Source organism: Streptomyces sp. NPDC093586, assembly GCF_044764905.1.
Classification (GTDB): domain Bacteria; phylum Actinomycetota; class Actinomycetes; order Streptomycetales; family Streptomycetaceae; genus Streptomyces.
In genome coordinates this window covers 67,313-108,864 of record NZ_JBIWJA010000026.1, presented here as the reverse complement: position 1 = coordinate 108,864, position 41,552 = coordinate 67,313, and the positions used below count along the sequence as shown (strand labels likewise).

Annotated in this window: 34 protein-coding genes and 2 pseudogenes; 7 read left to right on the top strand and 29 right to left on the bottom strand. The window is 71.5% G+C overall.

Annotated elements, in window-relative coordinates:
- Positions 1-163 (bottom strand): annotated as a pseudogene (locus ACIRFH_RS25090) (methylmalonyl-CoA carboxyltransferase); the annotation flags it as partial.
- Between the two features lie 491 nt (positions 164-654).
- On the opposite strand from ACIRFH_RS25090, the gene ACIRFH_RS25085 reads away from it, so the two are divergent.
- Complete coding sequence (locus tag ACIRFH_RS25085) at positions 655-1,260, top strand: YceI family protein (RefSeq protein WP_403524866.1); 606 nt, start codon at positions 655-657, stop codon at positions 1,258-1,260.
- 44 nt (positions 1,261-1,304) lie between these two features.
- Here ACIRFH_RS25085 and ACIRFH_RS25080 read toward each other — a convergent pair whose 3' ends face one another.
- From ACIRFH_RS25080 to ACIRFH_RS25030, 11 genes are all read right to left on the bottom strand, one after another.
- A complete protein-coding gene (locus tag ACIRFH_RS25080; protein ID WP_403524863.1) occupies positions 1,305-2,666 on the bottom strand; it encodes a hypothetical protein in 1,362 nt (453 codons plus the stop codon).
- Between the two features lie 72 nt (positions 2,667-2,738).
- On the bottom strand, positions 2,739-4,343 hold the full coding sequence (gene cimA / locus ACIRFH_RS25075) for a citramalate synthase (RefSeq protein ID WP_403524860.1): 1,605 nt from the start codon (positions 4,341-4,343) through the stop codon (positions 2,739-2,741).
- A gap of 309 nt (positions 4,344-4,652) precedes the next feature.
- Entirely contained in the window at positions 4,653-5,267 is a 615-nt protein-coding gene (locus ACIRFH_RS25070; RefSeq protein ID WP_403524857.1) for a TetR/AcrR family transcriptional regulator, read from the bottom strand.
- A gap of 11 nt (positions 5,268-5,278) precedes the next feature.
- Positions 5,279-6,298, bottom strand: coding sequence for an agmatine/peptidylarginine deiminase (locus ACIRFH_RS25065; protein WP_403524855.1), 1,020 nt, complete (start codon positions 6,296-6,298; stop codon positions 5,279-5,281).
- Positions 6,299-6,351: 53 nt separating this feature from the next.
- The gene (locus tag ACIRFH_RS25060; RefSeq protein WP_403524852.1) at positions 6,352-8,064 is read right to left on the bottom strand and encodes an urease subunit alpha; all 1,713 of its coding nucleotides are present in this window, start codon (positions 8,062-8,064) and stop codon (positions 6,352-6,354) included.
- A complete protein-coding gene (ureA, locus tag ACIRFH_RS25055; protein WP_403524849.1) occupies positions 8,061-8,780 on the bottom strand; it encodes an urease subunit gamma in 720 nt (239 codons plus the stop codon). Before ureA ends, ACIRFH_RS25060 begins: the two co-directional genes overlap by 4 nt.
- Positions 8,781-9,003: 223 nt before the next feature.
- Positions 9,004-10,092 (bottom strand): branched-chain amino acid aminotransferase, encoded by a 1,089-nt coding sequence (locus tag ACIRFH_RS25050; RefSeq protein WP_403524847.1) that lies wholly within the window; start codon positions 10,090-10,092, stop codon positions 9,004-9,006.
- Between the two features lie 261 nt (positions 10,093-10,353).
- Positions 10,354-11,406, bottom strand: coding sequence for a 3-isopropylmalate dehydrogenase (locus ACIRFH_RS25045; RefSeq protein ID WP_403524845.1), 1,053 nt, complete (start codon positions 11,404-11,406; stop codon positions 10,354-10,356).
- Positions 11,407-11,495: 89 nt separating this feature from the next.
- Positions 11,496-11,627, bottom strand: a complete 132-nt coding sequence (locus tag ACIRFH_RS25040) for a hypothetical protein (protein WP_302898735.1) — start codon at positions 11,625-11,627, stop codon at positions 11,496-11,498.
- Between the two features lie 306 nt (positions 11,628-11,933).
- Positions 11,934-13,574 (bottom strand): L-glutamate gamma-semialdehyde dehydrogenase, encoded by a 1,641-nt coding sequence (pruA, locus tag ACIRFH_RS25035; RefSeq protein WP_403524842.1) that lies wholly within the window; start codon positions 13,572-13,574, stop codon positions 11,934-11,936.
- Positions 13,575-13,813: 239 nt separating this feature from the next.
- Positions 13,814-14,740 carry a proline dehydrogenase family protein gene (locus ACIRFH_RS25030; protein WP_403524838.1) on the bottom strand — a complete coding sequence of 309 codons (927 nt, stop codon included), beginning with the start codon at positions 14,738-14,740 and terminating at the stop codon, positions 13,814-13,816.
- A gap of 165 nt (positions 14,741-14,905) precedes the next feature.
- Here ACIRFH_RS25030 and ACIRFH_RS25025 point away from each other — a divergent pair, with 165 nt between their 5' ends.
- Positions 14,906-16,162, top strand: coding sequence for a PucR family transcriptional regulator (locus ACIRFH_RS25025; RefSeq protein ID WP_403524835.1), 1,257 nt, complete (start codon positions 14,906-14,908; stop codon positions 16,160-16,162).
- Here the strand turns inward: ACIRFH_RS25025 and ACIRFH_RS25020 are convergent.
- Positions 16,143-16,733, bottom strand: a complete 591-nt coding sequence (locus ACIRFH_RS25020; RefSeq protein WP_403524832.1) for a TetR/AcrR family transcriptional regulator — start codon at positions 16,731-16,733, stop codon at positions 16,143-16,145. The genes ACIRFH_RS25025 and ACIRFH_RS25020 overlap by 20 nt on opposite strands.
- 66 nt (positions 16,734-16,799) lie before the next feature.
- Between ACIRFH_RS25020 and ACIRFH_RS25015 the strand changes: the two genes are divergently transcribed.
- Positions 16,800-18,362, top strand: a complete 1,563-nt coding sequence (locus ACIRFH_RS25015; RefSeq protein WP_403524829.1) for an MFS transporter — start codon at positions 16,800-16,802, stop codon at positions 18,360-18,362.
- Positions 18,363-18,382: 20 nt separating this feature from the next.
- Here the strand turns inward: ACIRFH_RS25015 and serA are convergent, their stop codons facing one another.
- The 6 genes from serA to ACIRFH_RS24985 all read right to left on the bottom strand — a co-directional run bounded on the left by serA (position 18,383) and on the right by ACIRFH_RS24985 (position 28,624).
- Entirely contained in the window at positions 18,383-19,972 is a 1,590-nt protein-coding gene (gene serA, locus ACIRFH_RS25010; protein WP_403524826.1) for a phosphoglycerate dehydrogenase, read from the bottom strand.
- Between the two features lie 427 nt (positions 19,973-20,399).
- Positions 20,400-21,398 (bottom strand): ketol-acid reductoisomerase, encoded by a 999-nt coding sequence (gene ilvC, locus ACIRFH_RS25005; protein WP_356556014.1) that lies wholly within the window; start codon positions 21,396-21,398, stop codon positions 20,400-20,402.
- Positions 21,399-21,516: 118 nt separating this feature from the next.
- Positions 21,517-22,041: an acetolactate synthase small subunit gene (gene ilvN / locus ACIRFH_RS25000; protein ID WP_055421816.1), complete on the bottom strand. Its 525-nt coding sequence runs from the start codon at positions 22,039-22,041 to the stop codon at positions 21,517-21,519.
- A gap of 32 nt (positions 22,042-22,073) precedes the next feature.
- Positions 22,074-23,918, bottom strand: a complete 1,845-nt coding sequence (locus ACIRFH_RS24995) for an acetolactate synthase large subunit (RefSeq protein ID WP_403524823.1) — start codon at positions 23,916-23,918, stop codon at positions 22,074-22,076.
- A gap of 243 nt (positions 23,919-24,161) precedes the next feature.
- Positions 24,162-27,257, bottom strand: a complete 3,096-nt coding sequence (locus ACIRFH_RS24990) for a putative bifunctional diguanylate cyclase/phosphodiesterase (protein ID WP_403524820.1) — start codon at positions 27,255-27,257, stop codon at positions 24,162-24,164.
- 425 nt (positions 27,258-27,682) lie between these two features.
- Positions 27,683-28,624: a 2-hydroxyacid dehydrogenase gene (locus tag ACIRFH_RS24985; protein ID WP_403524817.1), complete on the bottom strand. Its 942-nt coding sequence runs from the start codon at positions 28,622-28,624 to the stop codon at positions 27,683-27,685.
- Between the two features lie 75 nt (positions 28,625-28,699).
- Between ACIRFH_RS24985 and ACIRFH_RS24980 the strand changes: the two genes are divergently transcribed.
- Both ACIRFH_RS24980 and ACIRFH_RS24975 read left to right on the top strand, forming a co-directional pair.
- Positions 28,700-29,698, top strand: a complete 999-nt coding sequence (locus tag ACIRFH_RS24980) for an aldo/keto reductase (RefSeq protein WP_403524814.1) — start codon at positions 28,700-28,702, stop codon at positions 29,696-29,698.
- Between the two features lie 110 nt (positions 29,699-29,808).
- Positions 29,809-30,954, top strand: coding sequence for a PQQ-dependent sugar dehydrogenase (locus ACIRFH_RS24975; RefSeq protein ID WP_403524812.1), 1,146 nt, complete (start codon positions 29,809-29,811; stop codon positions 30,952-30,954).
- 13 nt (positions 30,955-30,967) lie between these two features.
- Here ACIRFH_RS24975 and ACIRFH_RS24970 read toward each other — a convergent pair whose 3' ends face one another.
- The 4 genes from ACIRFH_RS24970 to ACIRFH_RS24955 all read right to left on the bottom strand — a co-directional run bounded on the left by ACIRFH_RS24970 (position 30,968) and on the right by ACIRFH_RS24955 (position 34,894).
- A complete protein-coding gene (locus ACIRFH_RS24970) occupies positions 30,968-31,183 on the bottom strand; it encodes a DUF6191 domain-containing protein (RefSeq protein WP_403524809.1) in 216 nt (71 codons plus the stop codon).
- Positions 31,184-31,465: 282 nt separating this feature from the next.
- Positions 31,466-32,059 carry a hypothetical protein gene (locus ACIRFH_RS24965; protein WP_403524806.1) on the bottom strand — a complete coding sequence of 198 codons (594 nt, stop codon included), beginning with the start codon at positions 32,057-32,059 and terminating at the stop codon, positions 31,466-31,468.
- Positions 32,060-32,094: 35 nt separating this feature from the next.
- Entirely contained in the window at positions 32,095-32,670 is a 576-nt protein-coding gene (locus tag ACIRFH_RS24960) for a GNAT family N-acetyltransferase (RefSeq protein WP_403524803.1), read from the bottom strand.
- The gene (locus ACIRFH_RS24955) at positions 32,648-34,894 is read right to left on the bottom strand and encodes an MMPL family transporter (protein WP_403524800.1); all 2,247 of its coding nucleotides are present in this window, start codon (positions 34,892-34,894) and stop codon (positions 32,648-32,650) included. Before ACIRFH_RS24955 ends, ACIRFH_RS24960 begins: the two co-directional genes overlap by 23 nt.
- A 250-nt stretch (positions 34,895-35,144) precedes the next feature.
- On the opposite strand from ACIRFH_RS24955, the gene ACIRFH_RS24950 reads away from it, so the two are divergent.
- Positions 35,145-35,912, top strand: coding sequence for an SAM-dependent methyltransferase (locus ACIRFH_RS24950; RefSeq protein WP_403524797.1), 768 nt, complete (start codon positions 35,145-35,147; stop codon positions 35,910-35,912).
- A 145-nt stretch (positions 35,913-36,057) separates the two neighbouring features.
- On the opposite strand, the gene gatB is transcribed toward ACIRFH_RS24950, so the two are convergent.
- The 6 genes from gatB to ACIRFH_RS24920 all read right to left on the bottom strand — a co-directional run bounded on the left by gatB (position 36,058) and on the right by ACIRFH_RS24920 (position 40,620).
- On the bottom strand, positions 36,058-37,569 hold the full coding sequence (gatB, locus tag ACIRFH_RS24945) for an Asp-tRNA(Asn)/Glu-tRNA(Gln) amidotransferase subunit GatB (protein ID WP_403524794.1): 1,512 nt from the start codon (positions 37,567-37,569) through the stop codon (positions 36,058-36,060).
- Positions 37,570-37,584: 15 nt separating this feature from the next.
- Positions 37,585-37,824, bottom strand: a complete 240-nt coding sequence (locus ACIRFH_RS24940; protein WP_403524791.1) for a hypothetical protein — start codon at positions 37,822-37,824, stop codon at positions 37,585-37,587.
- The gene (gene gatA, locus ACIRFH_RS24935) at positions 37,821-39,314 is read right to left on the bottom strand and encodes an Asp-tRNA(Asn)/Glu-tRNA(Gln) amidotransferase subunit GatA (RefSeq protein WP_403524788.1); all 1,494 of its coding nucleotides are present in this window, start codon (positions 39,312-39,314) and stop codon (positions 37,821-37,823) included. Before gatA ends, ACIRFH_RS24940 begins: the two co-directional genes overlap by 4 nt.
- Before the next feature lie 5 nt (positions 39,315-39,319).
- Positions 39,320-39,616, bottom strand: a complete 297-nt coding sequence (gene gatC / locus ACIRFH_RS24930; protein ID WP_371214669.1) for an Asp-tRNA(Asn)/Glu-tRNA(Gln) amidotransferase subunit GatC — start codon at positions 39,614-39,616, stop codon at positions 39,320-39,322.
- 81 nt (positions 39,617-39,697) lie between these two features.
- Positions 39,698-40,216: a cupin domain-containing protein gene (locus ACIRFH_RS24925; protein ID WP_403524785.1), complete on the bottom strand. Its 519-nt coding sequence runs from the start codon at positions 40,214-40,216 to the stop codon at positions 39,698-39,700.
- A gap of 32 nt (positions 40,217-40,248) precedes the next feature.
- Positions 40,249-40,620 (bottom strand): DUF4267 domain-containing protein, encoded by a 372-nt coding sequence (locus ACIRFH_RS24920; protein WP_403524782.1) that lies wholly within the window; start codon positions 40,618-40,620, stop codon positions 40,249-40,251.
- An 85-nt stretch (positions 40,621-40,705) separates the two neighbouring features.
- Between ACIRFH_RS24920 and ACIRFH_RS24915 the strand changes: the two are divergent.
- Positions 40,706-41,287: pseudogene (locus ACIRFH_RS24915) on the top strand (TetR/AcrR family transcriptional regulator); the annotation flags it as partial.
- Between the last annotated feature and the right edge of the window lie 265 nt (positions 41,288-41,552).

Below are 41,552 nucleotides of genomic sequence, written 5' to 3'. Positions count from 1 at the left end.
GCAGCTCGATCCGCTCCCGCGCCGTCAGCTTGCCCTTGGCGTGCTGCGCCGCCGTAGCCTTCTCGCCCGGCCCGGCCAGCGCCCGGGCACGGATCTCGTGCAGTTCGGCCACTCGCCCGCGCGCGTCCGTCGGCTCACCCGGCGCCTCATCCAAAACGGTCATGTAGCGACTCTACGAAGGAGACCGAGGAAAGCGAGCCGTCGACTCCGTACAGTCTCCGGCGTGTTTTCCTGGTACCCCTGAACAGAACCTCGACGGCATGCAGCCGTTTCGACTGCTCAGGGCCCCTGAGCCTTGTAGGGGTCGCACAAAGCCGTCAGCTGAGAGCCACCTCACATTCGCGGGTGGCGCATACCACCTCTGGAGTGACACGGAGACGCAGTCGGCGGCCCGCGGCGACGATCCCGACCGTCTCGTCGGCCCTCACGTCACCCCGCGCCGGGTGACTCCAGGCGATCTCCAGGGGCGCGCCCGCGCACGGTGGCTCGCTCACGCAGAGCGTAACGATACGGCCCCTGTGGCGGCCGGCGGCGGGCCGCACGGGGAGATCCTTCCGAGAAACATCGCGGATGATGTTGAACATTGAACAGAATGGGTCTACGGTCGCCCCTGTTGGGATGATTGAACATTCAACGAAAACCAAGGAGAACGTCATGCGCCTCTTCGGCAACAAGTCCGCCGCCCCGGCCGCTGCCACCCCCGCCCCCGTCGACCCCCGTCTCGCGGCCCTCACCGGCGACTACGTGATCGACCCGTCGCACACCACGATCGGTTTCGTCGCCCGGCACGCCATGGTCACCAACGTCAAGGGCAAGTTCCTCGACTTCACCGGCACGCTGCACCTGGACGGCTCCTCCCCGGCCGACTCCACGGCGACCCTCGACATCGCGATGGACAGCATCGACACCGGGTCCGCCGACCGCGACGGCCACCTCAAGAGCGCGGACTTCTTCAGGACCGACGAGTTCCCCACGATGACCTTCCGCTCCACCGGGGCGGAGGCCCTCGGCGGCGACGACTACCGCATCACCGGCGACCTGACGATCCTCGGCACCACCAAGCCGATCACCATCGACCTGGAGTTCAACGGCGCCGCCAAGGACCCCTTCGGCAACGAGCGCGTCGGCTTCGAGGGCAAGGCGGAGATCCTGCGCTCCGAGTGGGGACTGACCTGGAACGCGGCCCTGGAGACGGGCGGCGTGCTGGTGTCCGACAAGGTCAAGCTGAACTTCGACATCTCGGCGATCAAGCAGGCGTGAGACCTCCGGCCGCCCTCGGCGCGTTTCCCGGTGCCGCCCGCTCCTCAGAAGCCCCCGCCGAAGTCCCCTCCGCTGTTCCCGCCACCGAAGTCGCCGCCTCCGCCGAAGTCCCCGCCCCCGAAACCGCCGCCGAAGTCGCCGGGGTCGAAGTCGCCGCCGGACACGTCACCCCCGTCGTCACCGCCGAAGTCGCCGTACCCGGCGCCGTAGTCGGCCGCGTAGGCGGGGGTGGCCATCAGGCTGCCCAGCACCGTGCCGACCAGCAGGCCGGGCAGGATGCCGCCGCCGAAGTAGCCGCCCGCCCAGGGACCGTAGGCCGGGCCCGCGTCCCAGTACGGGCGGCGGCCGTACTCGGTGTCCACCTCGCGGACCATGGGGTCCCGGCCGTCGGACAGACGGGCGCGGTCGGCCGCGCAGACCGGCACCTCTCGGGTGGCGCCGCCCGGCGGGGTCCAGGTGACGTCGGCGACGGACGGGCCGTGGCGCGGGTCGAAGAAGCAGGGCGGGCGGCGCTCGGGCAGCGGCCGGCCCTCACGGCGGGCGGCGAGCTGCGCGAGGGAGAAGCGGCCGTCCTCCAGAGCCTCGGTGACGGCACGGACGTCCTCCGGCCGGCGGGCGTCCGCCATGTACGTCTTCGCCTGTTCGTAGGCGTCCAGCGCGCGTTCGTAGTCGGCGCGCATCGCGTCGTCCGCGCCGGGCTCGGCGGGGTGGAAGTCCAGTCGGTCGAGTTCCTCGCCGAACGCCGTGATGTCCTCGTCGACCACCACCCGCAGCCGCTCCAGCGCCACCCGCTGCTCCTCCTCGCGGCGGTGCCGGTTGCGCCGCACCAGTGCGTAGGCGCCCGCGCCGCCCACCACCACGACCGCACCGGCGCCGATCAGGGCGCCCGTCGGGACGGCGGAACCGCCCGGCTCCCAGGACGAGGGCGCGGAGCCCCGCACGCTGCGCAGCGCGTCGTCGACGAAGTCGTTCAGCTGGGCCTTGGGGTCGCCGGCGCCCTGCACGGCCGTGACCAGGTTGCGCACCCCCTGACGGCTCAGCACGCTGCTGTCGGCTCGCGCGTCGAAGCGGTCGCCGAGGCGGATGCCGTACAGGCCGGTGACGCCGGTCTCCGTACGGAGGTTCCGGAAGAGATCCCGCGTCGGGTAGTCCGCCGGCAGGACGGCCACGAAGACCGGTTCGTCCGCGCTCTCGATCTTGTCGGCGAGCGCGTCGGCGTCCGCCTTCGACAGCAGGTCCGAGGCGGCCGGGTCGACGTACACGGGACTCTCGCGCAGGGCCGCGCCGATCTCGGACACGTCCGTGGCCGCGTGGGCGCCGGGCGCGCCGGCCATCAGCACCGCCAGGGCGGCGACGACCGGCACGACCAGCAGGCGTATGAGGACTTGCGCACGAGAGCCCGTCATACGTTCGAAAGTACCCGAATCACCACCAATGAGACATCGGTGAGACATCGGTGAGGAGAGGGGAACGCCCGCTCACCGGGCCGGTGCGACCCCCGCGCGCAGCAGGCCGTACGTGTACGCGTCCTCCAGCGCCTGCCAGGATGCGGCGATGACGTTCTCCGCGACGCCGACCGTGGACCACTCGCCCGCCCCGTCGGACGTGGAGATGAGGACCCGGGTCGTGGACTGGGTGCCGTGCACGCCCTCCAGGATGCGGACCTTGTAGTCGACCAGGTCGAGCTTGGCCAGCTCTGGATAGATCTTCTCCAGGGCGACCCGCAGCGCGCGGTCCAGGGCGTTGACCGGGCCGTTGCCCTCGGCCGTGGCGACGATGCGCTCGCCCTTGGCCCAGAGTTTGACGGTGGCCTCGTTGGCGTGGGTGCCGTCGGGGCGGTCCTCGACGATCGCACGCCAGGACTCGACCTCGAAGTACCGCAGCCGCTCGCCGCCGGTCTCCGCGCGCAGCAGGAGTTCGAAGCTCGCGTCGGCGGCCTCGTACGTGTACCCCTGCCGTTCGCGTTCCTTGACGCGTTCGACGACGCGGCCGACCAGTTCCCGGTCGCCGCCGAGGTCGATGCCGAGTTCCTGGGCCTTGAGTTCGATGGAAGCGCGGCCGGCCATGTCGGAGACCAGCATGCGCATGGTGTTGCCGACCAGCCCGGGGTCGATGTGCTGGTACAGGTCCGGGTCGACCTTGATCGCGGAGGCGTGCAGGCCGGCCTTGTGCGCGAAGGCGGAGACGCCGACGTAGGGCTGGTGGGTGGAGGGGGTGAGGTTGACGACCTCGGCGATGGCGTGGGAGATCCGCGTCATCTCGCGCAGCCGGCCCTCGGGCAGCACCTTCTTGCCGTACTTCAGTTCCAGGGCGGCGACGACGGGGAACAGGTTGGCGTTGCCGACGCGTTCGCCGTAGCCGTTGGCCGTGCACTGGACGTGGGTCGCGCCCGCGTCGACCGCGGCGAGGGTGTTGGCGACCGCGCACCCGGTGTCGTCCTGGGCGTGGATGCCGAGCCGGGCGCCGGTGTCGGCCAGCACCGTGGCGACCACGGCCTGGATCTGCGCCGGGAGCATGCCGCCGTTGGTGTCGCACAGGACGACCACGTCGGCGCCCGCCTCGGCGGCGGCGCGGACGACGGCCTTCGCGTACTCGGGGTCGGCGCGGTAGCCGTCGAAGAAGTGCTCGCAGTCGACGAAGACCCGGCGGCCCCGGGCCCTCAGGTGCGAGACCGTGTCCGCGACCATGGCCAGGTTCTCGTCGAGCGTGGTGCGCAGCGCCAGCTCCACGTGCCGGTCGTGGGACTTGGCGACCAGCGTGATCACCTCGGCACCGGACTCCAGCAGCGCTCTGACCTGCGGGTCCTCGGCGGCGGTCGTGCCGGCGCGGCGGGTGGCGCCGAAGGCGACCAGCTGGGCGTGCCGGAAGTCGATCTCCTGCCGGGCGCGGGCGAAGAACTCGGTGTCGCGCGGGTTCGCCCCGGGCCAGCCGCCCTCGATGAAGCCCACCCCGAAGTCGTCCAGGTGCCGTGCGATGGCCAGCTTGTCCGCGACCGTGAGGTTGATGCCCTCACGCTGCGCACCGTCGCGCAGGGTGGTGTCGAAGACGTGGAACGAATCGTCGAGTTCGCTGGTTGCGGTCATGATCTGAAGGCTCCTGTAGGGGATCTCGGTCAACCGGAATGACCGGCTCCACCGTCCATCTATGATCCCTCGCGCTCTCTTCCCGGCTGGGGGTGGGCCAGGAAAACGAAAAACCCCTCGCGGGTGCGAGAGGTCTGCGCGCGGGTCGAGGACGACGGTGTCCACCCGTACCTGGTCGTACGTGGTGGTCACTGCGGACCGGCGCGCCTGCTGCCAATAATCATGGCGAACGAGAGCACGGGGGAAGTCTGGCACAGCCTGTCCCCCTTCTCACCGTGCGTCTCAGAATGCGAGCGGACCGCGTCCGCGTCAGTGCTCCGCGTAGAGGCTTTCGGTGAGGAACTCCCCCACGTGGCCGAGGACCTGTGCCCGGTCCGTCCCGCGCAGCCCGATCGCCACGTGGATGGCGAAGCCGTCGAGGAGGGCGCGCAGGCGGGTCGCGAAACGGTCGGGGTCGACGGGGCGGAACTCGCCGCGCGAGACGCCCTCGGCGAGCAGCGCGACGAGGTCGCGGTGCCAGGCGCCCTCGATGGCGGCCTGCCGGTCGCGGGCGTCGGATTCGACGGCAGCGCCCTGCGAGCGGTTCCACACCTCCAGCCACAGCGTCCAGTGCGGGTCGCGGTGGCCGGCGGGCACGTACAGGTCGACGTAGGCGCCGAGGCGTTCGCGGGCCGTGCCGGTGCGGATGAGCAGACGGGCGCGCTCCGCGCCGAGGCGGCCCTCGCTCCACTCCAGGGTGCGCAGCAGCAGTTCGTCCTTGGAGTGGAAGTAGTAGAGGAGGTGACCGCTGCTCATGCCGACCTCGCGGCCGAGCGCCGCCATGGTGAGCTTCTCCAGACCGCGTTCGGCGATCATCTCCATGGCGGCGGCGAGGACCTCCTCGCGCGGCGGTGCGTTCCTGCGCGCTCTGGCCGCACCGGTCATCCCCGGCTCCTCTAGATCCTCGGCTGCTGCTGGGTGATGCAGTGGATGCCTCCACCGTTCGCGAAGATCGTACGGGCGTCCACCAGCGTCACCGTGCGCTCGGGGAACAGCCGCCGGAAGATGCCCGCGGCGACCTCGTCGTTCGGGTCGTCGAAGGCGCACAGGACGACGCCGCCGTTGCAGAGGTAGTGGTTGATGTACGAGTAGTCGACCCAGTCGCCCTCCTCGTCCTTCAGGACGGTCGGGGCGGGGACCTCGACGACCTCCAGGGGGCGGCCCTTGGCGTCGGTCTGGCCGCGCAGGATCTCCAGGTACGTCTGCGAGCGGGCGTGGTCCGGGTGGGCGGGGTCGCGCTGGCTGTGCACGACGACGGTGCCCGGGCGCGCGAAGGCCGCGACGATGTCGACGTGGCCCTGCGTGCCGTACGTGCCGTAGTCGGCGGCCAGGCCGTGCGGGAGCCAGATCGCCTTGGTGGTGCCGAGCTTGGCGTGGATCTCCGCCTCGACCTGCTCGCGGGTCCAGCCGGGGTTGCGGCCCTCGCCGAGCTGGACGGTGTCGGTCAGCAGGACCGTGCCCTCGCCGTCGACGTGAATCGCGCCGCCCTCGTTGACGAGCGTGCTGCTCAGCACGGGTACCCCGGTGAGGTCCGCGACATGGCGGGCGATCTTGGAGTCGTGTCCCCAGCGGGCCCAGTCCTGGGCGCCCCAGCCGTTGAACACCCAGTCCACGGCGGCCGGCCGGCCCTCCTCGTCCGTCACGAAGGTCGGGCCGATGTCCCGCATCCACGCGTCGTCCAGCTCGCGCTCCACCAGGTCGACGTCCGGGCCGAGCAGCTCGCGCGCGGTGTCGCCCTGGCCGGGGCCGTGCACCATCGTCACCGGCTCGAAGCGGCGCACGGCACGGGCGACGGACGCCCAGGCGGCACGGGCGTCCGCCAGCTCGGCGTCGTCGCCGAACGTCGGGTTGGGGCCGGGCCAGGCCATCCAGGTGCGCTCGTGCGGGGCCCACTCGGGGGGCATGCGGAAGGTCATGGAGGTGTCCCAGGAAGTCGGAGGAACCAGAGGTCGGTCGGAGGAACCAGAGGTCAGAGGAAGTACAGGCGGTTGAGGGAGACGGATTCGGCCGGTTCGGAGCGGATCGGTTCGCCGTCGAGGGTGACCAGGCCGGTGCGCTGGTCGACGTCGATCTGTCCGGTGCGGGAGTTCAGGCGCAGGTCGGCGGGGCCGATGCCGCGGGTGCCGCGCACGGCGACCCTGCGCCGGCGGGTCGGCATGGTGTCGTTGCCCTGGTCGAGGGCGGCCTGTGCGACGAAGGCCACCGAGATGTCGGCCGGTGTGGCGCCGTGCGCGCCGAACTGCGGGCCGAGGACGAGGGGTTCGCAGGTGTCGGTGGCCGCGTTCGGGTCGCCGACCACGCCGTACGCCGGGAAGCCCGACTTGAGGACCAGCTGCGGCTTGGCCCCGAAGTACTCCGGGCGCCACAGGACGATGTCGGCGAGCTTGCCGACCTCGATCGAGCCGACCTCGTGGGCGAGGCCGTGGGCGATGGCGGGGTTGATGGTCAGCTTGGCGATGTAACGCAGGACGCGCTCGTTGTCGTTGTCGTCGTCCGGGGCGCCGAACTCGGCCTTCATCTTGCCGGCCATGGCGAAGGTGCGGCGCACGGTCTCGCCGGCCCGGCCCATGCCCTGCGCGTCGGAGGAGGTGATGCCGATCGCGCCCAGGTCGTGCAGCACGTCCTCGGCGCCCATCGTCCCGGCGCGGATGCGGTCGCGGGCCATGGCGGCGTCGCCCGGCAGGTCGGTCTTGAGGTCGTGGACGGAGACGATCATGCCGTAGTGCTCGGCGACCGCGTCCCGTCCGAAGGGCAGGGTGGGGTTGGTGGAGGAGCCGATGACGTTGGGGACGCCGGCCATCTTCAGCACGTTGGGGACGTGTCCGCCGCCGCAGCCCTCGATGTGGAAGGCGTGGATGGTGCGGCCCTCCAGGACGCGGAGGGTGTCCTCCACGGAGAGGCATTCGTTGAGGCCGTCGCTGTGCAGGGCGACCTGGACGTCGTGCTCCTCGGCGACGCGCAGCGCGGTGTCGAGGGCGCGGGTGTGGGCGCCCATGTCCTCGTGCACCTTGAAGCCGCTCGCCCCGCCCTCGGCCAGGGCCTCGATCAGCGGGGCCTCGTGGGACGAGGAGCCCCGGCCCAGGAAGCCGATGTTGACCGGCCAGGCGTCGAACGCGCCGAACGCGTGCTTCAGCGCCCAGGGCGAGTTGACGCCGACGCCCCAGACCGGGCCGAACTCCTGGCCGATGATCGTCGTCACGCCGGAGGCGAGGGACGCCTCCATGATGCGCGGGGAGAGCAGGTGGACGTGGGTGTCGACGGCTCCGGCGGTGGCGATGAGGCCCTCGCCGGAGACGATGGACGTGCCCGTGCCGACGACGACGTCGACGCCGTCGAGGGTGTCGGGGTTGCCGGCCCGGCCGATGGAGCAGATCCGGCCCTCGCGGATGCCGATGGAGACCTTGCGGATGCCCTGCACCGCGTCGATCACGACGACGTTGCTGATGACGACGTCACAGGTCTCGCGTACGGCGGCGGCCTTGAGGTGCAGTCCGTCGCGGGCGGTCTTGCCGAAGCCGGCGAGGAACTCGTCGCCGTACTTCTGGGAGTCGGACTCGACGCGGACGGTCAGTCCCGAGTCGCCGAGGCGGACGCGGTCACCGGCGCGCGGGCCGTGGGTGGACGCGTACTCGTACGGGGTGAGGCGGCGGGCCTCGGCGGGGTGGCCTCCGGGGCGGCTCATCGGTCTTCCTCCTCGCTGGGAACACCCAGGTATCCACAGGCGGCGGCCCTGCGCAGGGCCTCTTCCTCGGCGCCCGGCGCGTCCAGCGGGCCGTCGACCAGACCGGCGAACCCGATCGCGACGCGGTCCCCGCCGATGGGCACCAGTCCGACCTCGGCGCTCTCCCCCGGCCCGAAGCGGACGGACGATCCCGCGGGCACGGCCAGGTGCATGCCGTAGGCCCGCTCGCGGTCGAAGTCCAGGCGCGGGTTGGCCTCGAAGAAGTGGAAGTGGGAGGTGACGGAGACCGGGACGCCGGCGGTGTTGGTGACGGTCAGCCGGACCACCGGCTCGGGGTCGGAGTGCTCCGGGCCGGGCAGCAGCGCGCCCGGGGCGCGGTCGCCCGGTTCTCCCCCTGCTTCATGGGGGGACCCCCGGCCGATGGGGTCGGAGACGACCGCCAGCCGGGAGCCGTCGTCGAAGACCGCCTCGACGTGCACCTCGGTGACCACGTCGGCGACGCCGGGCATCACGTCGTCGGGGCCGAGCACGGACCGGGCACGCTCGACGGCCTCCGCGAGGCGCGCACCGTCGCGGGCGGCCTCGCACACGGTGTCCGCGATCAGGGCCGTCGCCTCCGGCACGTTCAGCCGGAGCCCCCTGGCCCGGCGGGCTCGGGCCAGTTCCGCGGCCCCGAAGAGCAGCAGCCGGTCACGTTCCGTGGGTGTCAGTCTCACGACGCGGCACCTCCTTGCCTTCCTCGAGTTAGAGCATCACTCTAAACGCCGAATTCAAGGAAGGAAAAGATTCGGGGACAGTCTGGTCGGACATCACATTGAACGTCGCTCTAATTCCGAGACGGGCGTCGGCCCGGGAACGCGAAGGGCGGCCCCGGGGCCCGCTTCCACGGGTTCCGGGGCCGCCCTGTCGACGACCGGAGAGGGTGAGGCGTCGGTCGGCCTAGCCGATCCGGTGCATCCAGCCGTGGGTGTCCTCGGTGACGCCGCGCTGGATGCCGAGCAGGGCCTCGCGCAGGCGCAGCGTGGCCGGGCCGGGGGCGCCGTCGCCGTGGGTCCAGGCGTCGTTCTTGGTCTTGACGTGGCCGATGGGCGTGACGACGGCGGCGGTGCCGCAGGCGAAGACCTCGGTCAGGGCGCCGGACTTGGCGTCCTCGCGCCACTGCTCCAGCGTGACGACGCCCTCCTCGGCGGTGTAGCCGAGGTCGCGGGCGACCTGGAGGAGGGAGTCGCGGGTGATGCCCTCCAGGATCGAGCCGGTCAGCTCCGGGGTGACGATGCGGTCGCCGTAGACGAAGGCGACGTTCATGCTGCCGCTCTCCTCGACCTTGGTGCGGGTCACCGCGTCGAGATAGACGACCTGGTCGCAGCCGTGCGCGGCGGCCTCGGCCTGGGGCAGCAGGGAGGCCGCGTAGTTGCCGCCGGTCTTGGCGTCGCCGGTGCCGCCGGGGACGGCGCGGACGTGGTCCTCGGAGACCCAGATGGTGACCGGCTTCACGCCGCCGGCGAAGTAGGCGCCGGAGGGGGAGGCGATCAGCATGAACAGGTACTCGTTGGCCGGGTGCACGCCGAGCCCGGTCTCGGAGGCGAACATGAACGGGCGCAGGTAGAGGGACTCCTCGCCGCCGTGCGGCGGCACCCAGTCGGCGTCCTGGGCGAGCAGCGCGTCCAGCGCCGCGATGAACAGTTCCTCGGGCAGCTCGGCCATGGCCATGCGGCGCGCGGAGTTGCGGAAGCGGCGGGCGTTTGCCTCGGGACGGAAGAGCGCCACCGAGCCGTCCGGCTGGCGGTAGGCCTTCAGCCCTTCGAAGATCTCCTGGCCGTAGTGGAGGATGTGCGAGGACGGGTCGAGGGAGATGGGCCCGTACGGGACGAGCTGCGCGTCGTGCCAGCCCCTGCCCTCCGTCCACTTGATCGTCACCATGTGATCGGTGAAGTGGCGGCCGAACCCCGGGTTGGCCAGGATCGCCTCGCGCTCGGCGGCGGAGAGCGGGCTGGCGGAGGGCTTGAGCTCGATCGTGGGCGTCGTCATGGGTTGATGTCCTTCACCGGTTGTCGTGACGGGCCGCGCTCACGCCCGTACGGCCGGTGGCCGGTGGTAGGACGTCCGAGCATTCCCTCATGCCGCGGCTCCGCGTTCGATTATCGCGCGCGGGTCCGCGTCGGCTGAAACGGGGTGAATGCGGCCCTGGGGTCGATGGTCGCACCCGGCGGGGACAGGTGAAAGCCGCCGGGTGCCTTGTTTTCCGGACCCGGCGGCTTCGAAAGGTTGGGTTTCGAGTGCGCGGCCCGGTCAGCCGGCTACTCGTACGGCGAGCGCGTCGCCGATCTCGGACGTGCTGCGGGCGGGCTTGCCGACGCGCTCGCCGAGGTCGGCGGCGACGGCTTCCTCGATCCGGGCCGCCTCGGCGTCGTGACCGAGGTGGCGCAGCAGCAGGGCGACGGACAGGACCGTGGCGGTCGGGTCGGCCTTGCCCTGGCCGGCGATGTCGGGCGCGGAACCGTGGACCGGCTCGAACATCGAGGGGAACTCGCCGGACGGGTTGATGTTCCCGCTCGCGGCGACGCCGATACCGCCGGAGACGGCCGCGGCGAGGTCGGTGATGATGTCGCCGAAGAGGTTGTCGGTGACGATCACGTCGAAGCGCTCGGGCTGCGTGACGAGGTAGATCGTCGCCGCGTCCACGTGCATGTACTCGGTGGTGACCTCGGGGAACTCCTCGGCCACCTTGTTGAAGACGCCGGTCCACAGGTGACCGGCGAAGGTCAGCACGTTGTTCTTGTGGATCAGCGCCAGCTTCTTGCGCGGGCGGGCCTGGGCGCGGGCGAAGGCGTCGCGGACCACGCGCTCGACACCGAAGGCCGTGTTGACGGAGACCTCGGTGGCGACCTCGTGCTCGGTGCCCTTGCGGATGGTGCCGCCGTTGCCGGTGTACGGGCCCTCGGTGCCCTCGCGGACCACGACGAAGTCGATCTCCGGCTGACCGGCGAGCGGGGTGGCCACGCCGGGGAGGAGCTTCGACGGACGCAGGTTGACGTGGTGGTCGAAGGCGAAGCGGAGCTTCAGCAGGAAGCCCCGCTCCAGGACGCCGGACGGCACCGACGGGTCGCCGATCGCGCCGAGCAGGATCGCGTCGTGCCGCTTCAGGGCGTCGAGGTCGGCGTCGGTGAGGGTCTCACCGGTGGCGTGGTAGCGCCGGGCGCCGAAGTCGTACTCCTTGGTCTCCAGCTTCACATCCTGCGGAAGGACGGCGGAGAGGACCTTGAGACCTTCGGCCACGACCTCCTGGCCGATGCCGTCACCGGGGATCACTGCGAGATTGAGGATGCGAGAGCTTGCCGACATGCGCAGCACCCTACTCCTCGTCCCACGGGATGACATGCGGCGTCCGTCATGCGGACACCGCGGATGTCGGTCCGGGGTCTCGCCCGTGCTCAGTGACCGGTGGAGCCGCCGTTGTCCCGGCGGTCGAGGGCGCGCTGGAGGGCGGCGGCGGCGTTCTTGCGGTCGGAGTCGCTCGTACGGGAGATGTGGCGGACTCGGCGGCGGACGGTCGTCTCGGCCATGGGGATCGACTCCTTCGGCACAGCACGCGGAAGTGCGGAGAAAAGGGTTAACGAGACGCCGGAAGGGGACGGGGAGCGCGATGCCGCAGGGATTGCCTGCACGAGGACCGGCTCACGACCGTCATCCGCCCGATCGGGCGGGACGTTCGGCTCCTACCAAGCTAAGGGAGCGCGGAGCGTCTGTCTCCACACTTATTCGGGCTTCCTACTATCTGAGACGGTGCTCTCGGCCGCACGGCCCCGACGTGCAAAAACGCCCGACGGGCCAGGTCGGTGACCTGGCCCGTCGGGCGTCGCCCGCGGGCGTCAGCCCATGTGCGGGTAGGTGTAGTCGGTCGGTGCGACCAGCGTCTCCTTGATGGCGCGGGTCAGCGTCCAGCGCATCAGGTTCTGCGGGGCGCCGGCCTTGTCGTTGGTGCCGGAGGCACGGCCGCCGCCGAAGGGCTGCTGGCCGACGACGGCGCCGGTCGACTTGTCGTTGATGTAGAAGTTGCCGGCCGCGTAGCGCAGCTTCTCCATCGTGTACGCCGCCGCCGCGCGGTCGTTGGAGATGACCGAGCCGGTGAGGGCGTAGTCGGAGACGGACTCCATCTGGGTCAGCATCTCGTCGTACTTCTCGGGAGAGCTGTCGTCGTAGACGTACACGGCGAGGATCGGGCCGAAGTACTCGGTGCGGAACACCTCGTTCTCCGGGTCGGTGCACTCGATGACGGTCGGGCGGACGAAGTAGCCCACCGAGTCGTCGTAGGAGCCGCCGGCGACGATCGTGCAGGCGTCGTCCTCCTTGGCCCGGTCGATGGCGGCCTTGTTCTTGGCGAAGGACCGCTCGTCGATGACGGCGCCCATGAAGTTCGACAGGTCGGTGACGTCGCCCATGGTGAGGTAGTCGACCTCGGCGGCGAACTCCTCCTTGAACCCGTCGTTCCAGATGGACGCCGGGATGTACGCGCGGGAGGTGGCGCTGCACTTCTGGCCCTGGTACTCGAAGGCACCGCGGGTCAGGGCGGTCTTCAGCACGGCGCGGTCGGCGCTCGGGTGGGCGACCAGGAAGTCCTTGCCGCCCGTCTCGCCGACCAGGCGCGGGTAGGTGCGGTACTTCTCGATGTTGTTGCCGACCGTCTTCCACAGGTGCTGGAAGGTCTTGGTCGAGCCGGTGAAGTGGATGCCGGCCAGGTCGCGGTGGTTCAGGGCGACCTCGGAGACCTCCAGGCCGTCACCGGTGACCAGGTTGATGACGCCCTTGGGCAGACCGGCCTCCTCCAGCAGCTCCATCAGCAGCACGGCGGCGTGGGTCTGCGTCGGGGACGGCTTCCAGACCACCACGTTGCCCATCAGGGCCGGAGCGGTGGGCAGGTTGGCCGCGATCGCGCTGAAGTTGAAGGGCGTGATCGCGTAGACGAAGCCCTCCAGCGGGCGGTGGTCCAGGCGGTTCCACACGCCCGGCGAGTTGGCCGGGGGCTGCTCGGCGAGGATGTTCCGCGCGTAGTGGACGTTGAAGCGCCAGAAGTCGACCAGCTCGCAGGGGCTGTCGATCTCGGCCTGCTGGGCCGTCTTGGACTGGCCGAGCATGGTGGAGGCGGCGATGGTCTCGCGCCACGGGCCGGACAGCAGCTCGGCGGCGCGCAGGATGATCGCCGCGCGGTCGTCGAAGGACATCGCGCGCCACGCCGGGGCGGCGGCCAGGGCGGCGTCGATCGCGTCCTGGGCGTCCTGCTGCGTGGCGTTCGCGTACGTGCCCAGGCGGGCCTTGTGGTTGTGCGGCTGCACGACGTCGAAGCGCTCGCCGCCGCCCATCCGCTTGACGCCGCCGATGGTGCAGGGCAGGTCGATCGGGTTGTCGGCCAGCTCCTTGAGCTTGGCCTCCAGGCGGGCGCGCTCGGGCGAGCCGGGGGCGTAGCCGTGCACCGGCTCGTTGACGGGGGTGGGGACCTGGGTCACAGCGTCCATGAGCTACCTCTTCCGAGTGAATCCCTGGCTTCAGCGCGGGGCTCCGAAGCCATGTGCGTATGTTGGGCGGCGGTCAGGGCTTGACCGTCACGCGCTCGCTGCGGCGGGCGTGTGAGAAGCCCTTCGGGCGGAGTCACAAGTTCCGGGACTCCTTTCCTCCCGGCACCGGATCGGCACGGCCGACCAGTGGGCGGTAGGTGTCGTCATCCCGGACGAGCCGGGGCGGCGACAGCTACCGCTCAGCCCTTGGTGACCATCGAGCGGGCGAAGAAGCGCAGGTTCGCCGGCTTCTCCGCCAGACGGCGCATGAAGTAGCCGTACCAGTCGGTGCCGTAGGCGGTGTAGACGCGCATGCGGTGGCCCTCGGCGGCCAGTCGCAGGTGCTCCTCGCTCCGGATGCCGTACAGCATCTGGAACTCGTACTCGTCGAGCTTGCGACCGGCGGACCGGGCCAGCTCCTGCGCGATGGAGATCAGGCGGGGGTCGTGGGACCCGATCATCGGGTAGCCCTCGCCCTCCATCAGCGTGCGGAGGATCCGGACGTACGCCTTGTCGATCTCGTGCTTCTGCTGGTAGGCGACCTCTGCGGGCTCCTTGTAGGCGCCCTTCACCAACCGTACGCGACTGCCGCTGTCGGCGAGGCGGCGCGCGTCGGCCTCGGTGCGGAAGAGGTAGGCCTGGATGACGCAGCCGGTCTGCGGGAAGTCCTTGCGGAGCTCCTCGTGGATGGCGAACATCGAGTCGAGGGTGGTGTGGTCCTCGGCGTCCAGGGTGACCGTGGTGCCGATCTCGGCGGCGGCCTCGACGACCGGGCGGACGTTCTTCAGGGCCAGCTCGTGGCCCCCGTCCAGCGCCTGGCCGAACATCGACAGCTTCACGGACATCTCGGCGCGGGTGCCGAGGTCCAGCGGCTTGAGCCGGTCGACCAGCTCCAGGTAGGCGTCGCGGGCGGCCTCGGCCTGGGCGGGGGTCGTGATGTCCTCGCCGACGACGTCCATCGTCAGCTCCAGACCCTTGCCGGTGAGGTCCTGGACGATCGGCACGATCTCGTCGACCGTCTCGCCGGGGATGAACCGGTCGACGACCGGCTTGGTCACCGGCGCGGCCGAGACCAGACGTCGCATCCGGTCGCTGCGCGACGCGGCGAGAATCACGGGACCCAGCACGGGGCACCTCCACTTACCAAGCAACACAAGGCCGGTACCCGGTGTTTCGGGAACGGCACGGAGAACCACCGTGAAATCTAAGGACCTCCCCGGTCCTCGGCCATCGACAGCTGTCACGCATCCGTGCCACGGATCTCAGACAGATGTATGAAGACCCGGGCGCGAATGGGGCAGAATGCCCGGGTGACGTCGGATTCCAGAGGTGCGGCAGGTCCCGGGAGCTCCCGGGTCGACTACCAGGAGCTGGTCGACGAGATCTCCGAGCTGCTGGGCGCGCCGGCGACGCTGGAGAACCGCGACTTCGAGCTGATCGCCTTCGGCGCGTACGACAGCGAGGGCGAGCTGGACCCCTCCGCGCTGGACCCGGTGCGCACCCGCTCGATCCTCACCCGCCGTTCGACGGCGGCCGTCCGGGCGTGGTTCGAGGGCTTCGGCATCACCCGGGCGACCGGCCCGGTCCGCATCCCGCCGACCCCGGAGGCGGGGGTGTACCGGGGGCGGATCTGCCTGCCGGTCCGGCACCGGGGTGTCGTCCTCGGGTACGTCTGGCTGCTGGACACCGACCCGGGCCCGACGGAGCGGCGGCTCGCGGCGGCCATGGAGGTGACGGCCCGGATCGGCGCGCTGCTCGCGGACGAGGCGCAGCACGGTGCCGATCTGAGCCGGGAGCTGCGGGCCGTTCTGACCGCCGAGCGCGACTGGCAGCGGGACATGGCCGTGACCGAACTGCGCGCCGCCCTGGGCGCCCGCGCGGACACCCTGCACACGGTGGTGTGCGTGGCCCCCTGGCCGTCCGCCGGCCCCGACGACGCGCCCTCGGTGCGTACGGTGCCGGGGGCGACGGCACTGTGCACGCTGCCGTGGGACGGGGCAGCCGCCCCCGGCTCCGGGACGGCCCTGTCGCTGGCGCTGCTGGTCCGGTTGCGCTCGACGGACGTGCTGACCCCGGCGACGTCGGCGGCGGGACGGTTGCTGGAGCGGGCGCGCGGGGCGGCGGGGCCCGGTGCGACAGGGGTCGCGGCGGGCGTCTCCGCTCCGCGCACCGGGCTGGGAGAGCTGGCGGACGCCTGGTGGGAGGCGTCGGCGGCGGCCCGTGCGGCGCTCGCCGAGACCCGGTTCGGTCCGGTCGCCGAGTGGGCGTCCATCGGCCCGTTCCGCCTATTGGCCGCGCTGCCCCCGCGGGCCGCGCACGACCCCGCCGTACGGGCGCTGCTCTCCCCCGCCCACCACGAGCTGGCCCGCACCGCCGAGGTGTACCTGGACCGCGCCGGCCAGGCCGGCCGCACCGCCGCCGAGCTGGGCATCCACCGGCAGACGCTGTACTACCGGCTCTCCCGCGTCGAACAGCTCACCGGACTGGACCTGGACGACGGGGAGGACCGGCTGCTGCTGCACATGGCGCTCAAGGCGAATCGGCTGTAGCCGCCTCGATCACCCGCCGGAGCCCCGCGGTCAGGGCATCGGCGTCGGGTGCGCTCTTCGGATCGAAGGTCCACTGCGCGATGAGACCGGTCATCAGGGTGACGTAGAACGCACCCAGGGTGTCCGCCGTCTCGTCCGACACGTCCTCCTCCCGGCCGCCCATGAGCAGGGGGATGATGCCGCGCCCGGCCTCGCGCTGGGCACGGCCGAGGTGGTCGCGCAGCTCGGGCATCCGGTCGCCCATGACCAGCACTTCCATGCTGAGGCGCCAGACGGAACCGGGCTCCCGCATGGTGCCGATGATGGTGGACCACACCTGCTGGAACCGCTCGGTCGAACCCGGTTCGGTGTCGTCCAGAGCGGGCCCCTCCCCTTCGAAGGCGCCCCCCATCCCCTCGATCAGCGCGATGTACGCCTGCGCGAGCAGGACGTCCTTCGAGCCGTAGTGGTAGCCGATGGACGCCAGGTTGGTCCCCGACTCCTTGACGATGTCCCGCGCGGTCGTGCGCGCGAACCCCTTCTCGAGCAGGCAGCGCTTGGCGCCCTCGAGCAGATCCTCACGGTGTCCCATGGCGCCACCTTACCGAGGTTTCCATACGCATGTATTAAACAGACGTTCTAGACAGTCGTATAAGACATGCGTACAGTCGCCGTCATGACAACGAACCCGACGCGCGCCGGCCGCCGCGAGTGGACCGCGCTCACCGTGCTGATGCTCCCGCTGCTGCTGGTCTCGATGGACGTCTCCGTCCTCTACTTCGCGATTCCGGAGATCAGCGCGGACCTGGAGCCGACCGGCGCCCAGCAGCTGTGGATCTTCGACATCTATGGCTTCGTCCTGGCCGGTCTCCTGATGACGATGGGCTCGCTCGGCGACCGCGTCGGCCGCCGCAGGCTGCTCCTGTTCGGCGCGGTGGCCTTCGGCGCGGCCTCCCTGCTCGCGGCCTACGCGCACAGCGCGGAGACGCTGATCGCGGCCCGCGCGGTCCTCGGCATCGGCGGCGCCACCCTGATGCCGTCGACGATGGCGCTGGTCCGCACGATGTTCACCGACCCCGCCCAGCGGGCGAAGGCGATCGGGCTGTGGTCCGGGGTGATGACCGCCGGGATCGCGCTCGGCTCGGTGATGAGCGGCGTGCTCGTCGAGCACTTCTGGTGGGGCTCGGTCTTCCTGGTCAACCTGCCCGCGATGGCGCTGCTGCTGGTCCTCGGCCCGTTCCTGCTCCCCGAGTCGAAGAACCCCTCTCCCGGTCGTTTCGACCTGCTGAGCGTCCCGCTGTCGATGGCGGCGGTCCTGCCCGTGATCTACGGGCTGAAGGAACTGTCCGCCGAGGGCTGGAACGTCCGGTACGTCGTCTCGATCACCGTCGGCCTGCTGTTCGCGGCGCTGTTCGTGCGGCGCCAGCGCACCGCGGCCTCGCCGATGATCTCGCCCGCCCTCTTCCGCGGGCACGGATTCACCCCGGCCGTCGTCCTCAACCTGGTGTCGGCCTTCGGGATGATGGGGTCCTCCTACTTCACCACCCAGTACCTCCAGTCCGTCCTGGACAAGAGCGCGCTGGAGGCCGCGCTGTGGGCCCTGCTGCCGTCGGTCTTCATCGGCTTCGCCGCGCCGCTCGCCATGCGGCTGGTCCAGCGGGGTGTGGAGCGGGCGCACGTGGTGGCGGGTGGTTTCGTGGTCGCGGCGTGCGGTTACGCGCTGCTGGCCTGCGCCGGCACCGACTCCCTGTGGCTGGTGCTGGTGGCCTGCGGGATCATGGCGGGCGGCATCGTCGCGGTGATGTCCCAGCTCACCGACCTGGCGCTCGGTTCCGCCCCGGTGGAGAAGGCGGGCGCGGCGTCCTCCCTGATGGAGACCGGCACCGAGTTCGGCGGCGCGCTGAGCCTGGCGGTCCTGGGCTCCGTCGGTACGGCCCTCTACCACCACGAGATGCCGGCCTCGGCGCCGGACGCGGCTCAGGAGACCCTGGGCGGCGCGCTGGCGGTCGCCGGACAGCTGCCGGGGTCCGCGGGAGAGGCCCTGGCGACGGCGGCGCGGGAGGCGTTCACCGACGGAATGCGGGGCGCCGCGATCGCGGGCGCGGTGCTGCTGCTGGCGGCGCTCCCGGCGGCGCGCGCACTGCGCGGCATCCGGGTGCGCGAGAACGCGGACACGGAAAACGCCGGACAGGCTGATCGGCTCAGCCCGTCCGGCGTGTGAAACCGTCTCGCGACGGTCGGTCAGACCAGGTTCACCGACCGCGCGAACGCCGCGCCGATCTCCGAGGCGACCTCGGTCAGCACCCCGGCGGGCACCGTGCCGTCGACGGTCAGCACCGCGAGGGCCTCGCCGCCGACGGTCGCGCGGGCGACCTGCATGCCGGCGATGTTGAGACCCGCCTCGCCGATGATCCGGCCGACGGTGCCGACGACGCCGGGGCGGTCCTCGTAGCGCAGCACCACCATGTGGTCGGCGAGGGCCAGGTCGACGTCGTACTCGCCGATGGCGACGATCTTCTGCACGTGCTTCGGGCCGGCGAGCGTGCCGGAGACCGACACCTCCTGGCCGTCGGCGAGGGTGCCGCGCACGGTGACGACGTTGCGGTGGTCGGCCGACTCGGAGCTGGTGGTCAGGCGGACCTCGACGCCGCGCTCCTGGGCGAACAGCGGGGCGTTGACGTAGGACACGGTCTCGTCGACGACGTCCTCGAAGACGCCCTTGAGGGCGGAGAGCTCCAGCACCTTCACGTCGTGCTGGGTGATCTCGCCGTAGACCTCGACGTCGAGGCGGACGGCGACCTCGCCCGCGAGGGCGGTGAAGATGCGGCCGAGGCGCTCGGCGAGCGGTAGGCCCGGCTTGACGTCCTCGGCGATGACACCGCCCTGGACGTTCACCGCGTCGGGGACCAGCTCACCGGCGAGGGCGAGGCGCACCGACTTGGCGACGGCGATGCCGGCCTTCTCCTGGGCCTCGTCGGTGGAGGCGCCGAGGTGCGGGGTGCAGACCACCTGGTCGAACTCGAACAGGGGCGAGTCGGTGCACGGTTCCTTGGCGTACACGTCCAGGCCGGCGCCGGCGACGCGGCCCTCCTTCAGCGCCGAGTACAGCGCCTCCTCGTCGACGATGCCGCCGCGCGCGGCGTTGACGATGCGGACGCTCGGCTTGACCTTGCGCAGCGCCTCGTCGCCGATCAGGCCGAGGGTCTCGGGGGTCTTGGGCAGGTGGACGGTGATGAAGTCGGAGACCTCGAGCAGCTCGTCCAGCGACAGGACCTTGACGCCCATCTGCGCGGCGCGCGCGGGCTGCACGTAGGGGTCGTAGGCGACGACCTTCATGCCGAAGGCCGACATGCGCTGCGCGACGAGGGCGCCGATGCGGCCGAGGCCGACGACGCCGAGGGTCTTCTCGGCGAGCTCGACGCCGGTGTACTTGCTGCGCTTCCACTCGCCGTTCTTCAGCGCGGCGTTGGCCTGCGGGATGTTGCGGGCCGTGGCGACGAGGAGGCCGCAGGCCAGCTCGGCGGCGGTCACGATGTTGGAGGTCGGGGCGTTCACGACCATCACGCCGGCCTTGGTGGCGGCGGAGACGTCGACGTTGTCCAGGCCGACGCCGGCTCGTGCGACGACCTTGAGCTTCTTGGCGGCGGCGATGGCCTCGGCGTCGACCTTGGTGGCGGAGCGGACCAGGATCGCGTCCACGTCGGCGATGGCGGGGAGCAGTTCGGCCCGGTCCGCACCGTTGCAGTGGCGGATCTCGAAGTCGGGGCCGAGCGCGTCCACGGTCGCGGGCGACAGCTCTTCAGCGATGAGTACGACAGGTTTCGAGCTCACGTGAGTCCTCACAAGTCCAATGCGGACGGCCGTCCCGACGGCCGCAGGCGGTGGAGGGGAGTGACACCGGGGAAGGGCGGGTGCGTTCCCGCGTCGTTCGGTGCGTGCTCTCGGCGTGCCGGGCGGAGGTCCTCGTAGCGGGGCTACTAGGGCCTTTGCCCGGTGCGGCGAGAGTGCGTGCCGGGCGGCGTGGGGACGTGCCTGCACTTCTCCGGGGTCGCTAGGCCGCGTGGAAGACGCACGACGCTGTGAGCCTGACGCGTATGTTGTGCAGCAGTCTAGTGGCGTGGTGGAGGTCGTCCTGCGCCTCTGCGGAAGGATCACCCGTCCGTGGCTGGACGGGATGGACAACGCCGTGCCTACGACGTTACCCCGGGTTCGCCGAAGGGGCCGGAGCGATGCGCTCCGGCCCCTTCGGCCACGAGGCTTACGCCTCCTCGTCGACCCAGCTCATGAGCTTGCGCAGCTCCTTGCCGGTGGTCTCCAGCAGGTGCTCGGAGTCCTGCTGCTTGTACTCGTTGTACTTCTTCAGACCGCCGTGGTACTCGTCCATCCAGTTCTTGGCGAACGTGCCGTCCTGGATCTCGGCGAGGACCTTCTTCATCTCGGCCTTGGTGGCGTCGGTGATGATGCGCGGGCCGGTGACGTAGTCGCCCCACTCGGCGGTCTCGGAGATCGACCAGCGCATCTTCTCCAGGCCGCCCTCGTACATGAGGTCCACGATCAGCTTCAGCTCGTGCAGGCACTCGAAGTAGGCGATCTCCGGCTGGTAGCCCGCCTCGGTCAGGGTCTCGAAGCCCGCCTTGACCAGGGCCGCGGTGCCACCGCAGAGGACGGCCTGCTCACCGAACAGGTCGGTCTCGGTCTCCTCGGTGAAGGTCGTCTTGATGACGCCGGCGCGGGTGCCGCCGATGCCCTTCGCGTACGACAGGGCCAGCGCGAAGGCGTTGCCGGTCGCGTCCTGCTCGACGGCGGCGATGCAGGGAACGCCGCGGCCCTCCTCGTACTGACGGCGCACCAGGTGGCCCGGGCCCTTGGGGGCGACCATGCAGACGTCCACGCCGGCCGGGGGCTTGATGAAGCCGTAGCGGATGTTCAGGCCGTGGCCGAAGAACAGCGCGTCGCCGTCCTTCAGGTTGTCCTTGATGTGCTTCTCGTAGACCTCGGCCTGGATGGGGTCCGGGACGAGGATCATGATGACGTCGGCCTCGGCGGCGGCCTCGGACGGGCTCACCACGCGCAGGCCCTGCTCCTCGGCCTTGGCCTTGGACTTGGAGCCCTCGTGCAGACCGACGCGCACGTCGACACCCGAGTCACGGAGCGACAGCGCGTGGGCGTGGCCCTGGCTGCCGTAACCGATGACCGCGACCTTGCGGCCCTGGATGATGGACAGGTCGGCGTCGGCGTCGTAGAACAGCTCGGCCACTGGGTTCTCTCCTTGTGTGCAGGTGTTGCGTCCCACCGTATGCCGGTGGAGGGAAGGGAAGTCTCGGGGTCTCGGAATGCGGGCGGCCGGGCGTGGCGCCGGCCGCCCGTTGTCGTCGTTATGCGGACCGGTCGAGTGCGCGCAGCGAGCGGTCCGTGATCGAACGGGCGCCGCGCCCGATGGCGATCGTGCCGGACTGGACGAGTTCCTTGATGCCGTACGGTTCCAGCATCTTGAGCATGGCGGACAGCTTGTCGCTGCTGCCGGTGGCCTCGATGGTGACGGCCTCCGGGGAGACGTCGACCGTCTTGGCGCGGAAGAGCTGGACGATCTCGACGATCTGGGAGCGCGTCTCGTTGTCGGAGCGCACCTTCACCAGGACGAGTTCGCGCTGCACGGCCTGGGTGGGCTCCAGCTCGACGATCTTGAGCACGTTGACCAGCTTGTTGAGCTGCTTGGTGACCTGCTCCAGCGGGAACTCCTCGACGCTCACCACGATGGTGATGCGGGAGATGTCGGGGTGCTCGGTGACGCCGACGGCGAGCGAGTCGATGTTGAAGCCGCGGCGGGAGAACAGGGCGGCGATCCGGGCGAGGATGCCGGGCGTGTTCTCCACCAGGACGGAGAGCGTGTGCTTGGACATGTTCTGCTTCCTCTGCTTGGTCCTGTCGGCTCTCAGTCGTCTTCGCCGTCGCCGAAGTCGGGGCGGACGTCCCGGGCGGCCATGATCTCGTCGTTGGAGGTGCCGGCGGCGACCATCGGCCAGACCATCGCGTCCTCGTGGACGATGAAGTCGACGACGACGGGGCGGTCGTTGACGGAGTTGGCCTCCTCGATGACCTTGTCGAGGTCGGCGGGGTCCTCGCAGCGGATGGCGTAGCAGCCCATGGCCTCCGACAGCTTCACGAAGTCGGGGACGCGGGTGCCGCGGGCGTCCGGGTTGATGTCCTCGGGACCGGAGTGCAGCACCGTGTTGGAGTACCGCTGGTTGTAGAACAGGGTCTGCCACTGGCGGACCATCCCGAGGGCGCCGTTGTTGATGACGGCGACCTTGATCGGGATGTTGTTCAGGGCGCAGGTGGTCAGTTCCTGGTTGGTCATCTGGAAGCAGCCGTCGCCGTCGATCGCCCAGACGGTCCGGTCGGGCATGCCGGCCTTGGCGCCCATGGCGGCCGGGACGGCGTAGCCCATGGTCCCGGCGCCGCCGGAGTTCAGCCAGGTGGCGGGCTGCTCGTACTGGACGAAGTGCGCGGCCCACATCTGGTGCTGGCCGACGCCGGCCGCGAAGATCGTGCCCTCGGGCGCGAGCTGCCCGATGCGCTCGATGACCGCCTGCGGGGAGAGCGAGCCGTCCTCGGGCTGGTCGTAGCCGAGAGGGTAGGTCTCGCGCCAGCGGTCGAGGTCCTTCCACCAGGCGGTGTAGTCGCCCCGGTTGCCCTCGCTGTGCTCCTTCTGGACGGCCTGGACGAGGTCGGCGATGACCTCGCGGGCGTCGCCGACGATCGGCACGTCGGCCTCGCGGTTCTTGCCGATCTCCGCCGGGTCGATGTCGGCGTGGACGATCTTGGCGTACGGGGCGAAGCTGTCCAGCTTGCCGGTGACGCGGTCGTCGAAGCGGGCTCCGAGGGCGACGATCAGGTCGGCCTTCTGCAGCGCGGTGACGGCGGTGACCGCACCGTGCATGCCCGGCATCCCCACGTGCAGCGGGTGGCTGTCGGGGAACGCGCCGAGCGCCATCAGGGTGGTGGTGACGGGCGCTCCGGTGAGTTCGGCGAGGACCTTCAGCTCGGCGGTGGCCCGCGCCTTGAGGACGCCGCCGCCGACGTAGAGCACGGGGCGCTTCGCGGCGGTGATCAGCTTGGCCGCCTCACGGATCTGCTTGGCGTGCGGCTTGGTGACCGGGCGGTAGCCGGGCAGGTCCGTGACCGGCGGCCAGGAGAAGACCGTCTGCGCCTGCAGCACGTCCTTCGGGATGTCGACCAGGACCGGGCCGGGACGGCCGGTCGAGGCGATGTGGAACGCCTCCGCGATCGTCTTCGGGATGTCCTCGGCCTTGGTGACCAGGAAGCTGTGCTTGGTGATCGGCATCGTGATGCCGACGATGTCCGCCTCCTGGAAGGCGTCCGTGCCGATCGCCTTGGTGACGACCTGGCCGGTGATCGCGACCAGCGGCACCGAGTCCATGTTCGCGTCGGCGATCGGCGTCACCAGGTTGGTGGCGCCGGGGCCCGAGGTCGCCATGCAGACGCCGACCTTGCCGGTCGCCTGGGCGTAACCGGTGGCCGCGTGGCCCGCGCCCTGCTCGTGACGGACGAGCACGTGGCGCACCCGGCTGGAGTCCATCATCGGGTCGTACGCCGGAAGGATCGTGCCCCCGGGAATGCCGAATACGGTGTCGACCCCGACCTCCTCAAGCGAGCGGATGAGGGACTTCGCACCCGTGACGTGCTCGGGGGCGGACTGTCCTCCGGATCGGGGCCGCGGCTGCGGGTGATGGGCCCCGGTGGCCTGCTCGGTCATCGGCATTCTCTTCTCGATGCTGAGGGTTTTTGCGAGGGTCGGGCGATCTGCGGCTGCTGCTCGGCAGGTGCCTGTGCAACAAAAAACCCCTCGTGCCATAAGGCAAGCGAGGGGAGCGCGTCGGGTGTGGATCGCTGGGAGTCCGGGTCGGTCCGGACGTCACCAGCTTCAGCCGACGCGCTGTCCAAGTACGAGAATTCGGGTGCGCATGGCACTGACCCTCTCCCCGGCACGCACCCACTGTCAAGTGGGTGGGACGGGCGTCTCATTATGTGAGCGGAGGGCCGTGCCACCTCCCAGGACGGCCGGCAGCCCGGAGCCGACGCCGCCGACGACCTGACCGGCGGGAGCGTTGCCGACGCCCGCGCCGACGGTGTGGGTGTACACCCCCGCACCGCCGCCCGCGAACGCCGGTTCGGCCGGTCCGTGCGGCACCGGGTACCGGCCGGCGCCGAGCGCCCTGCGCAGCCGGTGCTCGTCCAACGGCCCGGAGAAGGCCATCCCCTGCCCGTGCGTGCAACCCATCGCCCGCAGGGCGACGATCTGTTCGGGCAGGTCCACTCCGTCGGCCACGGACGTGAGTCCGAGGTCGGTGGCGATGCGGAGCAGCCCACTGGTGATCTTGTGCAGCCGCGCGGACTCGACGACGCCCTCGACCAGGCTCCGGTCCAGCTTGAGGACGTCGACGGGCAGCCGCCTGAGAGCGGTGATCGCCGCGTGGCCGCTGCCGAAGCCGTCGAGCGTGATCCGGACGCCGACCCGACGCAGCGCGTTCAGCCGGCGCTCCAGCTCGTCCAGGGCGACCCGGGGGTCGATGTCGGACAGCTCGATCACCAGGGAGCCCGGCGGCAGCCCGTGCCGGGTCAGCAGGGCCTCCACGGAGCCCAGCGGCATGGAGCGGTCGAGCAGCCGCCGGGCGCCGATCCTCACGACCACGGGCACCGACAGGCCGGCCGCCGCCCGCTGCGCGGCCTGCTCGACGGCCTCCTGGAGCACCCACCGGTCCAGCTCGGCGGTCTTGTCGCCGTCCTCGGTCACCCGCAGGAAGTCGGCGGGGGTGAACAGCACGCCCTGGGACGAGCGCCAGCGCGGCTGGGCGCACACGGCCGTGATCCGGCCGTCCGTCAGGGACGCCACCGGCTGGTGCAGCAGCGCGAACTCGCCGTCGTGCAGCGCGGCCCGCAGCCGGCCGGCCAGCTCGGCCTTGCGTACGACGTCCTGCTGCATCTGCGGTCTGTACAGCTCGACGCGCCCCTTGCCGCCCGCCTTGGCGCGGTACATGGCGAGGTCGGCGTTGCGCAGCAACTCGCCCGCGCCGAGGCCCGGTTCGGCGAACGCGACACCGATGGAGGCGTTGACGCGGACGTCGTTGCCGTCGATGAGGTAGGGCTGCGAGAGCGTCGCCCTGAGGCGGTCGGCGAGCTCCAGGATGTGTCCCTCGCGCGCGGTCCGGTCACGGGTGCCGTCCCCGGCGATCAGGGCGGCGAACTCGTCACCGCCCAGTCGGGCGGCGGTGTCGCCCTTGCGGACGGCTTCCTGGAGTCTGCGGGCGGCCTGGACGAGGAGTTCGTCCCCGGCCTGGTGCCCGATGGTGTCGTTGACCGCCTTGAATCCGTCGAGGTCGATGAAGAGCACCGCCGTCCCGCGCAGGGCGGCGCCCCGGTCCGAGGCGCGGCGGCCGGACAGGGCCTGCTGGACGCGTCGGGTGAACAGGGCCCGGTTGGGCAGGTCGGTGAGCGGGTCGTGCTCGGCGTTGTGCTGGAGCTGCGCCTGGAGGCGCACTCTCTCGGTCACGTCACGGCTGTTGAAGATGAGGCCCCCGTGGTGCCGGTTGACGGTCGATTCGACGTTGAGCCAGCCACCGCCTCCGGACCTGAAGCGGCACTCGATGCGCGTGGTGGGTTCCTCGACCGGGTCGGCGGCGAGGAAGCGGCGCACCTCGTGCACCACGCAGCCGAGGTCCTCCGGGTGGATCAGTCCCGCCAGTTCGCTGCCGACGAGGTCCTCCGCCGGGCGGCCGTAGACCCCGGCGGCGGCCGGGGAGACGTAGCGGAGGACACCGTTGGGCGCGGCGATCATGATGACGTCGCTGGAGCCCTGCACCAGGGAGCGGAAGTGGTTCTCCTTCTGGGCCAGTTCCTGGGCGAGGGTGATGTTGTCGAGCAGCATGATGCCCTGGCGTACGACGAGCGCGAGCACCACCGTGCCGCAGGTCAGGAGCACCACGCGGTCGACGCTGCGGCCGTTGAGGACGTTGTAGAGGATGCCCAGGGTGCAGACCGCGGCGGCGAGGTAGGGCGTGAGCGCGGCCAGGGATCCGGCGATGGGCCGGGCGGCCGGATAGCGGCTCAGCTCGTCGCCCGGCGCGGACGCGGGCGGGGAGGGGGGTGGGGAGACGGGCGCCGGGCGGGGGTCCGCGGCGCGCCGGCCCGGCACGTGCTCGTGGACCACGCGCGTGTGCCCGCCGGTCCCGTCCTCGCCCTGTGGCCGTCCCCGCCACGACGTGGCCCAGGGGGCGTACGCCAGCAGCAGCGACCCCGCGAACCAGCCGGCGTCGAGCAACTGGCCGGAGTGGTAGTTGTTGCGCAGCAGCGGCGAGGTGAACAGGGCGTCGCTCAGCACCGTCAGGGCGAGCGCGCCGATGGCGGTGTTGACCGTGGACCGTCCCACGGGCGAGCGCCTGAAGTGCAGCGCGAGCACCATGCTGATCAGGGCGATGTCGAGCAGCGGGTACGCCACCGAGAGCGCGGCGCGCGCCACGCTGGAGCCGCCCTCGGCCTTGGCCGCCTGGGCGAGGGCCAGGCTCCAGGCCAGGGTCAGCAGCGAACCGCCGATCAGCCAGGCGTCCAGGCCGAGGCAGATCCAACCCGCCTTGCTGACCGGGCGTTTGGCCAGCACCAGCAGTCCCACGATGGCGGGCGGGGCGAAGCACAGGAAGAACAGGTCGGCATAGCTGGGGCTCGGCACCGACTGCCGCAGGACGACCTCGTACCACCCCCAGACCAGATTGCCCAGGGCCGCCATCACCGAGGAGAGGGCGAACAGGAGCCAGGCGGACCGGAAGCCGACCCGGTTGCCGCGGGCGTAGAGGAAACAGGAGACGGCGGCGACGCCGGCGGCGGCGCTCAGCCCGAAGTCGCCCATGATCGTGGCGACGTACCGGGAACCCCAGCCGAACGCGGAACCGATGGCGTATCCCGCGCAGACCACGGCCAGGGCGAGCTGGTGGACCAGAGCCGGCCGGCCGACGGCCGGCGCCGGTGCGGACGGCGGGGGTCCGGGCGCGGGATGCGCCCGCGGTGCTCCGTCCAGCGTGGGTACGGACGTGGGCGGACTCACCGGGACCTCCAGGTCCGCGTCGCCGCGTCCCGTGGGCCCGGGGGCGCCGCGTGTGCCGGGGACGTCGGGAGCGCCGGGAACGCCTGCTTCCTGCGGCTGCTCTGACGTCGCTGGTGATGACCGTGCTGACCGTGATGGCCGCCGTGGTGGCCGGGCCGGCCCCGCCGGTGCGCGGCCGTGCGCCAGGGTCGCCGGCGGCGGCTCCGCCACGTCGGGTCGTTCGTCCATAGGCCGTGCATCGCCCGTCGCCCCCCTCACAGTCTGAGTCGTCCGTCCCCGGCGCCGAACGGTGCGCGGCGCGTCCCCTGTCGGACGATACACCAGTCTCGTCACTCAGGGACATAGCTTCTCTACGCTCCGTGACGACCAGGGAGTATGCGGGTACCCACCGCGCCCGGGAGGTTGCGGAGGGTACCCGAAACGGATTACCCGCCCGTCGTCAGGATCACGTTCCGCAGCGGCTCCCGGTTCGCGAACCGGGTCAACTGGTCCACCAGCAGCCGCTTGGCGCGCGGCAGGAAGGCGGACGTCGGCCCGCCGGCGTGCGGGCTGACGAGCACGCCCGGAGCGTGCCACAGGGGGTGGCCCGGCGGCAGCGGTTCGGGGTCGGTGACGTCGAGGGCGGCGGTGAGGCGCCCGCTCTCCAGTTCGGCGAGCAGCGCCTTGGTGTCGACGACGGGACCGCGCGCCACGTTGACGAGCAGGGCCCCGTCCTTCATCCGGGCCAGGAAGTCCGCGTTCACGAGGGAGCGGGTCGCCTCGGTGAGCGGCGTGGAGAGGATGACGACGTCCGCCTCCGGGAGCAGGGCGGGCAGTTCGGTGAGCGGATGCACCGGACCGCGCGCCGTGGTGCGCGCGGAGCGCGCGACGCGCGCCACCCGCGCGACCTCGAACGGCACGAGCCGGTCCTCGATCGCGGCGCCGATCGACCCGTATCCGACGACGAGCACGTTCCGGTCGGCGAGCGCCGGCCGGAAGCCGCCGAGCCACTCGCCGCGGTCCTGCGCCCGCACGAAGTCGGGGACACCGCGCAGCGACGCCAGGATCAGGGTCAGGGTCAGCTCGGCGGTGCTGGCCTCGTGGACACCGCGGGCGTTGCACAGCCGCACGCCCGCGGGCAGGTCGCCGAGTGCCGGCTCCACGTGGTCGATGCCGGCGGAGAGCGTCTGGACGACCTGGACGGACCGCATGTGCGCCAGCGGGCGGGTCCCGACACCGCTGGGCTTCATGTAGGGGACGACGTAGTACGCGCAGTCGGCCGGGTCGGCGGGGAAGTCCTCCTCGCCGTTCCAGTAACGGTAGGCGGGGCCCTCGGGGAGGCCTTCGATCTCGTCCGGCGGGATGGGCAGCCACACGTCAGCAGTCATGTCAGGAGGCTATGTCAGGGCCGTGGAACGGCAGAGGTTAGGTTGGGTGGCCTGACGAGGGAGGGTCACGACCAGGTGGAGCGCAGGACGATCGGCGCGACGGCACTCTCGGTGGGGGCCGTCGGACTGGGGTGCATGCCGATGAACTGGGCGTACAGCGCGTCCCGGCAGCGGGGCGACGAGTCGGTCAGGGCGGTGCACCGGGCCCTCGATCTGGGCGTCTCCCTGCTGGACACGGCGGACATGTACGGCCCGTTCACCAACGAGCTGCTGCTGGGGCGGGTGGTGAAGGAGCGGCGCTCGGACGCCTTCGTGTCGACGAAGGTCGGACTGCTCGTCGGTGACCAGCACATCGTGGCCAACGGCCGTCCCGGTTATGTGAGGCGCGCCTGCGACGCCTCCCTGCGCCGGCTGCAGACGGACGTCATCGACCTCTACCAACTGCACCGCGCCGACCCGGAGGTGCCCGTCGAGGAGACCTGGGGCGCGATGGCGGAGCTGGTGCGGGCGGGGAAGGTGCGGGCGCTCGGACTCTGCGCGGTCGGTGCCCGGTCGGCCCGGCGGCCGGGATCCCGGCTGCACGACGCGACGGTGCGGCAACTGGAGCGGGTGCAGCAGGTGTTCCCGGTGAGCGCCGTGCAGGCCGAGCTGTCGGTGTGGTCGCCGGAGGCACTGCGGACGCTGCTGCCGTGGTGCGAGAGCAGGGGCGTCGGTTTCCTCGCCGCGATGCCGCTCGGCAACGGCTTCCTGACCGGCACGCTGACCCCCGGGCAGGGCTTCGAGCCGGAGGACCTGCGCGCCCGGCACCCCCGTTTCACCGCCGAGATGATGGCCGCCAACCAGCCGATCGTGGCCGGACTGCGCCGGATCGCGGCCCGGCACGGCGACGACGTCACGCCGGCGCAGGTGGCGCTGGCCTGGGTGCTGGCGCAGGGGCGGCACGTGGTGCCGGTGCCGGGCACCAAGCAGGAGCGCTGGGTGACGCAGAACGCGGGGGCTGCCGCGCTGCGGCTGACCGGGGCGGACCTGGCGGAGATCCGCGACCTGCCGGCGGCGCAGGGCTCGTGGGACTGAGGTGGTCCCCGGGTCCGGGATCCGGGGACCGGGCACCTGGAGGCGCCCGGCAGGGTATGACAGGGGGAACCCGCCGCGTCGAAGGGACCTTGATCGTGCGATGTCGATCCATGACGGCCGTGCTGGCCGCCGCCCTGCTGCTGACGGCCGGCTGTTCCTCCGACGACGCGGGGCCGCCGGCTGCGGGCGGGAGCGCCTCCTCCAGCGGTACGGCGGCGGGGTCGTCGCCCCCCGGCCCGGCCGCCGAGGAGACACCGCCCGCGAAGGGCTCCGTGAAGGTGGTCCGCACCGTCGCCACGGGGCTGAAGAGCCCGTGGGGTCTGGCCCCGCTGCCGGACGGCGGCCTGCTGGTCTCCTCGCGCGACGAGGCCACGATCACGCGGGTCGACGAGAGGACGGGCCGGAAGACGGAGCTCGGTGAGGTGCCCGGGGTGTCACCGGCCGGGGAGGGCGGCCTCCTGGGCATCGCCCTCTCCCCCGGCTACGCGTCGGACCACATGGTCTACGCGTACTTCACCTCCGCCTCGGACAACCGCATCGTGCGCATGCTCTACGACGCGAAGAAGCCGCCGGGAGAACAGCTGGGCGCCCCGGACACGGTGTTCAAGGGCATCCCCAAGGGCGTCATCCACAACGGCGGCCGGATCGCGTTCGGGCCGGACGGGATGCTGTACGCGGGTACGGGCGAGAGCGGTGAGCGGGGCCTGTCGCAGGACAAGGAGTCCCTCGGCGGCAAGATCCTGCGCATGACGCCGGAGGGCGAGCCGGCGGCCGGGAACCCGTTCCCGGACTCCCCGGTGTACTCGTACGGGCACCGCAATGTGCAGGGGCTGGCCTGGGACGCCAGGCAGCGGCTGTTCGCCTCGGAGTTCGGGCAGGAGACCTGGGACGAGCTGAACGCGATCAAGCCGGGGGACGACTACGGCTGGCCGAGGGCGGAGGGCAGGTCCGACGATCCCGCCTTCCACAACCCGGTGGCCCAGTGGCGCACCGACGAGGCCTCACCCAGCGGCATCGCCTACGCCGAGGGCTGCGTCTGGATGGCGGGCCTGCGCGGCGAGCGGCTGTGGCGCGTCCCGCTGAAGGGCACGGGGACCTCGGCCGACCCGCAGGCGTTCCTTCAGGGCGAGTACGGCCGGCTGCGCACGGTGGTCGCGGCGGGCGGCGACAAGCTGTGGCTCGTCACGAGCGACACGGACGGCCGGGGCGACCCGAAGGACGGGGACGACCGGATTCTGGAGCTGAAGGTGACGTAGGGCGGGCCTGTGGTCACGCGTCCCCGGCGGGTGCCTCCGGTCCCTCCGGTCCGGCCTCCGGCTCCCCCGGGCTCGCCGGGTGGACGACGACCTTGCCCGACGCGAGGTCTATCGGGCCGTGACCCGGGTCCGTGTCGCCGACGTCCTCCCGGGTCAGTTCCAGCCGGTTCTGCTCGTCGCGGGTGTGCTTGCGGCCGGGGGCGAACAGGTCCTCGAAAGCGTTGAACACGCGGGCTCCCTCGATCGGCGTCCTTCCAGCGTATGCCTCAGCCGGCCGGACGGGCCGTGGGCGTCCCGGCCCGGAACGGCGCCGGCACACCGGCCGGCGCCGCCGCCTCGCCGCGGCCGGGACGCCGGGTCCGGCCAGGACACGGGGGTCGTGGCCGCCGGCGGTCTCGGGTGAGTTGCGTGTCTCCGGGGTCCGGAAGGGGCCTTGGACACGGATGAGGGGTCTTGGGGCGTCGGCGCACCCCCGGCGCGCCGACGCCCCAAGACCCCTCGAAGGGTCCGGTCAGCCGGCGGTCGGCAGCCCCAGCAGGACGTCCGTGTACTTGAGGACGGCCAGGAGCAGCCCGATGACGCCGAGCGCGACGCCCGCCCAGGCGACCGACTTGATCCACGGCGCCTGCGGCCTGCCGGGGGCGCCGAAGGCGGGCCGGGCCAGCACCACGACGCCGACGAGCAGCGCGACCAGGGCGAACAGGCCGCCCCACAGCGCGGTGGCGTGCCAGGCGTTGCCGTAGCCCTTCTCGATGAGCGTGGCGACGTCGGAGGACGACGAGGTCTGCAGCTGGCCGATCAGCGACTCGCGGGCGGAGGCCACGGTGCCGACCCAGCCTCCGGTCAGCGAGACGAGGCCGAGCCCGGCGGAGACGACGGCGCCGGCGCCCTGGCCGACACCGGTCGGGCCGTCCTTCTCGGCGGCACCGGCCTTGGTGGCACCGAGGCCGGTCTCGGCATCGGTGCCGGTCTCGCCCGCCGCGGGGCCGTCGACCGCGGTGTCACCGTCCACGGCCGTGTTCTCGGTGGCCTCGTTCTTCGCCACCTCGTCCGCCTTGTCCCGGTCGGTCCGGCCGGCGGTCTCGTCCTCTGTCTTCGTTCCCATGCCTCGCACCGTACGGACGCTCTCTGAGAGGTCCCTTAATGATCGTTGTGAGCGCCGCGCGCGCGTGCCGCACGCCACTCGGGCGCCAGCACGGCCCACACCTCCATGTCCTGGCGGGTGCCACGGTAGGGGAAGCTCTCGCGCAGTACGCCCTCCCGCGTCATGCCGAGCCGCCGGGCGGCGTCGACACTGGGGGTGTTCGCGGACGACGCGTGCCACTCCACGCGGTGCATGCCGCGCTCGTCGAAGGCCCAGTCGATCAGGACGCGGGCGCCGCGGGTGACCAGGCCCCGGCCCGTTCCGGCGGGCTCCAGCCAGCAGCCGATCTCGCAGACGCCGGTGGCCGCGTCGAAGACCCGGAAGAGCAGTCCGCCGACGAGCCTGCCGTCCAGCCACAGCCCGTGCAGGAAGCCGCTGTCGGCGGCGTGCCGGTCGGCGTAGGACTGGAGCAGGGCCCGGGCGGAGCCGACGTCGGTGACCTTGGCGCCGAAGGGGATGTGCCGGGTGATGAAGTCCCGGCCCCGGTCCAGGTGGGCCAGGAACTCCTCGGCGTGCCAGGTCTCCAGGGGGCGCAGTTCGGCTCCGTCGTCACCCAGTGGTATCGCGTACATCCCGCTGTCGCTCCTCCTTCGCAAGGACGTCCGCCACCTCGGCGTCCGTCGCCGCGGCCAGCCTCTCATGGGCGGCACGACACTCGGGCGGTTCGATGCTGAGGCGGGGCAGCCAGGCGTCCAATCGGCGCGGCAGCCACCAGTTGGCCCGGCCGAGCAGGTGCATCAGCGCGGGCACCAGGAGCGTGCGGAGGACGAAGGCGTCCAGGGCGACGGCGGCGGCGAGGGCGATGCCGAACATGGCGATCACCCGGTCGCCGCTGAGCACGAAGGCGAGGAACACCGAGATCATGATCACCGCGGCGGAGTTGATCACCCGGCTGGTCTCGGCGAGGCCGACGCGGACGGCACGGCGGTTGTCGCCGGTCTCCAGCCACTCCTCGTACATCCGGCTGACCAGGAAGACCTGGTAGTCCATGGAGAGCCCGAACAGCACCGAGACCATGATCACGGGAAGGAAGGGCTCGATCGGGCCCGCGCTGCCGAGGCCGAGCAGTTCGCTGCCCCAGCCCCACTGGAAGATCGCGACGACGATCCCGAAGGAGGCGGCGACGGCGGCGACGTTCATCGCCGCGGCCTTGACCGGGATACCGATGGAGCGGAAGGCCAGCAGGAGCAGCAGGCAGCCCAGGCCGACGACGACGCCGACGAACAGGGGGAGCTTGCCGACGATGACCCGGGCGAAGTCGTCGTAGCCCGCCGTCACCCCGCCGACGTGCACGTCGAGCGAGGTGCCGGTCTCGGCGCGCGGCAGCACCTCGGAGCGCAGCCGCTCGACGAGGTCGCTGGTCCTCCGGGACTGCGGCGCCGACTCGGGTACGACGGCGAGGTACGCGGTGTCGCCGCCGGAGTTGTACGTCACCGGCGTCACCGAGGAGATCCCCTCGGTGGTGCGCAGGGAGGCGTCCAGGCCGTCCAGGGCGAGCCGGTCCTCGGCGCCGCTCACCTTGGTGACCAGGGTGAGGGGTCCGTTCACGCCGGGTCCGAAACCCTCGGCGAGCAGGTCGTAGGCCTGGCGGGTGGTCGTGCCCCGGGGGTCGTTGCCCTGGTCGGAGGTGCCCAGGCGCAGTCCGAGGGTGGGCAGGGCGAGGACCGTGACGACGACGAGGGCGAGGGCGCCGAGCAGCTTGGGGTGGTGCTCGACGAACGCCGACCAGCGGGCGGCGAGCCCGGTCGGCAGCTCGGGCTCGGGTCCGTGCTCGGCGAGTCTGCGCCGCTCGCGGCGGCTCAGGGCGCGTGGGCCGATGTACGACAGCAGGGCCGGCAGCAGCGTCACGGAGGCGGCGACGGTGAGCACGACGGTCAGCGCGGCGGCGACGGCCACGCCGTTGAGGAAGCTGAGCCGGAGGATCAGCATGCCGAGCAGGGCGATGCACACGGTGGCACCCGCGAAGACGACCGCGCGTCCCGTGGTCGCGACGGCGCCGGCGGCGGCCTCGGTGACGGACAGGCCCCGTTTCAGTCCGCGCCGGTGCCGGGTGACGATGAACAGCGCGTAGTCGATGCCCACGCCGAGTCCGATGAGGGTGCCCAGCATGGGTGCGAAGTCGGCGACGGTCATGACGTGGCCGAGCAGGGTGATGCCCGCGTAGGCGGTGCCGACGGAGACCAGTGCCGTGGCGATGGGCAGCAGGGAGGCGGCGAGGGAGCCGAAGGCGAGGAACAGCACGACCGCGGCGACGGCCACGCCGACGGCCTCGGCGAGGTGGCCGCCGGTGGATTCGGTGAGCGCGACGACGCTGCCGCCCAGTTCGACCTGGAGTCCGTCGGTCCCGGCGGCCCTGGCGGTGTCGACGACCGCGCGCGCCTGGGCCGCGTCGACGTCCTGGGCCTCGGCTGCGAAGGTGACCGTGGCGTACGCCGTGCGGTCGTTCTCGCTGATCAGGTCCGAGTCGGGGTCGTCGTACGGGTTGGTCACCGAGGCCACCCCGGGCAGCTCCGCGATGCGGTCCAGGGTGCGGGTCATGGTCTGTTCGACGTCGGCCGCGCGGACCGTGCCGGACGTGGTGTGCCAGACGATCGTGTCGCTGTCGCCGCCGCGGCCGGGGAAGCCCGAGGCGAGCAGCCGGGAGGCACGGTCGGAGCCGGTACCGGGGACGCCGTAGTCGTTCGAGTACGCGGAACCGGTGACGACCGCGGCCGTGGCGACCCCGCCGAGGGCGAGGAGCCAGAGCAGAACGGCTACGAGGCGGCGGTGGACACACCAGCGTGCGAGGGCTGCCACGAAACGTGCTCCCAGGTGTCTGATTGTGGATCTTTGTCCGGGAACAGTCGTTCATAGTGTGAACAGCCCGCAAAGAACGCATGAGTAATGCGAAACCACTCTTGCAGTCAGACATGATCATTTGCGTACTTCGTGGTCTTATTCACAACACTGGGAGACGCGCCGCCGGGCGATCAGGTGAACTCCGCCGGGCCGTACGGGCGGAAAAACAAGTGCGCGCCGCGCCGCCCACCACTCAGCATGACTGTTCATGTCCGACCTCACGCACCCCGCGTATCCGCGCAGCAACCGCTACGACACGCGCTGGATCGTCGCGCACCAGATGGGCCCGCATCCGCTGTGGCTGCTGGAGTGGCTGGCCCCGGCCCTCGGCCTCGACGACCTGCCGCCCGGCGCCCGGGTCCTGGACCTGGGCTGCGGGCGGGCGCTCACCTCGGTCTTCCTGGCCCGGGAGTACGGCCTTCAGGTCACCGCCGCCGACCTGTGGATCCGGCCCGACGAGAACGCGCGGCGCATCGCCGAGGCGGGCGTCGCTGACCGGGTGCTGCCGGTGCACGCCGAGGCGCACGACCTGCCCTTCGGCGAGGGCACGTTCGACGCGGTCGTCAGCATCGACGCCTATCAGTACTTCGGCACCGGTGACCTGTACCTGCCCACGCTCACCCGGCTGCTGAAGCCCGGGGGGCGGATCGGCGTCGTCGTACCGGCGCTGCGGCAGGAGCCGGAGGGCGTGGAGCCGCCGGAGCATCTGAAGGCGCACTGGGATCCGGGCTTCTGGGCGTTCCACTCCCCCGCCTGGTGGCGGCGGCACTGGACGCGCAGCGGCGTCGTGCGGGTCGAGGCCGCCGACTGGCAGCCGGACGGCTGGCGGGACTGGCTGCGGTGGAGCGAGGTGTGCGCGAAGGAGAGCCCGAGCGAGTTCATGGCGGGGATGGCACGCGACTCGGTGGAGCTGCTGCGCGCCGACGAGGGCCGCGCGCTGGGCTTCGCCCGGGTCGTGGGGCGCCGCACGGCGTGACGCGGCGTGCCCGTACGGCGTGACGCGGCGTACCGGGCGGTGTGGACGCCGTGCCGGGTGGCCTGACGCGGCGGGCCGTGCGGCAGGACGCACCGAGGGGGGTGCACCGTGATCGGTGCACCCCCCGAGGTGGTGAGAACCGGCGTCAGCCCTCGACGCCCAGCTTCTGGAGGATCAGCTCCTTGACGCGGGCCGCGTCCGCCTGACCCCGGGTCGCCTTCATGACCGCGCCGACCAGGGCGCCGGCCGCGGCCACCTTGCCGCCGCGGATCTTGTCGGCGACGCCCGGGTTGCCGGCGATGGCCTCGTCGACGGCGGCGGTCAGCGCGCCCTCGTCGGAGACGACCTTCAGGCCGCGCTTGTCGACGACCTCGTCCGGCGTGCCCTCACCGGCGAGGACGCCCTCGATGACCTGGCGGGCCAGCTTGTCGTTCAGGTCGCCCTTGGCGACCAGCTCGGTGACCCGGGCCACCTCCTGCGGCGTGATCGCCAGCTCGTCCAGCGACTTCTGGGACTCGTTGGCGCTGCGGGCCAGCTCGCCCATCCACCACTTGCGGGCGGAGGCCGCGTCGGCGCCGGCGTCGATCGTGGCGACGATCAGGTCCAGCGCGCCGGCGTTGAGGATGGCCTGCATGTCGGTGCCGGAGACGCCCCACTCCTCGCGGAGCCGGTTGCGGCGCACCAGCGGCAGCTCGGGCAGGGCGGAGCGGATCTCCTCGACCCACTCGCGGGACGGGGCGACCGGCACCAGGTCGGGCTCCGGGAAGTACCGGTAGTCCTCGGCCTCCTCCTTCACGCGGCCCGAGGTCGTGGACCCGGTGTCCTCGTGGAAGTGGCGGGTCTCCTGGACGATCGTGCCGCCGGAGGAGAGCACCGCCGCGTGCCGCTGGATCTCGAAACGGGCCGCGCGCTCCACGGACCGCAGCGAGTTCACGTTCTTGGTCTCGGAGCGGGTGCCGAACTTCTCGGTGCCGTGCGGACGCAGCGACAGGTTCACGTCGCAGCGCATCTGGCCCATCTCCATCCGGGCCTCGGACACGCCGAGCGCGCGGATGACCTCGCGCAGCTCGCGGACGTACGCCCGCGCGACCTCCGGCGCACGCTCCCCCGCGCCCTCGATCGGCTTGGTGACGATCTCGATGAGCGGGATGCCGGCGCGGTTGTAGTCCAGCAGGGAGTGGGACGCGCCGTGGATACGGCCGGTGGCGCCGCCGACGTGCGTCGACTTGCCGGTGTCCTCCTCCATGTGGGCGCGCTCGATCTGGACGCGGAAGGTCTCGCCGTCCTCCAGCTGCACGTCGAGGTAGCCGTCGAAGGCGATCGGCTCGTCGTACTGGGAGGTCTGGAAGTTCTTCGGCATGTCCGGATAGAAGTAGTTCTTCCGGGCGAAGCGGCACCACTCGGCGATCTCGCAGTTCAGCGCGAGGCCGATCTTGATCGCGGACTCGACGCCGGTCGCGTTGACGACCGGGAGCGCGCCGGGCATGCCGAGGCAGACCGGGCAGGTCTGGGTGTTCGGGTCGGCGCCGAGCGCCGTCGAACAGCCGCAGAACATCTTGGTCTTGGTGCCGAGTTCGACATGGACCTCGAGGCCCATGACGGGGTCGTACGAGGCGAGTGCGTCCTCGTACGACACCAGGTCGGTCGTGGTGGTCACGGTGAAACTTCCCTCTCAGCCCAGCAGGACGTCGTCGTCGCCCAGCCGCTTCAGCTCGCGGTACAGGATGGCGAGGTTGGTGACGACCGCGGCGCCGGTCAGGACGGCGTCGAGCAGTCGCAGCGTGTCGTTCTCGCCACGCGCCTTCTTGATCTGCTTGTAGACACCGACGGCGCCGAACGCCGAGGTGGCCATCGAGACGTACAGACCGGACTTGGAACTCTTGAAGCCCTTGGCCTTGGACAGTGCGCTCACAGCGACGGTGCCTCCTCGATCAGCGGGTGGCCCCACTTTTCCACGAAGGCGGCCTCGACGGCCGCTCCGACCTTGTAGAGCCGGTCGTCCTTCAGGGCGGGGGCGATGATCTGCAGGCCCACCGGCAGGCCGTCCTCGGGGGCGAGGCCGCAGGGCAGCGACATGGCCGCGTTGCCCGCCAGGTTGGTGGGGATGGTGCACAGGTCGGCCAGGTACATCGCCATCGGGTCGTCGGCGCGCTCGCCGATCGCGAAGGCGGTGGTCGGGGTCGTCGGGGAGACGATCACGTCGACCTGCTCGAACGCCTTCTCGAAGTCCCGCGTGATGAGGGTGCGGACCTTCTGGGCGCTGCCGTAGTACGCGTCGTAGTAGCCGGAGCTGAGCGCGTACGTGCCGAGCATGATGCGGCGCTTGACCTCGGGGCCGAAGCCGGCCTCGCGGGTCAGGGAGGTGACCTCCTCGGCGGAGCGCGTGCCGTCGTCGCCGGTCCGCAGGCCGTAGCGCAGGCCGTCGAAGCGGGCGAGGTTGGAGGAGCACTCCGAGGGGGCGATCAGGTAGTACGCCGACAGGGCGAGGTCGAAGGACGGGCAGTCCAGCTCGACGATCTCGGCGCCCAGCTCCTTCAGCAGCTCGACGGACTCGTCGAAGCGCTGGATGACGCCGGCCTGGTAGCCCTCGCCGCGGAACTGCTTGACGACGCCGACGCGCATGCCGGCGACGCTGCCGTTGCGGGCGGCCTCGACGACCGGCGGGACCGGGGCGTCGATGGACGTGGAGTCCATCGGATCGTGCCCGGCGATCACCTCGTGCAGCAGGGCCGCGTCCAGGACCGTGCGGGCGCAGGGGCCGCCCTGGTCGAGGGAGGAGGAGAAGGCCACCATGCCGTAGCGGGAGACCGCGCCGTAGGTCGGCTTGACGCCGACCGTGCCGGTGACGGCCGCGGGCTGGCGGATGGAGCCGCCGGTGTCGGTGCCGATCGCGAGCGGGGCCTGGAAGGCGGCGAGGGCCGCGGAGGAGCCGCCGCCGGAGCCGCCGGGGATCTTGGTGAGGTCCCAGGGGTTGCCGGTCGGGCCGTAGGCGCTGTTCTCGGTGGAGGACCCCATGGCGAACTCGTCCATGTTGGTCTTGCCGAGGATGACGACGTCGGCGGCCTTGAGGCGCTTGGTGACCGTCGCGTCGTACGGCGGGATCCAGCCCTCGAGCATCTTCGAACCGACGGTCGTGGGCACGCCCTCGGTGGTGAAGATGTCCTTGAGCGCGAGCGGGACGCCGGCCAGCGGGCCGAGCTTCTCGCCGCGCGCCCGCTTCTCGTCCACGGCACGGGCCTGGGCGAGCGCGCCCTCGCGGTCGACGTGCAGGAAGGCGTGCACCTTCTCGTCGACGGCCTCGATGCGGGCCAGGTGGGCCTCGGTGACCTCGACCGCGGTCAGCTCGCCGGAGGCGATCTTCGCGGCGATCTCGGCCGCGGTGAGCTTGATGATGTCGCTCATGGCGGTTACTCCTCCCCCAGGATCTGCGGCACCTTGAAACGCTGCTGCTCCTGGGCCGGGGCGCCGGAGAGCGCCTGCTCGGGCGTGAGCGACGGACGGACCTCGTCCGCGCGCATGACGTTCGTCAGCGGGAGCGGGTGAGAGGTCGGCGGTACGTCTTGGTCGGCGACCTCGCCGACGCGGGCGACCGCGCCGATGATGTCGTCCAGCTGTCCCGCGAAGTGCTCGAGCTCTTCGGGCTTCAGCTCCAGACGCGCCAGCCGGGCGAGGTGGGCGACCTCCTCGCGCGTGATGCCAGGCATGCAGCGTTCCTCTGGGGTGAGTGCGTGTGTTTCGGGCCGATCGGTTCGGGCCCAATCCTATGGGGCCGGGCCGCGTGGCCGTTAAACGGTTTGCCCCGGCGTCGTTCCCCGGCGCCGCGCGTCCCAGGTCTCGCTGCTCAGGAAGTGGTTGTCGTAGAGGTCCTGGACGTCGAGGAGGCTCTCCGGCGGGACCTCGCCGAGGCGGATGCGCTGCAGGTGACGGAAGTATTCGAAGCGTTCGACGCCCGGCGTGAGGACGATGAGCAGGTCGGCGTCGGCGCCGGGCACGGCGGCGAAGGCGTGGGGCCTGCCGGGCGGGACGACGACGAGGTCGCCGGGGCCGGCGGTGACGACGTCGTCGCCCGAGAGGATGTCGGCGGCGCCGTCGAGCAGGAAGAACATCTCGGCGGAGTTGTCGTGCCAGTGCGGCTTGGCCCCGTCGGCGCCCGCCGTGAGGGTGACGCGCTGGGTGGACAGGGCACCGCCGGTCGCGCTGCTGTCGGCCAGCAGGCGCACGGTGGTGGGCGCGCGGCCGACGACCTCGGCCCCGGCCTCGCGGACGATCACGGTCTCGTCGAACTCCGGAACGAACAGCGACATCTTCGTACTCCCTCGTGACGGTGGGGACGGGTTCAGACCGCGAAGAGCAGGCCCGCACTGATCAGGACGACGGCGGCGGTGGCGAAGTGGATCCCGAAGGCCACGGCCTTCGCACCCCCGTGGCGCAGCACTATGAGCGTGTCGCCGAGCGGTACGAGGGCCACGCACAGCATGAACCACGCCTCGGCGCGGGCGCCCGCGAACGCCAGCAGCGCCAGGCCCACCAGGCCGAACGTGCCGTCCCTCAGGCCCTTGACCGTCAGGTAGGCGCCGGCGTCGCCACCGGGCTCGGCGGGGACGCCGTAGCCGGCGGCCGCGGCGGCGGGCTGGAACAGGAAACGGTAGCCGAGGAACACGCAGAACAGGTCGAGCACGAAGGCCAGGGTGTACGCGGTGACGGTCACGGCTCCTCCTTGCTAGCAACGCTAGAGACAAGAGCGAGGCTAGCAGATCGTCGATAGGATGACTAGCGCCGCTAGAATCCCGGTCATGCCGATCCAGACGCGCCGGGAGCGCGAACGAGCGGAACGCGAGCGGCTGATCGCGACAACCGCGCGGGAACCGGCCGAGGCGGAGGGGTGGGACGCGGTCACCACCCGCCGGCTGGCCGTCGAGATCGAGTACAACCGGCCGGTCCTCTCCAGCCACTTCAAGGGCAAGGGCGCGATCATGGCGGCGGTCGCGGTGCGGGGCTGCGAGGAGTTCGCCGCGGAACTGCGGGCGTCGACCGCGGCGGCCGCGTCCCCGCGCGAGGCGCCGGCGGCGGCCGGGAAGGCGTACACGGCCTTCGCGCGGCGGCGGCCCGCGCTCTACGACGCGATGTTCAGGCACCGGGTGTGGGACCTGCCGTTCGCCACGCCCGAGGCCCCGGCGGCCCTCCAGGAGGCGTTCGGCGAGCTGCTGAGAGCGGTGGAGCCGTTCGCGGCGGCGGACGACGACCCGAGGCTGCTCACCGAGACGTACTGGGCCCGCCCGCACGGACTGGTGCCCCTGATGCGCAGCGGCCGGCTGCCGGAGGAGGCCCACGACCGCGGGCTGGCCCTGCTGATCGGGCACTTCGCGGCGGGGGGGCACCCTGGACTGAACCGGGTTCCCACCACGGCCGGCGCGGGGCCGACGGCGGACGACTTCCGCGAAGAAGACACGCCCGTCGGCAGGATGCGACTTCACGGCGCGGGGCACCGCGGACCGAGCCGAGGCCCCACCACGACCGGCGCGGGGCCGACGGCGGACGACTCCCGCGAAGAAGACACGCCCGTCGGCAGGATGCGACTTCACGGCGCGGGGCACCGCGGACCGAGCCGAGGCCCCACCACGACCGGCGCGGGGCCGACGG

What these genes read in the sequence shown, in the direction of transcription:
- ACIRFH_RS25085 (WP_403524866.1), top strand. Translation starts at nt 655, where the DNA reads ATGCGCCTCTTCGGCAACAAGTCCGCCGCCCCGGCCGCTGCCACCCCC.
- ACIRFH_RS25080 (WP_403524863.1), bottom strand. Translation starts at nt 2,666, where the DNA reads ATGACGGGCTCTCGTGCGCAAGTCCTCATACGCCTGCTGGTCGTGCCG.
- cimA (WP_403524860.1), bottom strand. Translation starts at nt 4,343, where the DNA reads ATGACCGCAACCAGCGAACTCGACGATTCGTTCCACGTCTTCGACACC.
- ACIRFH_RS25070 (WP_403524857.1), bottom strand. Translation starts at nt 5,267, where the DNA reads ATGACCGGTGCGGCCAGAGCGCGCAGGAACGCACCGCCGCGCGAGGAG.
- ACIRFH_RS25065 (WP_403524855.1), bottom strand. Translation starts at nt 6,298, where the DNA reads ATGACCTTCCGCATGCCCCCCGAGTGGGCCCCGCACGAGCGCACCTGG.
- ACIRFH_RS25060 (WP_403524852.1), bottom strand. Translation starts at nt 8,064, where the DNA reads ATGAGCCGCCCCGGAGGCCACCCCGCCGAGGCCCGCCGCCTCACCCCG.
- ACIRFH_RS25050 (WP_403524847.1), bottom strand. Translation starts at nt 10,092, where the DNA reads ATGACGACGCCCACGATCGAGCTCAAGCCCTCCGCCAGCCCGCTCTCC.
- ACIRFH_RS25045 (WP_403524845.1), bottom strand. Translation starts at nt 11,406, where the DNA reads ATGTCGGCAAGCTCTCGCATCCTCAATCTCGCAGTGATCCCCGGTGAC.
- ACIRFH_RS25040 (WP_302898735.1), bottom strand. Translation starts at nt 11,627, where the DNA reads ATGGCCGAGACGACCGTCCGCCGCCGAGTCCGCCACATCTCCCGTACG.
- pruA (WP_403524842.1), bottom strand. Translation starts at nt 13,574, where the DNA reads ATGGACGCTGTGACCCAGGTCCCCACCCCCGTCAACGAGCCGGTGCAC.
- ACIRFH_RS25025 (WP_403524835.1), top strand. Translation starts at nt 14,906, where the DNA reads ATGGGGCAGAATGCCCGGGTGACGTCGGATTCCAGAGGTGCGGCAGGT.
- ACIRFH_RS25020 (WP_403524832.1), bottom strand. Translation starts at nt 16,733, where the DNA reads ATGGGACACCGTGAGGATCTGCTCGAGGGCGCCAAGCGCTGCCTGCTC.
- ACIRFH_RS25015 (WP_403524829.1), top strand. Translation starts at nt 16,800, where the DNA reads ATGCGTACAGTCGCCGTCATGACAACGAACCCGACGCGCGCCGGCCGC.
- ilvN (WP_055421816.1), bottom strand. Translation starts at nt 22,041, where the DNA reads ATGTCCAAGCACACGCTCTCCGTCCTGGTGGAGAACACGCCCGGCATC.
- ACIRFH_RS24995 (WP_403524823.1), bottom strand. Translation starts at nt 23,918, where the DNA reads ATGACCGAGCAGGCCACCGGGGCCCATCACCCGCAGCCGCGGCCCCGA.
- ACIRFH_RS24985 (WP_403524817.1), bottom strand. Translation starts at nt 28,624, where the DNA reads ATGACTGCTGACGTGTGGCTGCCCATCCCGCCGGACGAGATCGAAGGC.
- ACIRFH_RS24975 (WP_403524812.1), top strand. Translation starts at nt 29,809, where the DNA reads ATGACGGCCGTGCTGGCCGCCGCCCTGCTGCTGACGGCCGGCTGTTCC.
- ACIRFH_RS24965 (WP_403524806.1), bottom strand. Translation starts at nt 32,059, where the DNA reads ATGGGAACGAAGACAGAGGACGAGACCGCCGGCCGGACCGACCGGGAC.
- ACIRFH_RS24960 (WP_403524803.1), bottom strand. Translation starts at nt 32,670, where the DNA reads ATGTACGCGATACCACTGGGTGACGACGGAGCCGAACTGCGCCCCCTG.
- ACIRFH_RS24950 (WP_403524797.1), top strand. Translation starts at nt 35,145, where the DNA reads ATGTCCGACCTCACGCACCCCGCGTATCCGCGCAGCAACCGCTACGAC.
- gatA (WP_403524788.1), bottom strand. Translation starts at nt 39,314, where the DNA reads ATGAGCGACATCATCAAGCTCACCGCGGCCGAGATCGCCGCGAAGATC.
- gatC (WP_371214669.1), bottom strand. Translation starts at nt 39,616, where the DNA reads ATGCCTGGCATCACGCGCGAGGAGGTCGCCCACCTCGCCCGGCTGGCG.
- ACIRFH_RS24925 (WP_403524785.1), bottom strand. Translation starts at nt 40,216, where the DNA reads ATGTCGCTGTTCGTTCCGGAGTTCGACGAGACCGTGATCGTCCGCGAG.